58 protein-coding genes and 1 riboswitch (1 of these 59 cut by a window edge) are annotated in these 55,147 nt (G+C 70.3%); of the genes, 35 read left to right on the forward strand and 23 right to left on the reverse strand.

Going from position 1 to position 55,147, the window contains the following annotated elements:
* Positions 1 to 111: 111 nt before the first annotated feature.
* The 10 genes from AQJ91_RS26745 (at position 112) to AQJ91_RS26790 (ending at position 10,232) form a co-directional block, all read left to right on the forward strand.
* Entirely contained in the window at positions 112 to 720 is a 609-nt protein-coding gene (locus AQJ91_RS26745; RefSeq protein ID WP_067026577.1) for a cardiolipin synthase ClsA, read from the forward strand.
* Between the two features lie 115 nt (positions 721 to 835).
* Positions 836 to 3,331 carry a mannose-1-phosphate guanyltransferase gene (locus AQJ91_RS26750; protein ID WP_067026578.1) on the forward strand — a complete coding sequence of 832 codons (2,496 nt, stop codon included), beginning with the start codon at positions 836 to 838 and terminating at the stop codon, positions 3,329 to 3,331.
* Positions 3,332 to 3,427: 96 nt separating this feature from the next.
* Complete coding sequence (locus tag AQJ91_RS26755; RefSeq protein ID WP_107122543.1) at positions 3,428 to 4,333, forward strand: DUF881 domain-containing protein; 906 nt, start codon at positions 3,428 to 3,430, stop codon at positions 4,331 to 4,333.
* Positions 4,330 to 4,662 (forward strand): small basic family protein, encoded by a 333-nt coding sequence (locus AQJ91_RS26760; protein ID WP_003988855.1) that lies wholly within the window; start codon positions 4,330 to 4,332, stop codon positions 4,660 to 4,662. The genes AQJ91_RS26755 and AQJ91_RS26760 overlap by 4 nt, the downstream gene beginning before the upstream one ends.
* Before the next feature lie 5 nt (positions 4,663 to 4,667).
* The gene (locus AQJ91_RS26765) at positions 4,668 to 5,498 is read left to right on the forward strand and encodes a DUF881 domain-containing protein (protein ID WP_067026582.1); all 831 of its coding nucleotides are present in this window, start codon (positions 4,668 to 4,670) and stop codon (positions 5,496 to 5,498) included.
* 190 nt (positions 5,499 to 5,688) lie between these two features.
* The gene (locus tag AQJ91_RS50030; RefSeq protein ID WP_199848031.1) at positions 5,689 to 6,519 is read left to right on the forward strand and encodes an FHA domain-containing protein; all 831 of its coding nucleotides are present in this window, start codon (positions 5,689 to 5,691) and stop codon (positions 6,517 to 6,519) included.
* 43 nt (positions 6,520 to 6,562) lie between these two features.
* Complete coding sequence (gene ftsR / locus AQJ91_RS26775; RefSeq protein ID WP_067026586.1) at positions 6,563 to 7,300, forward strand: transcriptional regulator FtsR; 738 nt, start codon at positions 6,563 to 6,565, stop codon at positions 7,298 to 7,300.
* Between the two features lie 85 nt (positions 7,301 to 7,385).
* Positions 7,386 to 7,859 carry a bifunctional nuclease family protein gene (locus AQJ91_RS26780; protein WP_067026588.1) on the forward strand — a complete coding sequence of 158 codons (474 nt, stop codon included), beginning with the start codon at positions 7,386 to 7,388 and terminating at the stop codon, positions 7,857 to 7,859.
* A gap of 209 nt (positions 7,860 to 8,068) precedes the next feature.
* Positions 8,069 to 8,713 carry a MerR family transcriptional regulator gene (locus AQJ91_RS26785; protein ID WP_079085201.1) on the forward strand — a complete coding sequence of 215 codons (645 nt, stop codon included), beginning with the start codon at positions 8,069 to 8,071 and terminating at the stop codon, positions 8,711 to 8,713.
* A 58-nt stretch (positions 8,714 to 8,771) separates the two neighbouring features.
* A complete protein-coding gene (locus AQJ91_RS26790) occupies positions 8,772 to 10,232 on the forward strand; it encodes a DNA polymerase IV (protein ID WP_067026589.1) in 1,461 nt (486 codons plus the stop codon).
* Positions 10,233 to 10,528: 296 nt separating this feature from the next.
* Here the strand turns inward: AQJ91_RS26790 and AQJ91_RS26795 are convergent, their stop codons facing one another.
* Entirely contained in the window at positions 10,529 to 10,900 is a 372-nt protein-coding gene (locus AQJ91_RS26795; protein ID WP_067026591.1) for a PRC-barrel domain-containing protein, read from the reverse strand.
* A gap of 114 nt (positions 10,901 to 11,014) precedes the next feature.
* A riboswitch (glycine riboswitch) is annotated at positions 11,015 to 11,110 on the forward strand.
* Between the two features lie 176 nt (positions 11,111 to 11,286).
* Between AQJ91_RS26795 and gcvP the strand changes: the two genes are divergently transcribed.
* Positions 11,287 to 14,172, forward strand: a complete 2,886-nt coding sequence (gcvP, locus tag AQJ91_RS26800) for an aminomethyl-transferring glycine dehydrogenase (RefSeq protein WP_067026593.1) — start codon at positions 11,287 to 11,289, stop codon at positions 14,170 to 14,172.
* Between the two features lie 81 nt (positions 14,173 to 14,253).
* Here the strand turns inward: gcvP and AQJ91_RS26805 are convergent, their stop codons facing one another.
* From AQJ91_RS26805 to AQJ91_RS26830, 7 genes are all read right to left on the reverse strand, one after another.
* A complete protein-coding gene (locus AQJ91_RS26805) occupies positions 14,254 to 14,673 on the reverse strand; it encodes a TOBE domain-containing protein (protein ID WP_067026595.1) in 420 nt (139 codons plus the stop codon).
* Positions 14,674 to 14,739: 66 nt separating this feature from the next.
* Positions 14,740 to 15,831, reverse strand: coding sequence for an ABC transporter ATP-binding protein (locus AQJ91_RS26810; protein WP_067026597.1), 1,092 nt, complete (start codon positions 15,829 to 15,831; stop codon positions 14,740 to 14,742).
* A 369-nt stretch (positions 15,832 to 16,200) separates the two neighbouring features.
* Entirely contained in the window at positions 16,201 to 17,022 is an 822-nt protein-coding gene (locus AQJ91_RS26815; protein WP_067026599.1) for an ABC transporter permease, read from the reverse strand.
* Positions 17,019 to 17,858, reverse strand: a complete 840-nt coding sequence (gene modA, locus AQJ91_RS26820) for a molybdate ABC transporter substrate-binding protein (RefSeq protein WP_067026601.1) — start codon at positions 17,856 to 17,858, stop codon at positions 17,019 to 17,021. Before modA ends, AQJ91_RS26815 begins: the two co-directional genes overlap by 4 nt.
* Before the next feature lie 175 nt (positions 17,859 to 18,033).
* Positions 18,034 to 18,438 (reverse strand): TOBE domain-containing protein, encoded by a 405-nt coding sequence (locus AQJ91_RS26825; RefSeq protein ID WP_067026603.1) that lies wholly within the window; start codon positions 18,436 to 18,438, stop codon positions 18,034 to 18,036.
* A 36-nt stretch (positions 18,439 to 18,474) separates the two neighbouring features.
* Positions 18,475 to 18,597 (reverse strand): hypothetical protein, encoded by a 123-nt coding sequence (locus AQJ91_RS57430; protein WP_267891236.1) that lies wholly within the window; start codon positions 18,595 to 18,597, stop codon positions 18,475 to 18,477.
* Between the two features lie 53 nt (positions 18,598 to 18,650).
* Positions 18,651 to 19,187: a hypothetical protein gene (locus AQJ91_RS26830; protein WP_067026605.1), complete on the reverse strand. Its 537-nt coding sequence runs from the start codon at positions 19,185 to 19,187 to the stop codon at positions 18,651 to 18,653.
* A gap of 427 nt (positions 19,188 to 19,614) precedes the next feature.
* Here AQJ91_RS26830 and AQJ91_RS26835 point away from each other — a divergent pair, with 427 nt between their 5' ends.
* The 4 genes from AQJ91_RS26835 to AQJ91_RS26850 all read left to right on the forward strand — a co-directional run bounded on the left by AQJ91_RS26835 (position 19,615) and on the right by AQJ91_RS26850 (position 23,898).
* Entirely contained in the window at positions 19,615 to 20,907 is a 1,293-nt protein-coding gene (locus AQJ91_RS26835; RefSeq protein WP_067026851.1) for an extracellular solute-binding protein, read from the forward strand.
* 6 nt (positions 20,908 to 20,913) lie between these two features.
* The gene (locus tag AQJ91_RS26840) at positions 20,914 to 21,912 is read left to right on the forward strand and encodes a carbohydrate ABC transporter permease (protein ID WP_067026607.1); all 999 of its coding nucleotides are present in this window, start codon (positions 20,914 to 20,916) and stop codon (positions 21,910 to 21,912) included.
* Positions 21,913 to 22,022: 110 nt separating this feature from the next.
* On the forward strand, positions 22,023 to 22,787 hold the full coding sequence (locus tag AQJ91_RS26845; protein ID WP_234382983.1) for a carbohydrate ABC transporter permease: 765 nt from the start codon (positions 22,023 to 22,025) through the stop codon (positions 22,785 to 22,787).
* 55 nt (positions 22,788 to 22,842) lie between these two features.
* On the forward strand, positions 22,843 to 23,898 hold the full coding sequence (locus tag AQJ91_RS26850) for an endo-1,4-beta-xylanase (RefSeq protein WP_067026609.1): 1,056 nt from the start codon (positions 22,843 to 22,845) through the stop codon (positions 23,896 to 23,898).
* A gap of 44 nt (positions 23,899 to 23,942) precedes the next feature.
* Here AQJ91_RS26850 and AQJ91_RS26855 read toward each other — a convergent pair whose 3' ends face one another.
* The 3 genes from AQJ91_RS26855 to AQJ91_RS26865 all read right to left on the reverse strand — a co-directional run bounded on the left by AQJ91_RS26855 (position 23,943) and on the right by AQJ91_RS26865 (position 26,547).
* Positions 23,943 to 24,986 carry a LacI family DNA-binding transcriptional regulator gene (locus AQJ91_RS26855; protein ID WP_067026611.1) on the reverse strand — a complete coding sequence of 348 codons (1,044 nt, stop codon included), beginning with the start codon at positions 24,984 to 24,986 and terminating at the stop codon, positions 23,943 to 23,945.
* Positions 24,987 to 25,234: 248 nt separating this feature from the next.
* A complete protein-coding gene (locus AQJ91_RS26860) occupies positions 25,235 to 25,441 on the reverse strand; it encodes a DUF5999 family protein (protein ID WP_067026612.1) in 207 nt (68 codons plus the stop codon).
* Positions 25,442 to 25,962: 521 nt separating this feature from the next.
* Complete coding sequence (locus tag AQJ91_RS26865; RefSeq protein ID WP_067026614.1) at positions 25,963 to 26,547, reverse strand: hypothetical protein; 585 nt, start codon at positions 26,545 to 26,547, stop codon at positions 25,963 to 25,965.
* Positions 26,548 to 27,099: 552 nt separating this feature from the next.
* Between AQJ91_RS26865 and AQJ91_RS26870 the strand changes: the two genes are divergently transcribed.
* Both AQJ91_RS26870 and AQJ91_RS26875 read left to right on the forward strand, forming a co-directional pair.
* Complete coding sequence (locus tag AQJ91_RS26870; protein ID WP_067026616.1) at positions 27,100 to 28,617, forward strand: glutamate-cysteine ligase family protein; 1,518 nt, start codon at positions 27,100 to 27,102, stop codon at positions 28,615 to 28,617.
* Positions 28,618 to 28,740: 123 nt separating this feature from the next.
* On the forward strand, positions 28,741 to 29,541 hold the full coding sequence (locus AQJ91_RS26875) for a CPBP family intramembrane glutamic endopeptidase (protein ID WP_067026618.1): 801 nt from the start codon (positions 28,741 to 28,743) through the stop codon (positions 29,539 to 29,541).
* 50 nt (positions 29,542 to 29,591) lie between these two features.
* On the opposite strand, the gene AQJ91_RS26880 is transcribed toward AQJ91_RS26875, so the two are convergent.
* Both AQJ91_RS26880 and AQJ91_RS26885 read right to left on the reverse strand, forming a co-directional pair.
* The gene (locus tag AQJ91_RS26880; protein ID WP_067026620.1) at positions 29,592 to 30,401 is read right to left on the reverse strand and encodes a PhzF family phenazine biosynthesis protein; all 810 of its coding nucleotides are present in this window, start codon (positions 30,399 to 30,401) and stop codon (positions 29,592 to 29,594) included.
* 159 nt (positions 30,402 to 30,560) lie between these two features.
* Positions 30,561 to 31,013 carry an Lrp/AsnC family transcriptional regulator gene (locus AQJ91_RS26885; protein WP_067026622.1) on the reverse strand — a complete coding sequence of 151 codons (453 nt, stop codon included), beginning with the start codon at positions 31,011 to 31,013 and terminating at the stop codon, positions 30,561 to 30,563.
* Between the two features lie 177 nt (positions 31,014 to 31,190).
* Between AQJ91_RS26885 and AQJ91_RS26890 the strand changes: the two genes are divergently transcribed.
* Entirely contained in the window at positions 31,191 to 32,366 is a 1,176-nt protein-coding gene (locus AQJ91_RS26890) for a pyridoxal phosphate-dependent aminotransferase (RefSeq protein WP_199848032.1), read from the forward strand.
* A gap of 18 nt (positions 32,367 to 32,384) precedes the next feature.
* On the opposite strand, the gene AQJ91_RS56010 is transcribed toward AQJ91_RS26890, so the two are convergent.
* Positions 32,385 to 32,768 (reverse strand): hypothetical protein, encoded by a 384-nt coding sequence (locus AQJ91_RS56010; RefSeq protein WP_234382952.1) that lies wholly within the window; start codon positions 32,766 to 32,768, stop codon positions 32,385 to 32,387.
* Between the two features lie 218 nt (positions 32,769 to 32,986).
* On the opposite strand from AQJ91_RS56010, the gene AQJ91_RS26900 reads away from it, so the two are divergent.
* Both AQJ91_RS26900 and AQJ91_RS50035 read left to right on the forward strand, forming a co-directional pair.
* Positions 32,987 to 33,376: a LacI family DNA-binding transcriptional regulator gene (locus tag AQJ91_RS26900; RefSeq protein ID WP_234382955.1), complete on the forward strand. Its 390-nt coding sequence runs from the start codon at positions 32,987 to 32,989 to the stop codon at positions 33,374 to 33,376.
* A 102-nt stretch (positions 33,377 to 33,478) separates the two neighbouring features.
* The gene (locus AQJ91_RS50035) at positions 33,479 to 34,087 is read left to right on the forward strand and encodes a PadR family transcriptional regulator (protein ID WP_079085203.1); all 609 of its coding nucleotides are present in this window, start codon (positions 33,479 to 33,481) and stop codon (positions 34,085 to 34,087) included.
* A gap of 76 nt (positions 34,088 to 34,163) precedes the next feature.
* Here AQJ91_RS50035 and AQJ91_RS26910 read toward each other — a convergent pair whose 3' ends face one another.
* Entirely contained in the window at positions 34,164 to 34,592 is a 429-nt protein-coding gene (locus AQJ91_RS26910) for a type II toxin-antitoxin system Rv0910 family toxin (RefSeq protein ID WP_067026626.1), read from the reverse strand.
* A gap of 316 nt (positions 34,593 to 34,908) precedes the next feature.
* Here AQJ91_RS26910 and AQJ91_RS26915 point away from each other — a divergent pair, with 316 nt between their 5' ends.
* The 3 genes from AQJ91_RS26915 to AQJ91_RS26925 all read left to right on the forward strand — a co-directional run bounded on the left by AQJ91_RS26915 (position 34,909) and on the right by AQJ91_RS26925 (position 37,669).
* Entirely contained in the window at positions 34,909 to 35,469 is a 561-nt protein-coding gene (locus AQJ91_RS26915) for a Clp protease N-terminal domain-containing protein (RefSeq protein WP_067026628.1), read from the forward strand.
* A gap of 85 nt (positions 35,470 to 35,554) precedes the next feature.
* Positions 35,555 to 36,547 (forward strand): EamA family transporter, encoded by a 993-nt coding sequence (locus tag AQJ91_RS26920; RefSeq protein ID WP_199848042.1) that lies wholly within the window; start codon positions 35,555 to 35,557, stop codon positions 36,545 to 36,547.
* A gap of 186 nt (positions 36,548 to 36,733) precedes the next feature.
* Complete coding sequence (locus AQJ91_RS26925) at positions 36,734 to 37,669, forward strand: DMT family transporter (protein ID WP_067026632.1); 936 nt, start codon at positions 36,734 to 36,736, stop codon at positions 37,667 to 37,669.
* A 53-nt stretch (positions 37,670 to 37,722) separates the two neighbouring features.
* Here AQJ91_RS26925 and AQJ91_RS26930 read toward each other — a convergent pair whose 3' ends face one another.
* Positions 37,723 to 38,409: a pyridoxamine 5'-phosphate oxidase family protein gene (locus tag AQJ91_RS26930; RefSeq protein WP_067026635.1), complete on the reverse strand. Its 687-nt coding sequence runs from the start codon at positions 38,407 to 38,409 to the stop codon at positions 37,723 to 37,725.
* A gap of 35 nt (positions 38,410 to 38,444) precedes the next feature.
* Between AQJ91_RS26930 and AQJ91_RS26935 the strand changes: the two genes are divergently transcribed.
* Positions 38,445 to 39,776, forward strand: a complete 1,332-nt coding sequence (locus tag AQJ91_RS26935) for an aminotransferase class I/II-fold pyridoxal phosphate-dependent enzyme (protein WP_067026637.1) — start codon at positions 38,445 to 38,447, stop codon at positions 39,774 to 39,776.
* 369 nt (positions 39,777 to 40,145) lie between these two features.
* Here the strand turns inward: AQJ91_RS26935 and AQJ91_RS26940 are convergent, their stop codons facing one another.
* Positions 40,146 to 41,120, reverse strand: a complete 975-nt coding sequence (locus AQJ91_RS26940; RefSeq protein ID WP_107122544.1) for a DMT family transporter — start codon at positions 41,118 to 41,120, stop codon at positions 40,146 to 40,148.
* A 75-nt stretch (positions 41,121 to 41,195) separates the two neighbouring features.
* Here AQJ91_RS26940 and AQJ91_RS26945 point away from each other — a divergent pair, with 75 nt between their 5' ends.
* Positions 41,196 to 42,098, forward strand: a complete 903-nt coding sequence (locus AQJ91_RS26945; protein WP_067026640.1) for a LysR family transcriptional regulator — start codon at positions 41,196 to 41,198, stop codon at positions 42,096 to 42,098.
* Positions 42,099 to 42,104: 6 nt separating this feature from the next.
* Here the strand turns inward: AQJ91_RS26945 and AQJ91_RS26950 are convergent, their stop codons facing one another.
* A complete protein-coding gene (locus AQJ91_RS26950; RefSeq protein WP_067026642.1) occupies positions 42,105 to 42,572 on the reverse strand; it encodes a pyridoxamine 5'-phosphate oxidase family protein in 468 nt (155 codons plus the stop codon).
* Positions 42,573 to 42,708: 136 nt separating this feature from the next.
* Here AQJ91_RS26950 and AQJ91_RS26955 point away from each other — a divergent pair, with 136 nt between their 5' ends.
* Positions 42,709 to 43,359, forward strand: a complete 651-nt coding sequence (locus AQJ91_RS26955) for a cysteine hydrolase family protein (protein ID WP_067026644.1) — start codon at positions 42,709 to 42,711, stop codon at positions 43,357 to 43,359.
* Here the strand turns inward: AQJ91_RS26955 and AQJ91_RS26960 are convergent.
* Positions 43,346 to 43,819: a Rieske (2Fe-2S) protein gene (locus tag AQJ91_RS26960; RefSeq protein WP_067026646.1), complete on the reverse strand. Its 474-nt coding sequence runs from the start codon at positions 43,817 to 43,819 to the stop codon at positions 43,346 to 43,348. The two genes, AQJ91_RS26955 and AQJ91_RS26960, sit on opposite strands and share 14 nt — an antisense overlap.
* A 238-nt stretch (positions 43,820 to 44,057) precedes the next feature.
* On the opposite strand from AQJ91_RS26960, the gene AQJ91_RS26965 reads away from it, so the two are divergent.
* The 7 genes from AQJ91_RS26965 (at position 44,058) to AQJ91_RS26995 (ending at position 50,132) form a co-directional block, all read left to right on the forward strand.
* Complete coding sequence (locus AQJ91_RS26965) at positions 44,058 to 44,822, forward strand: HipA family kinase (protein WP_067026647.1); 765 nt, start codon at positions 44,058 to 44,060, stop codon at positions 44,820 to 44,822.
* A complete protein-coding gene (locus AQJ91_RS26970) occupies positions 44,819 to 45,235 on the forward strand; it encodes a DUF3037 domain-containing protein (RefSeq protein ID WP_067026650.1) in 417 nt (138 codons plus the stop codon). The genes AQJ91_RS26965 and AQJ91_RS26970 overlap by 4 nt, the downstream gene beginning before the upstream one ends.
* Before the next feature lie 127 nt (positions 45,236 to 45,362).
* Complete coding sequence (gene fabG, locus AQJ91_RS26975) at positions 45,363 to 46,124, forward strand: 3-oxoacyl-ACP reductase FabG (protein ID WP_067026652.1); 762 nt, start codon at positions 45,363 to 45,365, stop codon at positions 46,122 to 46,124.
* A 12-nt stretch (positions 46,125 to 46,136) separates the two neighbouring features.
* Entirely contained in the window at positions 46,137 to 46,895 is a 759-nt protein-coding gene (locus AQJ91_RS26980) for an SDR family oxidoreductase (RefSeq protein ID WP_067026654.1), read from the forward strand.
* Positions 46,896 to 47,095: 200 nt separating this feature from the next.
* The gene (locus AQJ91_RS26985) at positions 47,096 to 48,676 is read left to right on the forward strand and encodes an ABC transporter substrate-binding protein (protein WP_067026656.1); all 1,581 of its coding nucleotides are present in this window, start codon (positions 47,096 to 47,098) and stop codon (positions 48,674 to 48,676) included.
* Between the two features lie 136 nt (positions 48,677 to 48,812).
* Positions 48,813 to 49,496, forward strand: a complete 684-nt coding sequence (locus AQJ91_RS26990; RefSeq protein ID WP_067026658.1) for a uracil-DNA glycosylase — start codon at positions 48,813 to 48,815, stop codon at positions 49,494 to 49,496.
* Between the two features lie 111 nt (positions 49,497 to 49,607).
* Positions 49,608 to 50,132, forward strand: a complete 525-nt coding sequence (locus AQJ91_RS26995) for a hypothetical protein (protein WP_067026856.1) — start codon at positions 49,608 to 49,610, stop codon at positions 50,130 to 50,132.
* A gap of 110 nt (positions 50,133 to 50,242) precedes the next feature.
* Here AQJ91_RS26995 and AQJ91_RS27000 read toward each other — a convergent pair whose 3' ends face one another.
* From AQJ91_RS27000 to AQJ91_RS27010, 3 genes are all read right to left on the reverse strand, one after another.
* Complete coding sequence (locus AQJ91_RS27000; RefSeq protein ID WP_324618030.1) at positions 50,243 to 50,593, reverse strand: hypothetical protein; 351 nt, start codon at positions 50,591 to 50,593, stop codon at positions 50,243 to 50,245.
* Between the two features lie 311 nt (positions 50,594 to 50,904).
* Positions 50,905 to 51,417, reverse strand: coding sequence for a DinB family protein (locus AQJ91_RS27005; protein WP_067026661.1), 513 nt, complete (start codon positions 51,415 to 51,417; stop codon positions 50,905 to 50,907).
* 42 nt (positions 51,418 to 51,459) lie between these two features.
* Entirely contained in the window at positions 51,460 to 51,987 is a 528-nt protein-coding gene (locus tag AQJ91_RS27010) for a TetR/AcrR family transcriptional regulator (RefSeq protein ID WP_159054670.1), read from the reverse strand.
* On the opposite strand from AQJ91_RS27010, the gene AQJ91_RS27015 reads away from it, so the two are divergent.
* Positions 51,970 to 53,067 (forward strand): FAD-dependent monooxygenase, encoded by a 1,098-nt coding sequence (locus AQJ91_RS27015; RefSeq protein WP_234382997.1) that lies wholly within the window; start codon positions 51,970 to 51,972, stop codon positions 53,065 to 53,067. The two genes, AQJ91_RS27010 and AQJ91_RS27015, sit on opposite strands and share 18 nt — an antisense overlap.
* Entirely contained in the window at positions 53,064 to 53,969 is a 906-nt protein-coding gene (locus AQJ91_RS27020; protein WP_067026663.1) for a Gfo/Idh/MocA family protein, read from the forward strand. The genes AQJ91_RS27015 and AQJ91_RS27020 overlap by 4 nt, the downstream gene beginning before the upstream one ends.
* On the opposite strand, the gene lnt is transcribed toward AQJ91_RS27020, so the two are convergent.
* Positions 53,893 to 55,147 carry the 3' portion of an apolipoprotein N-acyltransferase gene (gene lnt, locus AQJ91_RS27025; RefSeq protein ID WP_067026665.1) on the reverse strand. The gene runs 311 nt beyond the window's last position, so 1,255 of the gene's 1,566 nt are visible here — the last part of the coding sequence; its start codon lies off the right edge, out of view; it ends in the stop codon at positions 53,893 to 53,895. The genes AQJ91_RS27020 and lnt overlap by 77 nt on opposite strands.

Raw genomic sequence — 55,147 nt, forward strand, 5'->3', positions numbered from 1 at the left:
TCCTTTTAGAGCTCTGGCTCTTGGGCACGCAGCCCAAGAGCCAGAGCTTTTTTGCGTTGAGGTAGGGTCAGAGCGCATCGTTGGTACGTTTTCCCCACAGGAGGCCCCCGGGTGGAGGTCCAGGAGACCCGCGTCCAGACAGACCGGGTCCTCACCATCCCCAACATCCTCAGCATGGCGCGGCTCGTCGGTGTGCCGCTCTTCCTGTGGCTGATTCTCCGGCCTGAGTTCGGTGGGCCGAAGAGTGACGGCTGGGCACTCCTGGTGCTGGCTCTGAGCGGCGTCAGCGACTACCTGGACGGCAAGCTCGCGCGGCGTTGGAACCAGATCAGCACCCTCGGCCGGCTCCTCGACCCCGCAGCGGACCGGCTCTACATTCTCTCGACTTTGGTCGGTCTCACCTGGCGCGAGATTCTGCCAATCTGGTTGACCGCTGCACTTCTGGCGCGAGAACTGGTTCTGCTGGTGATGGTGGGTATCCTCAGGCGGCATGGCTATCCGCCGCCGCAGGTGAACTTCCTTGGGAAGGCCGCCACGTTCAACCTGATGTATGCTTTCCCGTTGCTCCTGCTCAGTGACGGAACTGGATGGATCCCGTCACTTGCTGCTATTTTCGGATGGGCGTTCGCTGGATGGGGTACAACGCTCTACTGGTGGGCAGGAGTCCTCTACGTGGTACAAGTCCGCCGTCTGGTCCGTGCGGACGCCATGGCCGATTGAACCCGCGGATTGATGCTTGCCCAGCGGCTCGATGGCCCGCGGCCGAGAAGTGCGGGACAATCTGGACGGGTGAAGTCGGCTAGACCGTCGTCTCTTCGAGGAGGACGCTTCCGACATGAAGGCCGTCGTGATGGCCGGAGGCGAAGGCACGCGCCTTCGCCCCATGACCTCAAGCATGCCCAAGCCGCTCCTGCCGGTCGCCAACCGGCCGATCATGGAGCACGTTCTGCGGCTGCTCAAAAGGCATGGGCTCAACGAGACCGTCGTAACTGTCCAGTTCTTGGCCTCGCTGGTCAAGAACTACTTCGGTGACGGTGAAGAGCTCGGAATGGAGCTCAGTTATGCCAACGAGGAGAAGCCACTCGGTACTGCCGGAAGCGTCAAGAACGCCGAAGAGGCGTTGAAGGATGATGCTTTCCTCGTCATCTCCGGTGATGCCCTGACCGACTTCGACCTCACTGAGCTGATCAATTTCCACAAGGAAAAAGGCGCACTGGTCACCGTCTGCCTGACGCGTGTGCCCAATCCGCTGGAATTCGGCATCACCATCGTCGATGAAGAGGGTAAGGTCGAGCGTTTCCTCGAGAAGCCGACCTGGGGGCAGGTGTTCTCGGACACGGTGAACACCGGCATCTACGTCATGGAGCCCGAGGTCTTCGACTATGTCGAGCCCGATGTGCCCGTCGACTGGTCCGGCGACGTCTTCCCGCAGTTGATGAAGGAGGGCAAGCCGGTCTACGGGTTTGTCGCAGAGGGGTACTGGGAGGACGTCGGCACGCACGAGAGCTATGTGAAGGCGCAGGCCGACGTCCTTGAAGGCAAGGTCGACGTCGATATCGACGGTTTCGAGATCTCCCCGGGCGTGTGGGTAGCGGAGGGCGCGGAGGTGCACCCCGATGCAGTTCTGCGTGGTCCTCTCTACATCGGGGACTACGCCAAGGTCGAGGCTGGTGCCGAGATCCGGGAGCATACCGTCGTCGGCTCGAACGTTGTCGTCAAGAGCGGGGCCTTTCTTCACAAGGCAGTCGTGCACGACAACGTCTATGTCGGGCAGCACAGCAATCTGCGTGGCTGTGTCGTCGGAAAGAACACCGACATCATGCGCGCTGCCCGGATCGAGGACGGCGCTGTCATCGGTGACGAGTGCCTGATCGGTGAAGAATCGATCGTTCAGGGCAATGTGCGGGTCTATCCGTTCAAAACCATCGAGGCCGGCGCCTTCGTCAACACCTCGGTGATCTGGGAGTCCCGGGGCCAGGCGCATCTCTTCGGTGCCCGTGGGGTGTCCGGAATCCTGAACGTGGAGATCACGCCCGAACTGGCCGTCCGGCTCGCCGGCGCGTATGCGACAACCCTCAAGAAGGGCTCCACCGTCACCACGGCCCGTGACCACTCCCGTGGTGCCCGTGCGCTGAAGCGGGCGGTGATCTCGGCGCTGCAGACCAGCGCCATCGACGTACGCGATCTGGAGAACGTACCGCTGCCCGTGGCGCGGCAGCAGACCGCGCGTGGTAGTGCCGGCGGGATCATGATCCGGACCACGCCCGGGGTGCCGGATTCCGTGGACATCATGTTCTTCGACGGGCAGGGGGCCGACCTGTCGCAGGGCGGCCAGCGGAAGCTGGACAGGGTGTTCGCGCGACAGGAGTACCGGCGTGCGTTCCCGGGGGAGATCGGGGATCTGTATTTCCCGGCCAGCGTCTTCGACTCGTACACCGGGTCGCTGTTGCGGAATGTCGATACGACCGGGATCACCGAGTCCGGGCTCAAGGTCGTAGTTGACGCGTCGAACGGAAGCGCCGGGCTGGTGCTGCCGAGTCTGCTCGGCAAGCTCGGGGTGGATTCGCTGACCATCAATCCGGGTCTGGACGAGTCGAGGCCCACGGAGACGGCGGACGTGCGGCGGTCAGGGCTGGTGCGGCTGGGAGAGATCGTGGCGTCCGCACGGGCCGCGTTCGGGGTGCGGTTCGACCCCGTCGGCGAGCGGCTGTCGCTGGTCGACGAGAAGGGGCGGATCGTCGAGGACGACCGTGCGCTGCTCGTGATGCTCGACCTGGTGGCCGCGGAGCGGCGCAGTGGGCGGGTGGCGCTGCCGGTGACCACCACGAGGATCGCCGAGCAGGTGGCGGCGTACCACGGGACGCAGGTGGATTGGACGACCACCTCGCCCGACGATCTGACCCGGGTCGGCCGTGAGGACACCACGATCTTCGGCGGGGACGGCAAGGGCGGTTTCATCGTCCCGGAGTTCAGCAGTGTCTTCGACGGTACGGCGGCCTTCGTGCGGTTGATCGGGCTGGTGGCGCGGACGCAGCTCACCCTCAGCCAGATCGACGCGCGGATACCGCGGGCACACGTCCTCAAGAGGGATCTGGCGACCCCCTGGGCCGTCAAGGGTCTTGTGATGCGGCGGGTCGTGGAAGCGGCCGGAGACCGCTTTGTGGACACGACCGACGGTGTACGGGTCGTGGAGACCGACGGGCGCTGGGTGATGGTGCTGCCCGACCCTGCCGAGGCGGTCACCCACCTGTGGGCGGAGGGGCCGGACGACGCGTCCGCGCAGGCTCTGCTCGACGAGTGGTCGGCGGTCGTGGACAGCGCCGGTCGCTGAGAACGCGGCACGTGTGCGTGTCGGGCAGGTGTTCTCAGGGGGCCTGCCCGGCACGCCGGTGGGGCCATTCGGAGGTACTGGTCGCAACGTGCGACGATGTGCGGCATGCCGCAGCAGCCCCCCGTTCGGAGCACCCCCACGCGCCCTTCGCGCCCGGACGCATCCATGTCGCTGCTCACCAACGTCATGGACCACAGCCTCGACGACGGATACGCCGAGGCCGCCGCCCGCAGGCAGGCCGCAGGCGAGGGGGGTCTGCCCAGGACCCTCCGAGCGAAGCTCGGTCTCGCCGCCGGCCTGGTGCTGGCCGCCCTGGTCGTGACGGTCGGTGCGGCGCAGGCGCGGATCGCGGCACCCGTCGTGGCCAAGGAGCGGGAAGAACTGATCGACCGCATCGACCAGGAGACCGAGGCGGCAGACAAGCTGGAGGACACGGTCGACGAGCTGCGCGGCGATGTGAGTGCCATGCAGCGCGAGGCGCTCAGAGCGAGCGGCGGCGGTGACCAGACGGAGCTCGTGGGCATTCTGTCGGGCGCCGTCGAGGTGCACGGCCCTGGCGTGAAGCTTGTCGTGAACGATGCCAAGGACGCCTCCTCGGGGGGCGGCGGCGACCCGCGCGAGACTTCCGGGTTCTCCGACACCGGACGGGTGCGCGACCGGGACATGCAGCGCGTGGTCAACGGCCTGTGGGAATCGGGCGCCGAGGCCGTCTCCATCAACGGACAGCGGCTGACGGCGCTGTCGGCGATCAGGGCCGCGGGTGACGCGATACTGGTCGACAACAAGCCGCTGGTACCGCCGTACACGGTGCTCGCGGTGGGGGACGGGCGGCGGCTGAGCACCAGGTTCCAGAACAGCGCCGACGGGCTGTATCTGCATGCCCTGCAGGAGAACTACGGCATCCGGACCGCCATCTCCGCGGAGGACGACCTCCGGCTGCCCGCCGCACCGAGTGTGATCGTACGTACAGCACAGCCGAAAACTGAGAAGGGCACATCGTGATCGCCGTACTGGGCCTCGTCGTCGGAGTCGTGGCCGGCCTGTTGGTCCGGCCTGAGGTTCCGGCTGTCGTCGAGCCTTATCTGCCGATCGCCGTCGTGGCGGCTCTCGACGCCGTCTTCGGCGGTCTGCGGGCCATGCTCGACGGCATCTTCGACGACAAGGTCTTCGTGGTGTCGTTCCTGTCCAACGTGGTCGTGGCCGCGCTGATCGTGTTCCTGGGCGACAAGCTGGGCGTGGGCGCCCAGCTGTCCACCGGTGTCGTCGTGGTCCTCGGTATCCGCATCTTCTCCAACGCCGCGGCGATCCGCCGGCACGTGTTCCGGGCGTGAGGCCGATGAGCACCCAGGACGAGAGGCCCGAGAACCGGCTGCGCAGGGAGCTGCCCGCGGAGCTGCCCGCGGGCCAGGCGCAGGCCACGGACACCCCCGAGGCGCTGCCCAAGCTCACCGGACGCCAGCGGCTGGTGAAGGGCCTGTGGCCGCCGCACGTCACCCGGGCCCAACTCATCGTGGCTCTGCTGCTGTTCGGCCTCGGTTTCGGCCTGGCCGTCCAGGTGGCGTCGAACAGCGACAGCGACAGTGCCCTGCGTGGCGCACGCCAGGAAGATCTCGTTCGCATTCTCGATGAACTGGATGACCGTACTCAGCGTCTTGAGGACGAGAAGCAGGGTCTCGAGAAACAGCGCGACGAGCTGGAGAACAGCTCGAACCAGGCCGAGGAGGCCCGCAGACAGACGGTCGAGAAGGAGAGGCAGCTCGGCATTCTGGCGGGCACCGTGGCCGCGCAGGGACCCGGCATCACGATGACCATCGACGACACGAAGGGGACGGTCGAGGCGGACATGCTGCTCGACGCGATCCAGGAGCTGCGCGCGGCCGGCGCGGAGGCGATCCAGGTGAACGGCGTACGCGTCGTCGCCGGCACCTTTCTTTCGGATTCCGGCAACCGCGTGAGCGTCGATGGGAACAAGATCAACGCGCCCTATCGTTTCAAGGTCATCGGCAAGCCGCAGGACCTCGAACCGGCCCTCAACATCCCCGGAGGCGTGGTGCAGACTCTTGAGAAGGAGCAGGCCACCGTGACCGTCGAGCGGTCGGACAAGATCGTCGTGGACGCCTTGCGAGCGGCGAAGCGGCCTGACTACGCTCGGTCGTCCTCCCAGTGACCCGGGGGTGCATGGGGGACGTCCGGCGAGGGCATGAGGTTGCGGGGGGTCGGCGCACCGAACGGGTGGTGCGTGGTGGAAACTGTCTGGTGGATACGGACGTTGTGAGGATGTCCGGGTCGGCCGGTCTGGTCAGTCAGGGTTCGTCCTGCCCCACGGGCGGGTCTGTTTCGGTCAAGGGGAATCGCCCGTGAAGTTGTTTGCGAAGTTGTTCGGCAAGAGTGCGCGAGAGGGTAGCGACAACGCGACCGCTCGCCATCGTGCACAGCCTGACGCAGAGGGCCAGCGCCCGCTGTTCCGGGACCAGGTGGCTGGCCCGGGCGGCGACATTTCCGGAGGTCAGGGCGCGCCGTCTGTTGACCCTGCCCAGTCCGGAGGCATAGGTTTCGGGCAACCGTCAACCTCAAGTACGGGTGGAGAGTTTTCCTCCGGCCCGTACGCGTCCAATGCTCCGGCGGGGCAGCCGCGGCAGGAGGATCCGTCCATGTCGGCCCTGGTATGTACGAGGTGCGGTAACCGCAACGCGGAGAACAGCCGCTTCTGCTCCAACTGCGGCGCGCCGCTGCGCGCCGGAGCTGCGGCCGAGCGTCCGTCCGAGACCACGTCCACGATCTCCATCTCCGGCCTCGAGGCCTACGACTCCGAGGTCACCGGCCAGACGCAGATGCCTGCGCTCTCTCCCGAGGCGCAGGCCGCCGTGGACGCGCTGCCGCTCGGATCCGCGCTGCTGGTGGTGCGCCGTGGGCCGAACTCGGGCAGCCGTTTCCTGCTGGACAGCGACCTGACCACGGCCGGGCGGCACCCGCAGAGCGACATCTTCCTGGACGACGTGACGGTCTCGCGTCGGCACGTGGAGTTCCGCCGCGGTGCGGACGGCTCGTTCACGGTGGCCGACGTCGGCAGTCTGAACGGCACCTATGTCAACCGCGAGCGGATCGACCAGGTCGCTCTGTCGAACGGTGACGAGGTGCAGATCGGCAAGTACCGGCTGGTCTTCCACGCGAGCCAGCGGGGCTACTGACCCTCCCCCGGACTCCGTCCGGGGGGACCCCCAGGGAAGGTCCATGCTGAAGACACCGAGCGGCGGTGCCGGGCACGGTATCGCCGCCGCGGACAGTGGGCTGATGAGCATCGGCACGGTGTTGAACGTGCTGCGCGACGAGTTCCCCGAAGTGACCATCTCCAAGATCCGCTTCCTGGAGTCCGAAGGGCTCATCGAGCCGCAGCGGACCCCCTCGGGGTATCGCAAGTTCAGCGCAGGCGACGTCGAGCGGCTCGGCCACGTACTGCGGATGCAGCGGGACCACTATCTGCCGCTCAAGGTGATCCGGGAGCACCTGGACGCCATGGAGCGCGGTGAGGCCACACCACTTCCGACCGTGGGCCGCCAGCGCGACGGTGAGCCCGTGCTGGAGCCCCTGGACGGGCCCACAGCCGCCCGGATCGGGCGGGCCGAGCTGCTTGCCGCCGCCGGGATCGGTGAGCAGGAGCTCGACGAGTGGGAGTCGTACGGCCTGGTCACCCCGCTGCCGGACGGGGCGTACGACGCGGAGGCGGCCACGGTCGCCTCGCTCGTCGCCGAACTGGGGCGGTTCGGGATCGAACCGCGGCACCTGCGGGTGATGAAGGCCGCTGCCGACCGCGAGGCGGGTCTCGTGGACCAGGTGGTGGCCCCGCTGAAGAGGCACCGCAACCCGCAGACCAGGGCGCACGCGGAGGCCCGGACGAAGGAACTGGCGGGGCTCACGGTGAAGCTGCACGCCGCGCTCGTGCAGACCGCGCTCGGCGTGCGGCTGCCCTGAGCAGGGCCCGACCGTACAGTCCGAAGCGGGTGCCCGTTCCCTGCCCGACTACCCAAACGTCCCGGGCACGGCCTAGGGTTGCTGTGTGAACGAGCTCGATGTCGTAGGTGTCCGGGTCGAGATGCCCTCCAACCAACCGATCGTGCTCCTGCGTGAAGTGGGAGGCGACCGCTACCTCCCCATCTGGATCGGGCCCGGGGAGGCGACGGCCATCGCCTTCGCCCAGCAGGGCATGGCCCCCGCACGACCGCTGACCCACGACCTGTTCAAGGACGTGCTGGAGGCCGTCGGCCAGGAGCTCACCGAAGTGCGCATCACGGACCTGCGTGAGGGCGTCTTCTACGCCGAGCTGGTCTTCGCCAGCGGGGTCGAGGTGAGCGCCCGCCCGTCCGATGCCATAGCGCTTGCCCTGCGCACCGGGACGCCGATCTACGGCAGCGACGGGGTGCTCGACGACGCGGGTATCGCGATTCCTGACGAGCAGGAGGACGAGGTGGAGAAGTTCCGCGAGTTCCTCGACCAGATCTCGCCCGAGGACTTCGGCACCAGCAACCAGTGATGCGGCGGCTCAAAAGCCGGCAATTGCCAGCGGCGAGTGAGAGCGTCCTGCGGATTGCTCCGAGCGCATTCGGCTAGCCTTTCCCCGCGGTTGGGTACGGGAAACCACTCCTAGGGTGATTATCACTCGGCGTGCCGAGTGTGGCGATCGTTGACGCACCCCTGGTGACTGCCTACCGTCGAGAAGGCAGGTCAAGGACGGAGGTCGGCGTGAGAAGCAGCGGCGACGGTACGGCTGGGGGTGCCCCCGGACGCAGTCTCGGGGAGAGCGGTCCGTACCCGCTTCACGGCAGCGCGGCCGATCACGCTCCGCAGCGACCGGCGGCCGTGCCGAGCAGCGGAGGGGCGAGGTCCATGGCGTCCGAGCAGATCGGCTATCGCGGCCCAACGGCATGTGCGGCCGCCGGCATCACCTATCGGCAACTGGACTACTGGGCGCGTACCGGGCTCGTCGAGCCGAGCGTGCGGCCCGCGTACGGGTCGGGGACACAGCGGCTGTACAGCTTCCGGGACGTCGTCGTCCTGAAGATCGTCAAGCGGTTCCTGGACACCGGTGTGTCGCTGCAGAACATCCGCACCGCGGTGCAGCACCTGCGCGAGCGCGGCTTCCGTGATCTCGAGCGCATGACGCTGATGAGCGACGGCGCCACGGTATACGAGTGCACCTCGCCGGACGAGGTCCACGCGCTGCTCCAGGGCGGTCAGGGGATCTTCGGGATCGCCGTGGGCGTGGTGTGGCGGGACGTGGAGAGCGCCCTGTCGCAGCTGCACGGTGAGCGCATCGACACCGGCGAGACGCTGGTCGGGCACAATCCGGCGGACGAGCTGGCGCGACGGCGCAATCGGGCCGTGTGAGTCCTGCCCCCGGGCCGAACCGGGGGCATTGTCAGTGGCGTAGGGCAGCATCGGAGATGTGAGAAACGCGCCCACGATCCTGCATCTCGACATGGATGCCTTCTTCGCCTCCGCGGAGCAGGCATCCAAGCCGAGCCTGCGCGGGAAGGCCGTCATCGTGGGCGGGCTCGGGCCACGGGGCGTGGTGGCGACCGCGTCGTACGAGGCCCGGGTGTTCGGTGTGCATTCGGCGATGCCCATGGCCCAGGCCCGGCGCCTCGCGCCGAACGCCGCGTATCTCGTGCCGCGCTTCGGGTTCTACCGGTCGATCAGCGATCAGGTGATGGGGCTGCTGCGGGAGCTGTCACCGCTGGTGGAGCCGTTGAGTCTGGACGAGGCGTTCGTGGATCTTGAGGCCGGGGGAACGGCCTGGGACGAGGCGTCGGCGCGGCTGGCGGGGGCGAAGCTGCGTGCCGACATACGGGCGGTCACCGGGCTGACGGGGTCGGTGGGGCTGGCCGCCTCCAAGATGCTCGCGAAGATCGCCTCCGAGCAGGCAAAGCCCGACGGGCTGGTGCTGATCGAGCCGGGGACCGAGCGGGCGCTGCTCGGGCCGATGTCGGTACGGACCCTGCCGGGGGTGGGGCCGGCGACGGGTGACCATCTGCGGCGGGCCGGGATCACCACGGTCGACGAGATCGCCGAGGCAGGGGAGGACGAGCTCGTACGGCTGCTGGGCAAGGCTCATGGGCATGCCCTGTACGCGATGGCGCTGGCGCACGACGAGCGGCCTGTGGTGGCCGAGCGGGGGACGAAGTCGGTGTCGGTGGAGGACACGTACGACGTGGACATCCACGACCGGGTGCGGGTCGGGCTGGAGGTGCGGCGGCTGGCCGATCGGTGTGTGCGGCGGCTGCGCGGGGCCGGGCTGTCCGGGCGGACCATCGTGTTGAAGGTGCGGCGGTATGACTTCTCCACGCTGACCCGTTCCGAGACGTTGCGCGGGCCCACGGATGATCCGGCGGTCGTGCGGGAGGCGGCTGCGCGGCTGTTGGACTCGGTGGATACGACTGGGGGTGTGCGGCTGCTGGGGGTGGGGGTCAGCGGGCTTGCCGACTACACGCAGGAGGATCTCTTCGCGCAGGCGCAGGCGCAGGCGCAGGCGCAGGGTCAGGGGCAGGCGCTGGGGGAGCGGGAGGACCAGGGGGTGGAGCAGGGGGGGACAGAGGCTGCGGAGGAGCGGCAGCAGGCTGGGCCTGTGGAGCGGCGGTGGCCAGCGGGCCATGACGTGACTCATGCCGAGTATGGGCACGGGTGGGTGCAGGGCAGTGGGCTTGGGCGGGTGACGGTGCGGTTCGAGACGCCTGACTCTTCTGAGCCGGGGCGGGTGCGGACGTTCCGGGCGGACGACGTGGATTTGGAACCGGCAGATCCGTTGCCGTTGGTGGCGCGGAGGCCTGGCGGTGGGGGAGGTGGTGGGAGTGATGGGGGTGGTGCGGCTTCGGCGGGTACGGGGGTGACGCCTGCAGCGTCGGGCTAGTGAACGGCGTTGCACTGTGGGGGTGGCGTGCACAGCCCGGCGCTTACGGGGTGCCATCCCGCGCCCACTCGTGCCGCTGGGGCGGCACGAGTGGGCGCGGGATGGCGGCGTGGGGGATGGGGGCCTGGTGGCTGGGCTGGGGACGGTTGCATGTCGGCCGATGGTCGCGGTAGCGCCTTGTGGGTGGTGCGGTGGTGCGGTGGTGCGGTGGTGCGGTGGTGCGGTAGCGCCTTGTGGGTGCGGCGGTGCAGGGGGTCGGCAGGTGTGCAGGGGGTAGTGGGAGGGTGTGTGGTGGGTCAGGTGTCTTCTGTGCCTGCCAGTTTGCCGAAGTCTCGGTCCGGGGGTGGGGGCGGAGGGGTCACGTCCAGGCCGTAGTGGTGGTAGAGCTGGAGTTCCTGGTCGGGGGAGAGGTGGCGGCCTACTCCGAAGTCGGGGGCGTCTTTGATCAGGGTGCGGTCGAAGGGGACGTGGAGGCTGCCCTCGATCAGTTCGCTGGGCTCAAGGGGGACGAAGGCGTCGCGGGAGAAGAGGCCGGTGCGTATGGCCGCCCATTCCGGCACGCCGGTCGCGTCGTCGAGGTAGATCTCGTCGACCGTGCCGATCTTGGTGCCGGTGCGGTCGAAGGCCTTGCGGCCGATCAGGTTGCGCGGATCGATGTCGGTCTGCACGGGCCCTCCACTTGGTCACAACTCATCCGTAAGCACTACGAAAGAGCACAATGGGGACCACGGCCACTCGAAGGCTTGGCCGTTGACCTCGCTGATAGGCTTGCAGGCGGCTGCTGACCCCGTGCGGGAGAGTCCTCCAGACTTCATAGGAGGCGCCGAAGGAGCAAATCCTCCCCGGAATCTCTCAGGCCCACGTACCGCACGGACGAGGTCACTCTGGAAAGCAGGGCGGGTGTCGACGGCTCCCGCCCTCACCGACGGTGAAAGCCGGGCGCCCTCGGGGCACCCGGTGAAGCTCTCAGGTTGACATGACAGAGGGGGAGGCCGTCCGGGTACCCGCGCCATGGTGCCCCTCGAAGGTCGTGTCAGACCAGGAGGCCTCCGCAATGACCGCCCATCGTATTCCGCTCTCCGAGCTCGAGCAGGGAATCCCCTTCGAGCAGCGCCACATCGGGCCCGACCAGGAGGCGCGGGCCAAGATGCTCGCGCAGGTCGGCTACGGCTCGCTCGACGAGCTGACCGCCGCCGCCGTGCCGGATGTGATCAAGAACGCCGATGCGCTCGAACTGCCGGGTGGGCGCAGCGAGGCCGAGGTGCTCGCCGAGTTGCGTTCGCTGGCCGATCGGAACCAGGTCCTCGATTCCATGATCGGGCTCGGGTACTACGGGACCTTCACCCCGCCCGTCATCCTGCGCAATGTGATGGAGAACCCGGCCTGGTACACGGCCTACACGCCCTACCAGCCGGAGATCTCGCAGGGCCGGCTCGAGGCGCTGCTGAACTTCCAGACGATGGTCGCCGACCTGACCGGGCTGCCGACCTCGGGTGCCTCGCTGCTCGACGAGGGGACGGCGGCGGCCGAGGCCATGGCTCTGTCCCGGCGTATGGGCAGGAACAAGAAGGGGCTCTTCCTGGTCGACGCGGATGTGCTGCCGCAGACCATCGCCGTGATCGAGACGCGTGCCGAGCCGACCGGCGTCGAGGTCGTCGTCGCCGACCTCAGTGACGGTATTCCGGCCGAGGTCGCCGGGCGTGAGATCAACGGCGTGCTCCTCCAGTACCCGGGCGCCTCCGGTGTCGTACGGGACATCAAGCCCGTCATCGAGCAGGCGCACGAGCTCGGTGCCCTCGTCACCGTCGCCGCCGATCTGCTCGCGCTGACCCTGCTGAAGTCGCCCGGTGAGCTCGGCGCGGACATCGCGGTCGGGACGACGCAGCGGTTCGGTGTGCCGATGGGCTTCGGCGGGCCGCACGCCGGCTACATGGCCGTACGTGAGAAGTTCGCGCGAAGCCTGCCCGGGCGGCTCGTGGGTGTGTCCGTGGACGCGGACGGGAACCGGGCGTACCGGCTCGCCCTGCAGACGCGTGAGCAGCACATCCGGCGGGAGAAGGCGACCAGCAACATCTGCACCGCGCAGGTGTTGCTCGCCGTGATGGCCGGGATGTACGCCGTGTACCACGGGCCCGAGGGGCTGAAGGGGATCGCTCGGCGGACCCATCGGTACGCCACCATCCTCGCGGCGGGGCTCACCGCCGGTGGGGTCGAGGTCGTGCACGGGTCGTACTTCGACACGCTGACCGCGCGGGTTTCCGGTCGTGCCGCCGAGGTTGTCGCCGCCGCGCGGCAGAACGGGGTCAACCTGCACCTCGTGGACGCCGACCATGTGTCCGTCGCCTGCGACGAGACCACCGCGCGGGCTCAGGTCGGTGCCGTGTGGAGCGCGTTCGGGGTCGAAGGGGACATTGAGGCGCTGGATGCCGCTACCGGGGAGGCGCTGCCGGGGGCGCTGCTGCGCGACGACGAGTACCTCGCGCACCCCGTCTTCCACCAGTACCGCTCCGAGACCGCGATGCTGCGCTACCTGCGCAGGCTCGCCGACCGGGACTACGCGCTCGACCGCGGCATGATCCCGCTGGGCTCCTGCACGATGAAGCTCAACGCGACGACCGAGATGGAGCCGGTGACCTGGCCCGAGTTCGGGCAGCTGCACCCCTTCGCGCCCGCCGAGCAGGCGCAGGGCTATCTGACGCTCATTCGTGAGCTGGAGGAACGTCTCGCCGAGGTCACCGGGTACGACAAGGTGTCGCTGCAGCCCAACGCCGGGTCGCAGGGTGAGCTCGCCGGGCTGCTCGCCGTACGCGGATATCACCGGGCCAACGGGGACGAGCAGCGGACCGTGTGTCTGATTCCGTCGTCCGCGCACGGGACGAACGCCGCCAGCGCCGTCATGGCGGGCATGAAGGTCGTCGTCGTCAAGACCGCCGGGGACGGTGAGATCGACGTCGAGGATCTGCGGGCGAAGATCGAGCAGTACCGTGACGAGCTGGCGGTGCTGATGATCACGTACCCGTCGACGCACGGTGTGTTCGAGGAGCATGTCGCGGACATCTGCGCGCAGGTGCACGAGGCTGGCGGGCAGGTGTACGTCGACGGCGCCAACCTCAACGCCCTGGTGGGGCTGGCCAAGCCGGGCCACTTCGGCGGTGACGTCTCGCACCTGAACCTGCACAAGACCTTCTGCATCCCGCACGGCGGTGGCGGTCCGGGCGTCGGGCCGGTCGGTGTGCGTGCGCACCTCGCGCCGTATCTGCCCAACCACCCGATGCAGCCGGCTGCCGGGCCTGAGACGGGTGTCGGGCCGATCTCGGCCGCGCCGTGGGGTTCCGCGGGGATCCTGCCGATCTCGTGGGCCTATGTGCGGCTCATGGGCGGCGAGGGGCTCAAGCGCGCCACGCAGGTGGCCGTGCTCTCCGCCAACTACATCGCCAAGCGGCTCGAGCCGCACTACCCCGTGCTCTACACCGGGCCGGGCGGGCTGGTCGCGCACGAGTGCATCATCGACCTGCGGCCGCTGGCCAAGGCGACCGGTGTGAGTGTCGACGATGTGGCCAAGCGGCTCATCGACTACGGGTTCCACGCGCCGACGATGTCGTTCCCGGTGGCCGGCACGCTGATGATCGAGCCGACCGAGTCCGAGGACCTGGCCGAGCTGGATCGGTTCTGCGAGGCGATGATCGCCATTCGTGGGGAGATCGAGAAGGTCGGCTCGGGCGAGTGGGCCGCGGACGACAACCCGCTGCGGAACGCTCCGCACACGGCCGGTGCGCTGGGTGGGGAGTGGGAGCACTCGTACACGCGGGACGAGGCCGTCTTCCCGGGGGATGTCTCGGCCGCCGACAAGTACTGGCCGCCGGTGCGTCGGATCGACCAGGCGTTCGGGGACCGGAACCTGGTCTGCTCTTGCCCGCCGTTGGATGCGTACGAGGACTGACGTAGTAGCAGTAGCAGTAGCAGTAGCAGTAGCAGTTCGTAGGAGAAGGGCTCCGCTCTGGTCGAGTGGAGCCCTTTTGCGTTACCTCGTCGCGAGGGAGACTTCGGTCGACTTGATCAGGGCTACTACGGGGGTGTCGGCCGACAGGTCGAGGTCCGTGACGGCGTCGGTGGTGATCGCGGCGGTGAGTTCGGCTCCCTCGACGCCGATCTTGACGGAGGTCATCGCGGCGCCGGCGGTGATGTCGGTGACGGTGCCGGGGAGCTGGTTGCGGATGGACAAGCCATCGACTGGGGCCGTGGCCAGGGAGACCTCTGTCGACTTCACCAGGGCGTGTACGGAGGAGCCTGTGGTGAGGCCCAGTTCCTCGGCGGCTTCCCGGGTGATCGCGGCGGTGAGATCCTGGCCGTTGGTGAGACGGACTCTGACCGTTGCCATGACCTCGCCGGGGGTGAGGGCGGTGACCGTGCCGGGGAGCTGGTTGCGGATGCTCAGGGTCATGGGGCGCCTCGCGGTGGGTGGGGGGATTTGCTGGGTTGGCGGTCCCACCGTAGTGCGCCTGGGGGCTTACGCCGGGTATGCGTGAGTTTGCGTCGCCTTGACTGTTGCCCAGGTCTCCGCGCCCGGGTGCAGGTCGAGTTCGGCTGCGGCGACCGTGGTGAGGTCGGCGGCGAGGGGGAGTTCGCCGGTGAGGTCGGCGCGGATCTGGTCGCCGTGGGTTTCCAGGCCGGCTACCTCGCAGCGCCAGAGGTTGCGGGCGCTGGAGGTGGTGGGGCGGTCGCGGTAGAGGGTGACCGCGCTCGGGGGGAAGGCGACGAAGACCGGGCCGGAGAGGTCTTCGGTGGTGGTGATGGTGGGGCCGGCGTCGAGTTGGACCGTGTGGCCGTCGGCCTGTCCTCGGTAGAGGTTGAGGCCGACCAGTTGGGCGATGTAGTCCGTGCGGGGGTGTCGGGCGATGTCGGCGGGCGTTCCTTGCTGGACGACCTGGCCGTGTTCGACGACGACCAGGCGGTCGGCCAGGACCATGGCATCGAGCGGGTCGTGTGTGACCAGTACGGCTACGGCCTCGAACTCGGCGAGGTGGCGGCGGAGTTGGGCGCGTACTTCTAGGCGGGTGCGGGCGTCCAGGGCGGCCAGGGGTTCGTCGAGGAGCAGCAGGCGGGGGTGGGTTGCCAGGGCGCGGGCCAGGGCTACGCGTTGGGCCTGGCCGCCGGAGAGTTTGCGGGGTTTGGTGGTGGCGTGGTCGGTGAGGCCCATGCGGGTCAGCCAGGCGGCTGCCTGGGTGCGGGCCCCGGTTCTGGTCGCGCCTTGGCAGCGGGGGCCGAAGGCGACGTTGTCCAGGGCGGTGAGGTGGGGGAAGAGGAGGTAGTCCTGGAAGACGACGCCGACTGGGCGGGACTCTGGTGGGGTGCGCTCCAAGTCGATGCCGTCCAGGCGTAGATGTCCGCCGGTGAGAGGGGTGAGGCCGGCGAGTGCGCGTAGGGCGGTGGTCTTGCCGGCGCCGTTGGGGCCGAGGAGGGCGACCACGTCGCCGGGGGTGGCGGTGAGGGTGACGTCCAGGTGGAAGGGGGGGCGGTCCAGGACCAGGTGGGCGTCCAGGCCCTCGGGGGGTGTGGGTGTGGGTGTGGACGTGGGGGGTCCGGGTTCGTGGTTGGTCATGGGGGCGTGTCCAGGGAGGAGCGGGAGTGGGAGCGGGGGGTGCGGTGATCGTCGGGTTCTGGTGAGCGGCGTTGGTGCTGGGCGGGGGTGGTTGCGTGGCCTGGCGTTGGTGGTGTGCCGCCTGCGCCCACCTGTGGCGCCCCAGCGGCACGACTGCCCGCGGCTGGGCGGGTCTCTGCGGCTGAGCGGGGGTGTTGCTCGTGGCCCGATGATGTCTGCCGGTGCGTGGGGTGCTGCTCCAGGGTGCGGCTGCCCGTGGCTGGGTAGCCGGCTGCGCGCTGTTCGGGCCGTGTGGCTGGCCAGGGCCCGCTTGGGTGGGTGTCGTCCGAGTGGTGACGGGCCGTGCCGGCCGGGGCGTGTGGTGGGCTGTCATGACGTTGTCATCCAGCGGTCCCGCAAGCCTGCCAGTACCGCGATGGAGACGGCCAGCAGGACCAGGCTGAGGGCGATGGCTGCCGCTGGGTCGTTCTGGAGGGCCAAGTAGACCGCCAGCGGCATCGTTTGGGTGCGGCCGGGGAAGTTGCCCGCGAAGGTGATCGTCGCGCCGAACTCGCCCAGGGCGCGGGCCCAGGCCAGGACCGAGCCGGCTGCGATGCCGGGGGCGATCAGGGGCAACGTGACCCGGCGAAATGCCGTGAAGCGGGAGGCGCCCAGGGTAGTGGCCGCCTCTTCGTAGCGGGGGTCGGCGGCCCGTAGCGTGCCCTCCACGCTGATGACGAGGAACGGCATCGCCACGAACGTCTCGGCGAGGATGACGCCAGTGGTGGTGAAGGGGAGGGTGATTCCGAACCAGGCGTCCAGCCATTGGCCGATGACGCCGTTGCGGCCGAGAGCCAGGAGCAGGGCCACGCCGCCGACCACCGGGGGGAGGACCAGCGGCAGGGTCACCAGCGCGCGGACCAGGCCGCGGCCGGGGAAGTCCGTGCGGGCCAGCAGCCAGGCCAGTGGGACGCCGATGACCAGACTCAGCGCTGTTGCCGCCGTCGCGCAGATCAGGGACAGGCGGAGCGCCTCCCACACCTCGGCGCTGGTCAGCTGTTCCGGCAGGCTGCGCCAGGGAGCGCGGACGAGGAGGGCGAGGAGGGGGAGGAGCAGGAACGCCAGGCCTGCCAGGGCGGGGAGTAGGAGGGGGAGCGGTACGCCACGGCCGCGACGCGGGGCGCCCTTCAGGGTGTCTGCCCGGCCCTTCACGGCTTGAGGAACCCGGCCCCGGTCAGGACCTGCCGGCCCTCGGCGGAGCGCACCAGCTCGATGAACGCCTTCGCCGCCGCGGGGTTGGGGGCGTTCTTCAGCGGGGCGATCGGGTAGTCGTTCACGGCCTCGGCCGACTCGGGGAAGCCCACGCCCTCCACCTTGTCACCCGCCGACTTCACGTCGGTCTTGTAGACGACGGCGGCGTCAGCCTCCTTCAGCTCGACCTTCGTCAGGGCGCTCTTCACGTCCTGCTCGTAGGAGACGGGGGTGAGTTTGAGGTTGCTTGCCTTGAGTGCTGTTTGCGCGGCCGCGCCGCACGGTACCGACTTGTCGCACAGGACCACCTTCAGACCTGGCTCGGTGAGGTCGTCGAGGGAGGAGATTCCGTGCGGGTTGCTCGGCAGCGTGGCGATCTCCAGCTCGTTGCGGACGAAGGTGACGGGCCTGCCGGGCGTGTTCTCCTGGTCCGTCACGATCTTCATCGTCCCGGGGCTGGCGGCGGCGAAGACGTCGGCCGGGGCCCCGCTGGTGATGCTCGCGGCGAGGGTGTCGCTGCCGCCGAAGTTGAAGACCACCTTCGTGCCCGGGTGGTCCTTCTCGAACTCCCTGCCCAGGGTCTCGAAGCTCTCCTGGAGGGAGGCCGCGGCGAAGACGGTGACCGTGCCGGAGAGCTTCGCTGAGGAGCCGGATCCGGAGGAGGCGGTACCCCTGTCGGACGACGACGCCGACGAGCAGGCGCTCAGCGCCAGCAGGGCGGCGGCTCCGGCGCCCGTCGCTCGCAGGGGCCGACGGATTCGACGGGTCCGACGGGTCCGGAGTGCGGAACAGGTCATCACGGGGCCACCACTCCCTCGGTCCAGGGGGAGGAGCCTGCCGGACCCCTCCTACTTCCTATTCGCCGATCATACTGCCGCATGTGCCAGGTGTTTGGCTCCTGTGGCATGGCATGAGCGGGGTGGATACGTTGAGGGGCTTGCATGTGCGTTTCTACGGTGCTGTGCTGACCGGTCAGGTGCGGTCGATGTGCACGTTGGTCGACTTCACGCGGGCCGTGGCCTCCATGCCGATCTCCAGGCCCAGTTCCTCGACGGCCTCCCGGGTGAGGAGGGAGACGAGTCGGTGCGGGCCCGCCTGGATCTCCACCTGGGCGGCGACGTCGCCGAGCTTGATCGCGGTGACGATGCCGGGGAAGGCGTTGCGGACCGAGGTGTACGGCGTTTCCTCGTCGGTGGTGCCGGACTTGGCGAGCTCGACCGAGAACGCGGCCAGGGCGCGGCCGTCGATGAGTCGTCGTCCGCCCTCGTCGCGGTGGGTCGCCACCCGGCCCGCGTCCGCCCAGCGGCGTGCGGTGTCGGGACTTACGCCGAGGAGGCGGGCCGCCTGGCCGATCGTGTAGGACTGCATGCCGGTCACGATAGGGCGAGCTGGGGGTCGGTGGCCGGTGCGGGGTCAGCCCACATGGGTGACTGCGATCGCCGCGGAGGACAGCAGGACCAGGACGCCGATGGCGTAGGCGTCGGCGAACCAGAGTATGGCGAGCTTCTCGAAGACCAGCAGGGAGACGCCGAACATGGAGAAGCGGTCGACGCCAGGCAGGCACAAAGGCAGGGAATGATGCCCTGACGTCACTCCAGGCCCGAGAGGCGGAACACCGTCAGGGCGGTCTCGCGGTCGAGGCGGGCGGAGACGCGGCGGAGTTCCGGTGCGGCGAAGGCCTCCGAAACGCGGGCGTCCTCGGCCAGGCGGTGCCACAGGCCGGGGTTGTCCAGCAGGATCCGGGTGTCGATCTCGACGCGGCCGCCGAGCGTGTCCCGCAGCACCAGCCGCTGGCCGACGCCGTCCAGGCAGTGCACGGACGCCAGCAGATCGGTGCGGACCCGGTGCTCGCTCAGCAGTCCACGGGAGGCCAGCCAGCCCTCGCCGGCCCGGACGCGGGGCGGGTACAGCACGACGAACAGCACCGCGGCGAGCGCGAGCCACAGGGCGCCGCGCCAGGGGGTGGTGTCGCCCGCGACCCAGTCGACGAGGAGCAGTAGAGCGAGGAGGGCGGCCGAGTAGCGGACCGAGTCGCGCAGGTCCTTCGTCCAGTGGTTGTCGTACACCGTCGTGCCGGGAGCGGGTGGGCCGACCGGATCCTGCGGTGCCTCGTGGGCGTGTCCCATGATGCAGACCGTAGACATCGAGAGGGCGGAAGCAAGGGCCGTTGACGCGAATCTGACGCGGCCCGGCGGTTTTTGTCGGGCCGTCCTGCTGCGCGGAAGTGGTGCCGAGCCCTGCGGCGGGTACGTCCACGGCGTCTTGGCTGCGATTACCGGGCCACCTGCAGTGCGCTGCGTAACGTTCGCCGCATCATTCGAATGTTTCGTCTGACGCCTGGCGCGGATCTATGACAACACCGCGATCGGCACCGGGGCGTCAAGCGCCTCGCACAGCACAGAAATTGGCGGCAGATTCACCGCGTACAAGGGGTTGCCACCGTTTGACCGCTGTCTCTAGGGTGCGGCAACAGCGCAGCTTTCCGGATCAACACCGAAACTTTCGGTCCCGTGGACGTCGTGAACACGTCGTCCCGTACCCAAGGAGCGCATGATGGGCGACCCGGCACTGTCCCGCCGCGGCTTCCTGGCGGCCTCCGCCGCGGCCGGTCTGGGAATGACGGCACTGAGTGGTTGCGGCGGAGACTCGGACGGGGGGTCGTCTGGGACGACCACGATCGAGTGGTGGAACATCTCCACCACCCAGCCGACGAAGGACGTATGGGCGGGGCTGGCCAAGAAGTTCGAGGCCCAGAACCCCGGCGTGAAGATAAAGATCGTCCAGCTGGAGAACGACGCCTACAAGTCGAAGATGACGGCGCTGACCGCCTCCGGGAAGCTCCCCGACATCTTCCACACCTGGGGCGGAGGCGTGCTGAAGCAGCAGGTCGACGCCGGGCTCGTCGAGGATCTGACAGGGAGGACCGAGGAGTGGGCGGGCGGGCTGCTGCCGGTCGCCAAGGAGCCGTACCTTCTTGATGAGAAGGTGTACGGGATCCCGTTCGACATCGGCATGATCGGCTTCTGGTACAACAAGGCGCTGTTCAAGCAGGCCGACATCGCCACGCCCCCCACCACCTGGACCGGCTTCCTCGACGCCGTACGCAAGCTGAAGACCGCCGGGATCACCCCCATCGCCCTCGCGGGCAAGGAGAAGTGGCCCGGCATGTACTACTGGGCCTACCTCGCGATGCGCACCGCCGGCGCCGATGCGGTGCAGAAGGCCAGCGACGACAAGGACTTCACCGGGGCCGCCTTCGTCGAGGCCGGGCGGCACCTCGACGAACTCGTCGCGCTCGAACCGTTCCAGAAGGGGTTCCTCGGGGCCGCCTACTCCAGCCCCACCGGCCAGGCCGCCGCGGTCGGCAACGGCAAGGCCGCCATGGAGCTCATGGGCCAGTGGGCGCCTGTCGTACAGGCGGACGCCGGCAAGGGGCTCGGCGACGACCTCGGCTTCTTCCCGTTCCCCGAGGTGGAGGACGGCAAGGGTGCGATCACCGAGGTGTTCGGCGGGGGCGGCGGGCACGCCCTGCGCAGGGGTGCGCCGCAGGCCGCCGTCGACTTCCTGAAGTTCTTCGCCTCCGAGGCCACGGACCTGGAACTGGTCAAGAAGACCGGCGTCATCCCGGTGGTCCCGGCGGCCGAGAACTCCGTCACGGACCCCAACATCAAGGCCGTACAGACGCAGTTGAAGGCCGCCACCGGCTTCCAGCTCTACCTCGACCAGGCCTACGCTCCCGCCGTCGGCCAGGAGGTCAACGACAGCGTCGCCGCGCTCATCGCCGGGTCCAAGTCCTCCGAGCAGGTCACCGAGTCGATCACCAAGACCGCGAAGGAAGAGCAGTAGCCGGCGATGACCTCCACTTTCCTGCCGGGCAGGCGGACCGGTCCCGACGCTGCCGAGCCGCCCCCGACCGCCCCCACGTCCCCTGGGCGTGGGCGGCGCCGGGTCCTCAACTGGCTCACCGCGGTCGGGTTCCAGGTGCCCGCCCTGGCGCTGTTCGGCGTCTTGGTGCTGCTGCCGATCCTGTTCGCCGTCTACGCGTCCTTCTTCCGCTGGGGCGGCTTCGGCATGCCCTCCGACTACACGGGTGCCGACAACTTCACCCGGCTCTTCGAGGACCCCGTCTTCCTGGGGGACCTGTGGCGGTGCCTGGTCCTGGTCGTGCTGTCGCTCGCCCTGCAGCTGCCGTTCGCGCTGGCCATGGCGGTGCTGCTGAACCAGAAGCTGCGCGGGCGGGCCGTCTACCGGATGCTGTTCTTCGGGCCGTACGTCCTGTCCGAGGCCATCACCGGCGTCCTGTTCAGCATGATCTTCGCCCCGGACGAGGGGCTCGCCGACCAGATCCTGGGGAGCGTCGGACTGGAGGGGCTGGGCGGCGAGTGGTTCGCCGATCCCTCCATGGTCATGGCGACGCTCTTCCTGGTCATGACGTGGAAGTACTTCGGCTTCCACATGATGCTCTACCTGGCCGGACTGCAGTCCATCCCGGCCGAGTTGACCGAGGCGGCGATCGTCGACGGCGCCAGTCCCTGGCAGCGGTTCCGCAATGTCACCCTGCCGCTGCTCGCACCGACCCTGCGGATCAGCGTGTTCCTGTCCGTGATCGGGTCGATCCAGCTCTTCGACCTGGTGTGGGTGGTCACCCAGGGCGGTCCCGACCATCACTCCGAGACCATGGCCGTGACCATGTTCCAGTACGGCTTCAAGCGCTACCAGGTCGGATACGCCAGCGCGATCAGCGTGGTCATGTTCGGCATCAGTCTCGTCTTCGCCCTCTCCTACCAGCGGTTCGTACTCCGCCGCGACCTCCAAGGGGCCACCACGACCATGCGAGGGGGCGGAGAGTGACGCTCATCGAGAAGACCGGCGGCCGGAACGCCGTGGCCGAGCGGAGCAAGGGCGCCACACGCACGCGTACCCTGCCGCTGCACGTGATCCTCGTCGCCGTCGGCGCGGTCATGGCCGTACCCCTGCTCTACGCCGTACTCTCCGGCTTCAAGTCCACCGACCAGCTCTCCCGCAACCCGATCGGGCTGCCCGACCCGTGGGTGAGCGGCAACTACACCGACATCCTCGGCTCCGGCGACTTCTGGCGGCTGGTCGGCAACAGCACGCTGATCGCGGTGGCCACGGCCGTCATCGTCGTCGCGGTGTCCGCGCTCGCCGCGTTCTCCTTCGCCCGGTTCGCCTTCCGCGGGCGGGAGTTGCTGTTCACGCTGTTCACGATGGGGCTGATGTTCCCCTTCGCGGTGGCGGCGCTGCCGCTGTTCCTGCTGCTGCGGTCCATGGGGCTGCTGGACAACCCGCTGGGTGTGATCCTCCCGCAGGCCGCCTTCGGACTGCCGATGACGATCATCATCCTGCGCGGCTTCTTCCGGGAGATCCCCGGTGAGCTGGAGGAGGCGGCCACGCTCGACGGGTGCAGCCCGTTCGGGTTCTTCTGGCGGATCCTGCTGCCCATGGCGCGGCCCGCGCTCGGCACCGTTTCGGTGCTCGCCGTCGTCACCAGCTGGAACAACTTCTTCCTGCCGCTGCTGGTGTTCACCGACTCGACGTGGTGGACCCTGCCCATCGGCGTCCAGCAGTTCCAGGGCCAGTACTCCGCCGAGTACGCCCGCGTCTTCGCCTATCTGGTGCTGGCGATGGTTCCCGCCCTCGCCTTCTACTCGGTCGCCGAGCGTCAGCTCGTCGGCGGCCTCACCGCCGGCGCCACGAAGGGATGACGCGCACCGGCGGACGTACGGCTCGCCCACACCCCCTTCCGTGAGGAGTCGCACCATGCGCACGACGACCATCCGGCTCAGACTCTGCGGGGCGCTCGCGACCGTCCTGGTCGCGGCCGGCATCGCGAGCGGCCCGGCCGCCCAGGCGGACGAGCGGCCCCCGACGCTCGCCGAACTCGCCCAGGAGCACGGCCGCTACTACGGCAGCGCCACCGACAACCCCGAGCTCACCGACGGGCCGTACAAGGCCCTCCTCGGCAGCGAGTTCGACCAGATCACCCCCGGCAACGGCATGAAGTGGTACGCCACCGAGCCCCAGCAGGGTGTCTTCGACTTCGCCAAGGGCGACGAGATCGTGAACCTGGCCCGGGCCAACCACCAGAAGGTGCGCGGCCACACCCTGGTCTGGCACAGCCAGCTGCCCGGCTGGCTCACCGGGCGTGAGTGGACGGCGCCCGAGCTGAGGGCCGTACTGAAGAAGCACATCCAGACGGAGGTACGGCACTACCGCGGCAAGGTCTTCGCCTGGGACGTCGTCAACGAGGCGTTCAACGAGGACGGCACCTATCGCGAGACGGTCTTCTACAAGACACTCGGCCCCGGCTACATCGCCGACTCCCTGCGCTGGGCCCGGCAGGCCGATCCGCGCGTCAGGCTCTATCTGAACGACTACAACATCGAGGCGGTCGGCCCGAAGAGCGACGCCTACCACCGGCTGGCCAAGAAGCTGAAGGCGCGGGGCGTCCCGCTCGACGGCATCGGCATGCAGGCCCATCTGGCGCTCCAGTACGGCTATCCGACGTCGCTGGAGGACAACCTGCGGCGCTTCTCCCGGCTCGGCCTCGACACCGCGCTCACCGAGGTCGACGTACGCATGCTGCTGCCCGCGGACGACGCGAAGCTGGCCACGCAGGCGCAGTGGTACCGGGATCTGACCGAGGCGTGTCTCGCGGTGCGGCGGTGTGTCGGCGTCACTCTGTGGGACTACACCGACAAGTACTCGTGGATCCCGGCGTTCTTCCCGGGGGAGGGTGCCGCGCTGCCGTGGGACGAGGAACTGCGGCCGAAGCCTGCCTACTTCGCGATACGGGAGGCGCTGGGCGACGAGTAGCGGGGGAGGGGCGCCTCACTCGTCCGAGGCGCCCCCTTCCCACGTCAGGTCGGGGGCGCTGTGCTCGCGCGCACCACCAGCTCGGTCCCCAGCTCCACCCGCGGTGAGTCCGGCTGTTCGTCGCGGGCCAGCTTCAGGGCCGTGCGGACGGCCAGTTTGCCCATGTCGGCGAGGGGCTGGCGGACCGTCGTGAGCGGCGGCGCCGACCAGCGGACTTCCGGAAGGTCGTCGAAACCGACCACGCTCATGTCCTCCGGGACCCGCAGCCCGCGCCGCCGCAGCGCCTCGATCGCGCCGAGTGCCATCTGGTCGCTGGCCGCGAAGACGGCCGTCGGGGGTTGGGGCAGGTCGAGGAGCGCGTTGCAGCCCTTGAAGCCGGACTCGGGGTGGAAGTCGCCGGGGACGACGAGGGTGTCGTCGACGGTGACGCCGGCGCCCTCCAGGGCCGCGCGGTAGCCGTCGTAGCGGGCTCGGGAGCAGAGCAGCCGGGGTGGGCCGGCGATCAGGGCGATCCTGCGGTGGCCCAGCGCCAGCAGGTGTTCGGTGGCCGCCATGCCGCCCGACCAGTTGGCTGCGCCGATGGTGGGGACGTCCAGCGCCGGGGAGCCCGCCGGGTCCACGACGACCAGCGGGACGCCGAGGATGCGCAGCTCCTCGTGCAGCACCGGCTCCAGGGCCGAGGTGACGAGGATGACGCCGTCGGAGGCCCGGGCCCGCAGGTTCCGCATCCACTCACGGGCGTCGCCGGTACGGCCGTGTATCGCCGACACCACCGTGCCGACCCCGGCCGCGTGGGCGACCTCCTCCACGCCCCGGATGATCTCCACCGCCCAGGGGCTGTCGAGGTCGTTGAAGACCAGGTCCAGCAGGGCGGCGCGGGTGCCGGCGGCCGCGGGGCGCTTGCGGTAGCCGTGCCGGCGCAGCAGGTCCTCGACGCGGGCCCGGGTGCTGGGCGACACGTCGGACCTGCCGTTGACCACCCGGGACACGGTCGGCACCGAGACCCCGGCCTGCCGGGCGATCTCGGTGATCGTGACCTTGCCCCCGGCCTTCGCGGCCTCCTCGGCGTCGGCCTCGTGAGCTGCCAATTCCCCACCTCCGTCGACGGGTCGCACATCCGCCCCCTACCGCACCGGACGAGCGCGCGAAACTTCCAGAAGTCTTCCGGAAAACGAGCGGCCGTGGGAAGGGAGGCGCGACCATGACCGCATCCACCCCATGGAACTACGTGGAGTGATCGCCCCCGGACATACGTCGGGGCCGGCTCGCAGCAGTCGTGTCTGCGAGCGGCCCCTCTGAATACGCCGGGCGGTCCGTCGCTCCGCCCGGGTACCGCTCAGGCGGCGGTCATCACCCGGTCGGTGCCCTGTGGGCGGTGCGGGGCGATGATCTGGCCGTCCGGCAGGAGCTCACCGGTGTCCTCGAAGAGCAGAACGCCGTTGCACAGCAGGCTCCATCCCTGTTCCGGGTGGTGCGCCATGAGACGGGCGGACTCCCGGTCGGCGGATTCTGCTGACGGACACGGTGGCTGGTGCTGACACATGGGTGGGATCTTTCGCTTTGTCGTGGTTTTCATGTCGCCCCCGTTGTGATAAGTCGGTCGGAACCCAGTGTTGCCCCACGGGCGTCATTCCGCTGGGATTTCGCAGCACAGCTTCTTACAGGTTGATGACGCTGGAACCCGGACGGACGGTTCATCCCAACGGCACTGTCTCTTCGGGGGGTTCGGGATGGCCGAATGGGGCTAGTGCCCCAACAGGCAACGTTCGCCCCGTCGCGGCGTCCGGTACGCTCCCCCACTGCCTTAAGGGCGTGGGAGGTGCCCCCACTCGCCGCACCGGGCACAAACCCAGGTACGTCCAGTACGAGGGCTTGTACCCGGCACGCCGAGAGCACGCACCGGACGCCGCTCCCTAACGGGCGAACGTTGCCTGCCGGGGCACTAGTCCGGACGGGGTGCGCCCCTTAATTCGCTCGTACGAGCATGAGGTCGCCCGGAATAGCGCCGTACCCCGCTGCCCGGAATTCGGCAGTGGGGTACGAGGACGGGCGCGGTGTGTGCGGTCAGGCGGGTGAGCCGAGCAGGGGTGCGGGCGTCGCCCGATGGGTCAGCACCGGGAGCAGTTCGGAGACCCGGTGCGGGCGGTGTGCCGCGATGCCGGGCGGGGCCGGTGCGAGCGGGACGAGCAGATCGGTGGCGGCGGGGTGGCCGGTGGTGCCGTCGGCGGAGCAGTCGCCGTGCAGCCAGAGAGTCAGCATGTAGAGGCCGGGGACCGACAGCAGGCGCGCCTGGTAGGGCTGCTTCATCGTCTCGGCCTGGCGCAGCGCGTGCTCTGTGGAGGCGATGTACGGACCCTCGAAGAAGTGCGAGAAGGTCCAGCCGTCGGCCGTCAGTCGGGTCTCGGCTGCGGCCACGGCGCGGTCGCCGCAGCGGATCAGGAAGCGCCAGCCGGCCAGTCGGGTGGCGGCCACGCCGGCGGGGGTGATCTCGTCCAGGACGTGTACGGGCAGGGGGAGTTCGGGGGTGGCGGGGCCCTGGGCGGCGCGCAGGGAGGGAGTTCGGGCCTCGCGGACCGCGGTGGGCGAGCCGAGTGCGGTCAGGACGGAGCGAAGTGCGGGCGCGGGAGCCGGGGGTACATGCAGCGGCATGGTGGGTCGCCTCTCTCATTCGACAGGCATGGTGGCGCGAGGGCGTTTGCGGACGGCGCTGTCAGCTCACGGGGTCAGAGAGGCGGGGGCCGGGGTCTGGGAATCAGGAACGTGGGTGAGGCCTGCCGTACGTCACCATGACGGCAGGTTCCTTCGACCGCGGGCGCCGCCCTCTGCCTGTTCGCGGAGTTTATACGACATGTGTTCAGACGGTGTTTCGTCTAGCCGTTTCCGGCGCACTCGGCAAGAGCTCACCCAGTCGGTGATACGCGGGAATCATCCCGATTCCAGGAGGGGTGCACGGCGATGACCTCGGAAAATGCCCGGGGCGCGGTAGGCCAATTCTCATCGGCGTTTTTCACGAGTTCGTGAGGTGCCGGAAACTGCGCAGTGCCGCATGCCCGGTGAATGTGCCGCCGGTCACCTCGCCAGAGTAGCGGGCGCCGGGCCCGTGTGGGACGTTATCGATCGCTTCCGCTGGGCATCATCCCACCTGACCGGGACACCGGCGGGCGGACCCTGGGGGCTGCCCATCCGAGGAGGGACGCTTCGATGGGGGAGAAGGTCGTGGCAGGTCGGTTCGATCTGTCCGATCGGCAGCAGTACCGCGACAAGCTCCGGCAGTGCCTGACGGGGCTGGAGCGGCTGCTGGCCCAGCAGCGGTTCGATCGCCCCAAGAACCTGATGGGCCTGGAGATCGAATTGAATCTCACCGGGGCCGACGGCATGCCGAGAATGTTGAATGCGGAGGTGCTTGAGCGGATCGCGAGCCGAGATTTCCAAACAGAACTCGCCATGTTCAACCTGGAAGTCAACATAGCCCCACACCGATTGGGTGGCCGGGTATTCGACAGGCTGGCCGAAGAACTCCGTACCTCACTGGCATATGCGGACCGAAAAGCGGGTGAGCTCGACGCGGGAATCGTGATGATCGGCATCCTGCCGACGCTCGACCGGGACGACCTGGTCTCCTCGAACCTTTCCGCCGTCGACCGCTACATGCTGCTCAACGACCAGATCGTGGCCGCCCGCGGCGAGGACTTCGTGCTCGACATAGCCGGCGTGGAGCGCCTGACCTGCACGTCGAAGTCCATAGCCCCGGAGGCCGCCTGCACGTCCGTGCAGCTGCACCTCCAGGTCACCCCGGGCCGGTTCGCCGACGTGTGGAACGCCGCCCAGGCGATCGCCGCGGCCCAGGTCGCCGTCGGCGCCAACTCGCCCTTCCTGTTCGGGCGCGAGCTGTGGCGGGAGTCCCGGCCGCCACTGTTCCAGCAGTCCACCGACACCCGCCCGCCCGAGCTGCAGGCCCAGGGTGTGCGGCCCCGCACCTGGTTCGGGGAGCGGTGGATCTCCTCGGCGTACGACCTCTTCGAGGAGAATCTGCGCTACTACCCGGCCCTCCTGCCGATCTGCGACGACGAGGACCCGCTCCAGGTCCTCGACGAGGGCGGCGTCCCGACCCTCGCCGAGCTCGTCCTGCACAACGGCACGGTGTACCGCTGGAACCGCCCGGTCTACGGCATCGCCGACGGCGTCCCGCACCTGCGTGTCGAGAACCGTGTCCTGCCCGCCGGGCCCACCGTCACGGACGTCATCGCCAACGCGGCCTTCTACTACGGCGTCGTCCGCGCCCTCGCCGAGGAGTCGCGGCCGGTGTGGAGCCGGCTGCCCTTCGAGGCGGCCGCCGCCAACTTCGACGAGGCTTGCCGGCACGGCATCGACGCCCGCCTCGAATGGCCCCGGCGCGGCCGCTACGGCGGCACGGCACAGATCGACGCGGTCACCCTCGTACGCGACGAACTGCTGCCGCTCGCCGAGGTCGGCCTGGACGCGTGGGGCGTCGAACCCGCCGACCGCGACCTGTACCTGGGCGTGATCGAGGAACGGTGCCGGCGCCGCGCCAACGGTGCGACCTGGCAGGCGGCGACCTTCCACCGGGCCCTGGAGACCGGCCTCACCCGGGAGGCGGCGCTGGCCGCGACGACCCGGCGGTACCGCGAGCTGATGCATCACGGGGAGCCGGTGCACACCTGGCCGGTGGGGCTGCCGGAGCCGGTGCCGCTGGGGTGACGGGCGCGTGGGCGGGGGCCCCTGCCGCCCGCCTCATACTGATCGGGCAAGCTGTGACGTCCCATGACAGTGGGAGTCGGGCCCCGTGCGGTATGAGCCGGGATCACTCAGTTGGAGGCAGGTGTGCAGGCGGAGCAGGGCCCCGTGGCCGATTCTTTTCCGCAGGAACGGCCCTCACGGCGGATCCTCCGTCACGAGACGCTGCTCGTCCTGGGCCTCTCGCTCGGTGCGAGCGGAGTGTCCGCCCTGATCAGCTTTGTCGGCTCGGTCACCAAACCCGGAGGCCTCAAGGACCAGGCAGCCACCCTCAACGCCTCGGCCGCGCCCGGCCGTCCCTGGCTGGACCTCGCCTGGCAGCTCTTCGGCATCGCGACGGCGCTGGTGCCCGTCGCACTCGTCGCGCACTTCCTGCTGCGCGAGGGGAAGAGCCTGCGCACCCTGGGCTTCGACCGCACCCGGCCCTGGCCGGACCTCGGCCGGGGCGCCGCGATCGCGGCGGTGATCGGCAGCACCGGAATCGCCTTCTACCTGGCCGCACGCGGGCTCGGCTTCAACCTCACCGTGGTGGCCGAGGCGCTGCCCGAGGTGTGGTGGAAGTACCCGGTGCTGATCATGTCCGCGCTGCAGAACGCCATCGTCGAAGAGGTCATCGTCGTCGGCTTTCTGTTGCGCCGGCTGGGCCAGCTGGGCTGGACGCCGGGGACCGCGCTGGTGGCCAGTTCCGTACTACGCGGCTCGTACCACCTGTACCAGGGCATCGGCGGCTTCCTCGGCAACATGGCGATGGGCGTGGTGTTCGTGTGCCTGTACCGCCGGTGGGGGCGGGTTGGGCCCCTGGTCGTGGCGCACTCACTGCTCGACATCGGGGCGTTCGTGGGCTACGCGCTGCTGGCCGGGAAGGTGGGCTGGCTGCCGACGGCGTGAGGCTGTGACGGAGGGGCGTACGAGGATGTCGTACGCCCCTCTTCGTGTGCTCAGGCGTGCAGCTCGCCGTCGATGACGGTGACCGCGCGGCCGGTCAGCAGGGTGCGGTCGGCGCGGAGTTCGGTGCGGACGCGGCCGGAGCGGGGGGAGGCCTGGAGGCCGGTGAGTTCGGTGCGGCCGAGGCGCTCGGACCAATAGGGGGCCAGTGCGGTGTGGGCGCTGCCGGTGACCGGGTCCTCGTCGATGCCGACGTTCGGGAAGAAACAGCGGGAGACGAAGTCGTAGCCCCGGGAGGGATCTTCCGCCCGGGCGGTGGCGATGATCCCGCGCTCGGCGTGGCCGGCCAGGGCCCTGAGGTCGGGCCTGAGGGCGTGGACCGTCTTCTCGTCGGCGACCTCGAGCAGCAGGTCGCCGATGTTCGGGCCGGTGTCGAAGGCGGCGCGCGGCTCGGCGCCCAGCGCGTCGGCGACCCCGTCCGGGAGCTCGACGGTGGTGAGTGGGGCGGTGGGGAAGTCCAGGGTGATCGAACCGTCCTCGCGGGGCGTGGCGACGAGGACACCACTGCGGGTGGCGAACCGCACCGGCCCCTCGTGCGCGGCGGTGGTGTGCAGGACGTGGGCCGTGGCGAGCGTGGCGTGCCCGCACATCGCCACCTCGGTGACGGGCGTGAACCACCGCAGCGCCCAGTCGGCCGCGCCGCCCTCCGGCAGCCGGTGGGCGAACGCCGTCTCGGCATGGTTGACCTCCATGGCCACGCTCTGGAGCCAGTCGTCCGCGGGGAAGGCGTCGAGGAGGAGCACACCGGCCGGGTTACCGGAGAAGGGGCGGTCGGTGAAGGCGTCGACGATTCGGATGCGCATGACGCTGACGCTAGGGGGTGCTGGGAGGGGTGGGCCAAGGCCAATTCGCGGGTGGTGGACCGACTTTGGCGCCGGCGGCGGGAGGGGGGCAGCGTGATGGAACGCCGCCGGTCGACGAGGAGCGTCAGCGAGTCGGGGCCTCCCGACCCTGTCCGACGGCTACTGCGGCAGCGGACGGTCGTCCACGACGTGCTTCATGACCAGCGTGGACGTCAGACGCTGGACGCCCGCCAAGGTGGCCAGTCGCTCGTCGTAGAGCTGCTGGAAGGCCGCGAGGTCGGCGGTGGCTACGCGCAGCAGGTAGTCGGGGTCGCCGAACAGGCGCTGGGCCTGGATCACGTGCGGGACCGCGGCCACGCCCTGTTCGAAGGCGGCGACCGTGTCGCGGTCCTCCCAGCGTAGGGTGACGAAGACCAGGGCCTCGAAGTTCAGGCCGACGGAGGACGGGTCCACGACGGCGCGGTAGCCGCGGATCGCGCCCGTTCTCTCGAGGTCCCGCAGGCGCCGGTGGCACGGCGAGACGCTCAGCTTCACGCGGGCGGCCAGCTCGGTCACGGTCAGTCGGCCGTCCTGCTGCAGCTCGGTGAGAATCTTCCGGTCCAGGTCATCCATGGGGGAGATTATCCCCGAGGTATGCGGGTTACGGGAAAGCTCGGGACACCATCCGGCCGGGACCGCCTCATCTTCCCTCCGCCGGGACGGGAGAGCCGGGCGAACGCTTACCGTGTGCCCACTGGAAGTGTTCGGCGTCCAGCAGACGCTGATCTGTGCGAAGGGACGAATCGAACAGTGAGGATCTCGCAGCGAGCCGAGGCCGTCGCCCCGTTCTACGCGATGGAGTTCGGCAAGCATGCCGCGGCGCTGGAGGCCCAGGGCCACCACGTCGTCAAGCTCAGCCTCGGCGAGCCGGACTCCGGCGCGCCCCCGGCCGTCCTGAACGCCATGCGCGAGGCCATGGACGGACGGCCCATGCCGTACACGGCGGCGCTCGGGCTGCCGGAGCTGAGGCAGGCGATCGCGCGGTTCTACGACGACCAGCACGGCGTCGACGTCGATCCGGCCCGCGTCGTCGTGACCGCCGGAGCCTCGGCCGCCCTGGTGCTGGCCACCGCCGCCCTCGTCGATCCCGGCGACGAGGTGCTCATCGGGGACCCGTCGTACCCCTGCAACCGGCAGATCGTGGAGAGCTTCGGCGCCGACGTCACCCTCGTCCCGACCACCGCCGCGACCCGTTTCCAGCTGGACGCGGCATCCGTGCGCTCGCACTGGTCGGACCGGACCCGCGGCGTCATGATCGCCACCCCGTCGAACCCGACCGGCACCTCGATTCCGGCCGACGAACTGGCGGCGATCTGCGGCCTCGCCCGCGAGCGCGACGCCTGGCGCATCGTCGACGAGATCTACCTCAACCTCAGAGACCACGACGACCAGGTCCGGCCCCCGCGCAGCGCACTGTCGACCGACCCCGACGCCGTCGTCATCAACAGCTTCTCCAAGTACTTCGGCATGACCGGCTGGCGGCTCGGCTGGTGTGTCGTGCCGGAGATCCTGGTGCCGGCGATGGAGCGACTGGCGCAGAACTACTTCCTCTGTGCCTCCGCCCCCGCCCAGCACGCCGCTCTCTCCTGCTTCACCCCCGAGTCCCTCGCGGTCTGCGAGGCCCGCCGCACCGAGTTCGGCGAGCGGCGCGCCCTCGTCCTCGACGACCTGGCACGGATCGGACTGCCGGTTCCCGTGCCGCCCGACGGCGCGTTCTACGTCTACTTCGACGTCGCCGGTACGGGACTCACCTCCTGGGAGTTCTGCGAACGCGCCCTGCGGGAGGCGCACGTCGCGCTCACGCCGGGGCGGGACTTCGGCAGGTACACCGCGGAGACCCACGTACGGCTCTCCTACGCGGCGTCGGCCGACGACCTTCGCGAGGGCATCGCACGGCTCGGAAAGTTCGTCGCCGCTCTCAGGTGACCGCGGTAGCGCGGTGGGTCAGAGCGCCGAGGCCGCGCTGTGCAGGTTCTTGGCGGCCAGAGCGAGGCCTTCGGTCTGGGAGTAGGCGGCGTCCTCGTGCTCGATGTTCACGGCCATGGCCGGGTCGCTCTCGGCGAGGGCGCGCAGGAACCCGGTCCAGAAGGGGACGTCGTTGCCGAGCCCGACTGCGACGAACTTCCACGCCGGGTTCTCCGGCCAGGCGTTGCACCAGAAGCCGTAGCCGGTGGGCACGCGGGTGAACGACGTGTCCAGTACGCCGCGGATGTCGGCGCCGGGGCAGAGCGTCGCGTCCTTCGCGGCGGCGTGGAACACCAGAGGGCCCAGCCACTTGATGGCAGCGATGATGTCCATGCCCTGCCACATCAGGCGGGAGGGGTCCATCTCCGCGCCGACGTCGGTCGCACCGGTCTCGTCGACGAGCCGCTTGAGCGTGACGGGGGAGCACCACGTTGTGCGGGTGCATCTCGATGGCCACCCGGACGTCGTTCTCCCGAGCCAGCGCGTCGATCTCCTTCCGGAACTCGACGGCGACACCCCACTGGTAGTCCAGGACGTCCATGTAGACGCCGTCCCACGGGTTCACGACCCGGGACGGGTACGTGCGCCGCCATGGCCTCGACGAGCACATCCTGCACGGCGACCACACCGAGGCGGTCGGCGAGCGGGCGGCCCGCCAGTTCCTCGAGGGTGCCGAACTGCCCACCGCCGTCGTCGCGTTCAACGACCAGTGCGCCATCGGCGTTCTGACCGCGCTGGGTCGCGCCGGTGTCGCCGTCCCGGGCCGGGTCTCCGTGGTCGGCTACGACGACGACACCCTCTCCCGCCTGAGCTGCTTCAACCTGACCACGGTCAGCCAGGGGGCCCGGGAGCAGGCCCGACACGCGGTGACCGCCGCCGTCGAACGCCTCGACCAGGACCGCACCGAACCCCGCGAGGTCGTGCTCGCTCCGCACCTGGTCGTCCGCGGCACCACGGCCGAACCCTCCTGACCTGAAATCTCAGTCGCCTTCCTCCCTGAGGTTGTCATGCCAACTGTTCCGATATATCGTTGAGGCATCGCGACAGATCAACGACTGAATGGAGTGATTGCGATGCGTTCCCATGGATTCGAACGTGGACACGGCCGTGAGGGCAGGGGCGGTTTCGACGGTCGGCGTGGCGCCTTCGGGCCCTTCGGGCCGGGCGGTTCCGGTGGCTTCGGTGGGCCTGGCTTCGGGCCGGGCCCCTGGGGGCCAAGGGGCCGGGGCGGACCGAGGGGGAGGGCGCGGCGCGGTGACGTACGCGCGTCGATCCTCGCGCTGCTCAAGGACCGGCCCATGCACGGGTACGAGATGATCCAGGAGATCGCCGAGCGCAGCGGCGGGGCGTGGAAGCCCAGCCCCGGCTCGGTGTACCCCACCCTTCAGCTGCTGGAGGACGAGGGCCTGATCACCAGTGAGACCGAGGGCGGCAAGAAGCTGTTCTCGCTCACCGAAGCGGGCCGTACCGCCGCCGAGGAGGGTTCCGAGGCGCCCTGGGAGGAGGCCTCGCGGGGCGTCGACTGGGAGGCCCTCGGTGAGATCCGGCAGGCCGGCTTCGGTCTGATGGAGGCCTTCAGCCAGGTCTGGAAGACCGGCAGCAAGGAGCAGCGCGAGAAGGCGCTGGCCGTCATCAACGAAGCCCGCAAGAAGCTGTATCTGATCCTCGCCGACGAGGACTGACGGCCTGCCCGCCGTGCGAAGAGGCGCCCCGTGGAGCGATCCGTGGGGCGCCTTCGTGTATCCGGTTCCCGGTGGCTCAGGTCACCAGCCCCGCCAGCTTCCGCAGCGACTCGTTCAACGCCGCCGTCGCCGAGTCCTTGAGCTTGCCCGCCATCAGCGACACCGCCGCGCCCGTGAACTCGCCGTCGATGCGCATCGTCGTGGCGTCGCCGTCGGGGGTCAGTGTGTAGCGCGTGGCGACGCTCACCGCCATCGGGCCCTTGCCGCGAATGGCCAGCACCCGCGCCGGCTCCAACTCCTCGATGGTCCACTCGACCTCGGCCGGAAAGCCCATCAGCTTCATGTTCTCCTGGAACGTCCCACCCACTTCGAGGGCCGCGGGACCGCCGTCGGGGAAGCTGGTGTGGGTCGCGTTCCACTCGCCGTGGGAGGGCCAGTCCGTGAGCCGGGCCCACACCTTCTCGGCCGGCGCCCCGATGCGTGCCTCCGCGCTGACTTCGGCCATGCGACCACCCCTTCGTGTCGGGCTACGGTGTCGCGGAACGTAGCCGCAGGGCCCGGAACATTCAATACTGATGAACCGTCAGAAAATGTGGAGACCGCTCAGGGCGCGGGCCTCAGCCGGCCAGCCGTATCACGCCGCGTCGAAGCGGCGGTTGCGTTCGTGGCGCACGGCAAGGCGACGCGCGCCCTTCCGGGAAAAGCGCGTGATCTCATCCGCAAGGAGGAGATTCCGGCCCGACATGTCCACTCTCCGTCGGACGCGAAAATGCTTCCTCCCGGGGATGACCGGATCCGACGGGACTGATGGGGTAGGGGATGTGCAACCCCGTATCCCCCGGCAGGCCACCCATGACCAGGGCGGTCGCCGCCCGGAACCCGCGGACGACGATGCCGGGCTCAGTGACGAGCTGGCAGCGGTGGTCTCCGGCGCCCGCCGCCGGGCCCTGCGGGACGGGGACCGGCAGATCGACTCGGCGCATCTCCTGCACTCCCTCCTGGAACGCGACCCCGACGTGTACGCCGTCTTCGGCGACGGCCCGCAGATCGCCCGGCTGCTCGGCTACCTCGTGCAGCGCAGCATCGGCTACGGCCTGCGCTGGCAGGGCAGCGTCGAGGACTCCGGCGCGGTGCCGGTGATGACGGCGGACGACGGCTTCTCCCCGCTCGCCGCGGGCGCGATGGAGTACGCCGGCGCGCGCGCCGCCCGCCGCGGCGACGGACCGGCCCGCGGCGTCGACCTGCTCGACGCGATCCTCGGGGACCCGCAGTCCCGCGCCGTCGAGGTGCTCGACCGCGCCGGGATCGACGCGGTCGCGGTACGGGCCCGGATCGCGAGCGCACTCGAGGAGTACGTCGGGGGCGGCGAAACCCGCCGCTGACGCGCCCCGGCGCAGTCCATCCGGTGAGACAGGTGTCATTGGGGGTGACGCTCATGTCATCGCCTGTCATCATGTGCCGGTGCGTATGTCAGAGAGCAGTCAGGTCGGCCGCGGAAAGGGCTTCGGGCTCGGTCTCGCCCTCGGGTCCGCGCTCGCCTTCGGTGGGTCCGGTGTCGCGGCCAAGCCGCTGATCGAGGCGGGACTCGACCCGCTCCATGTGGTGTGGCTGCGGGTGGCGGGCGCCGCCCTGGTGATGCTGCCGCTCGCCGTGCGCCACCGTGCGCTGCTGCGCCGCCGCCCGGCCCTGCTCGCCGGGTTCGGACTGCTCGGCGTGGCCGGTGTGCAGGCCTTCTACTTCGCCTCCATTTCCCGGATCCCCGTCGGGGTCGCGCTGCTCGTCGAGTACTTCGCGCCCGCCCTCGTGCTCGGCTGGGTGCGGTTCGTGCAGCGACGGCCGGTGACGCGCGCCGCCGCCCTCGGCGTGGTCCTCGCGGTCGGCGGCCTCGCCTGTGTCGTCGAGGTGTGGTCCGGTCTGAGCTTCGACGCCCTCGGGCTGCTCCTCGCGCTCGGCGCCGCCTGCTGCCAGGTCGGCTACTTCGTCCTGTCCGACCAGGGCACCGACTCCGGCGACGAGGCCCCCGACCCGCTCGGCGTCATCGCGTACGGCCTCCTCGTCGGCGCCGCCGTACTGACGGTCGTGGCCCGCCCCTGGTCCATGGACTGGTCGGTCCTCGCGAACGCCGCCGACATGAACGGCACGCCGGTCGCGGCCTGGCTGCTGCTGGCCTGGATCGTGCTGATCGCCACGGTCATCGCGTACGTCACCGGTGTGGTCGCGGTGCGCCGGCTGTCCCCGCAGGTCGCGGGTGTCGTGGCCTGCCTCGAAGCGGTCATCGCGACCGTCCTCGCCTGGTTCCTGCTCGGCGAGCACCTCTCGGCCCCGCAGATCGTCGGCGGCGCGGTCGTCCTGGTCGGCGCGTTCATCGCACAGTCCTCGACGCCCGCGAAGAACACCGGCGAGCCGGTGGCGAGCGGCGGTCCGGAAAGGGAGTTGTCCACCCGGGAGAGCGCCGCATAGGCTCATGATCATGCATTCACGCGCACTCGTTCTTCCGCCTCCGGCCGCCTGAGGCGGGCCCCCGGAACCACGCCCGGCAGGCCGCCGGGCGGAACGGTGCTGCCCGCAGAAGAAGTCCACGGACCCGGCTGACCCTGGGCTCCTCCCGAACTTCCGCGCACTTCTGCGCATCTGCGGAGACAATTCGTGTCGAAAGCTGCTTCCGGCCTGCCCATCGGGCGAGGCCTCCTCTATCTGACCGTCGCCGGTGCCGCCTGGGGCACCGCGGGTGCGGCCGCCGCCCTGGTCTACCGGGCCGGTGACATGGGGCCGATCGCCCTCTCCTTCTGGCGCTGCGCGGCCGGGTTCGTGCTGCTGCTCGCCGTCCATCTCCTGCGTCCCCGCGCCCGGACCGCCGTACGGCCGGAGCCGCGCGGCCGCAGGGTCTGGCGGGCCGGGGTCACGGGCGTCGCGCTCGCCGTGTTCCAGACGGCCTACTTCGCGGCCGTGGAGTCCACCGGACTCGCCGTCGCCACGGTCGTCACCCTCGGCGCCGGTCCCGTGCTCATCGCGCTCGGCGCCCGTCTGACCCTGGGGGAGCGGCTCGGGCGCGGTGGCCTGGCCGCCGTCGCCGGGGCGCTCGCCGGGCTGGGGGTGCTCGTGCTCGGCGGCGGGGACACGACCGTACGGCCGTGGGGCGTGCTGCTCGCGCTGGTGTCCGCCGCCGGGTACAGCCTGATGACGCTGCTTACCCGCCGGTGGGGCCGTTACGGCGGCGGTGACGCCGCTCGTACGAGCGTGGAGGCGTTCGCGGTCACGAGCCTGTGCCTGCTGCCGCTCGCCCTGGCCGAGGGGCTGGTCCCGTACACCGCCGAACCCGCCCTGCTACTGGGGCTGTTGGCATACATCGCGGCCGTCCCCACGGCCCTCGCCTACGCCCTCTACTTCGCGGGTGCGGCGGTCGTACGGGCCGCCACCGTGTCCGTGATCATGCTTCTGGAGCCGGTGAGCGCGGCGGCGCTGGCCGTCGTCCTGCTCGGCGAGCGGCTGACGGCGGCGACGGTGGTCGGCACGCTGCTGATGCTGGGTTCGGTCGCCGGGCTCGCGGCGGCGGAGGCACGCGGGGCCGCGGTCCCGGCGTGACACCGAGGGGCCCCTTCCCGTCCGGGCGAGGGGCCCCTTCCCGCACTGCCTTCCTACAGGGTCGCCAGGTAGTCGGGGACCGTGACGCCGGGGACCAGGCCGGCGTCGGCGACCGGGACCTCGTAGCCCTTGCGGAGCGGGACGACGCCGGCCCAGTGGGGGAGGGCGAGGTCCTCGGGCTCGTCGTTCACGCCGCCGGTACGGAGCTTGGCGGAGACCTCGTCCAGGTCGAGGCGGATCACCGCGGTGGCGGCCAGCTCCTTCTTGTTCGCGGGCCGCGAGTCCGCCGCCCGGCCCGGTACGACATGGTCGACCAGCGCGTCCAGGGCGGCTCGCTTCTCCTCAACGTCGGTCACGTCATGGGCGATGCCGTGCACCACCACGGACCGGTAGTTCATCGAGTGGTGGAAGGCCGAGCGGGCCAGGATCAGCGCGTCGACATGCGTGACCGTCAGACACACCGGCAGCCCCGGATCGGCCTGGCCCGTCATCCGCAGCGGACGCGAACCGGTCGAGCCGTGCACGTACAGCCGCTCGCCGACCCGGCCGTACAGCGTCGGCAGCACGACCGGCGCGCCGTCCCGGACGAAGCCGAGGTGGCAGACATGGCCCTCGTCGAGTATCGCGTGCACCAGTTCCCTGTCGTACGACGCCCGGTCCGCGGAGCGGGTGGGGACGGTGCGGTCGGTCGGCGTGTAGTGGGCGGGCTGCGACGTCGGCTGCTGCGGGGTCCTCTGCATTGCGCTCTCCATTGCACTAGTGCACAATCTGATTTGTGCTAGGAGAATATCGGATCGAAGGGCGGGGCGCAGCCGAGATTGCGGCGAGCGTCGAGCGCGGTGTGGGGTCCGGAGAGCTGGAACCGGGACAACTGCTGCCGTCGATGCGGGAGTTGGCAGTCGAGCTGGGCGTGAACCCCAACACCGTCGCCGCCGCGTACCGCATCCTGCGTGAGCGCGGGGTCATCGAGACCGCGGGGCGCCGGGGCAGCAGGGTGCGGTCCAAGCCGGCCACCACCGGGCGCGAGTACGTCCGTGTGGAGGTGCCCGAGGGCGTGCGGGACGTGGAGAACGGCAACCCCGATCCGGCGCTGCTGCCGCCGCTGGCGAAGGCGTTCGCGGCGGCAGCGGAACAGGGCGACCGCGAGCCGGTCCTGTACGGAGAGGCCGCGATGGAGCCCGAACTGGTGCGCATCGCCCGGGCCGAGCTGGACGCCGGCGGGGTACCGGACGGGCCCCTCGCCGTCACGTCCGGATCACTCGACGCCATCGAGCGAGTCCTCGTGGCCCACCTCAAGCCCGGCGACACCGTCGCTGTCGAGGACCCCGGCTGGGGCAGCCTCCTCGACCTGGTCCCGGCGCTCGGCCTGCGCACCGTCCCCGTCGGAGTCGACGACGAGGGACCGCTCCCCGGCGACGTACGCCGCGCTCTCGCCGCCGGCGCCCGCGCCCTGATCGTCACGGACCGGGCGCAGAACCCCACCGGCGCCGTGGTGAGCGCCACGCGCGCGCGTGCCCTGCGTTCCGTGCTCCGGGAGCACCCGGAGACCCTGCTGATCGACGACGACCACGGCCACGGCATCGTCGACCTACCTGTCTGTCCGCTGGCCGGCGTCACCCGCAGCTGGGCCTTCGTCCGCTCGGTCGCCAAGGCGTACGGCCCGGACCTGCGGCTCGCCGTGCTCACCGGCGACCCCGTCACCGTCGACCGGGTGCGCGGACGTCAGCGGCTCGGGCCCGGCTGGGTCAGCCGCATCACCCAGCGGGCCGTCGCACGGCTCTGGGCCGACGGCGCGGTGGATCCCACGTCGGTGGCGGCGGCGTACGGCAGACGCCGTGACCTGCTGATCGGCGCCCTGGCGGAGCGCGGGGTCGAGGCCCACGGCCGCAGCGGCCTCAACGTATGGATCCCCGTCCCCGACGAGACCGGCGCCGTCGCCCGCCTCCTGCACGCAGGCTGGGCCGTCGCCCCCGGCGCCCGCTTCCGCATGAACGCCCCGCCCGGCATCCGGATCACGGTCTCGACCCTGACCGAGCCCGAGACGGCACCCTTGGCGGACGCCGTCGCGGCGGCGATCGGGCCGGCGCCGGCGCGGAGGTATGTGTAGCGGCTCGGCTCCGCTTGGCTTCGGTGCGCGGGGCGATTGTGGTGTCTGTAGGGCGTCCTGAGCGGGACGAGGTCGGCGCGTACTCCGAGGTGTGTCCGGCGGCTTGGCTTCGGTGCGTGGGCGTCTGTGGTGTCTGTCGGGCGTCCAGAGTGGGATGAGATCGCCGCGCTCCGAGGTGTGTCTGGCGGCTCCGCTCGTCCTCGGCGCGATGGGCGACCCTGGCGTCTGCTCGGACGTCCCGAGCGGGACGAGATCGCCGCACTCTCCCACCGGCGCGCCCGCACGGTGAGGCCGCCGGGCGTGAGCGCGTCGTGCAGCGCGGCCGGCGCGCGCGACCACCGGTCCGCGGGAGGGCGGACCGGTGCCGTGTTACGACCTGACCTCGGCCCGCGGCTCCGCCTGCGCGCCCGGCCCGGCCTCGGAACGCGGGGGCGTCCGAAGCACAGCCCCGGCGCTCTCCCCTACCCGCCCCCTCGGCCGCGCCTGCGTCAGTGCCGCCCCCGCCAGCACGATCACCGCGCCCACCGGTGTCGACCAGGTCAGTGACTCGCCCAGCAGGGCGACGCCCGCGGCCGTGGCGATGACCGGGATGAAGTACGTGACCATCTGGGCCGTCGTCGGGCCGACCTCGGCGACCAGGCCGTACTGGAGGAGGACCGCCAGGCCCGTGCCGAGCGCGCCCAACGCCACGATCGAGAGCAGGGGAAGGAGGGGGAATTCGGTCGGCACCGAGGTGAACAGTGGGGTCACTAGCGCCAGTTGGAGCGTCGCCAGCAGCAACTGGGCGCCGGTCAGGGACAGGTGCGAGTGGCCGGAGCCGGCCAGGGTGCGGCGGACGTAGATCCAGCCGATCGGGTAGCCGAGTGAGGCCAGCAGGGCCATCGCCGTGCCCGTGGCGTCCAGGCCGTGGAAGCCCTGCCAGGCGCCGAGCACCGTCAGGACGCCGAGGAAGCCGAGACCGAGGCCGGCGACGCGGAGTCGGGTCGGACGGTCTTCGGAGAGCGCGACCAGGGACAGGGCCATGCCCCACAGCGGCGACGTCGCGTTGCAGATGCCCGCGAGCGTGGACGGGATCGTCAGCTCCGAGTAGGCGAACAGTGAGAAGGGCAGCGCGTTGAGGAGAAACGCGGCGACCGTCAAGTGCCCCCACGTCCGCGCCCCGCGCGGCAGCCGCTCCCGCTTCGCCGCCATCGCCGCCGCGAGTACCGCCGTACCGAACACCAGGCGGCCGAGGGTGACTTGGAAGGGGGCGAAGCCCTCGGTGCCCACCTTGATGAGCAGGAAGCTGAATCCCCAGATGAGGGAGAGGGCGGCGAAACGCAGACGCCAGTTGACGGTAGCCATGGGCATCACGATGCGTCACCACAACCTCGTAGCACAAGCGAGATCTCGCGCACGGTATCTCGTAGTATTACTTACATGTTGAACCTGGAGCGCCTGCGCACCCTCGACGCCCTGGCCCGGCACGGCTCGGTCAGTGGAGCCGCCGAGGGGCTGCACATCACGACGTCGGCCGTCTCGCAGCAGATGTCCAAGCTGGAGCGGGAGGTCGGCCAGCAGCTCCTCGCCAAGAACGGCCGCGGCGTGCGGCTCACGGACGCCGGCCGGCTGCTCGCCGAGCACGCGGCGCGCATCCTGTCGCAGGTCGAACTCGCCCAGTCCGACCTGGAGGCGCAGCGCGGACAGGTGGTGGGCGAGCTGCGGCTGGCCGCGTTTCCGACCGCCGCGCGCGGGCTGTTCCCGGCCGCGCTCTCCGCCCTGCGCGCGGAACATCCCGCGCTGCGCCTGCGCTCCTGCGAGCTGGAACCGGAGAGCGGCATCGCCGGAGTGATCCGTGGCGACCTCGACCTGGCCGTGGTGCTCGACTGGTACAACAAGCCGATGGCGCTGCCCGAGGGCCTGGTCAAGGCGCACATCCTGGACGACCCCGCAGAGGTGGCGCTGCCGGCCGGGCACCGGCTCGCCGACCGGGACGAGGTGGACCTCACCGAGTTCGCCGAGGACGAGTGGATCACCTGGGGCGAGGGCGAGTTCTGCCACGAGTGGCTGATGTTCACGCTGCGTTCCAAGGGTGTCGAGCCGCTCCTCGGCCACCGCGCCCCCGAGACCCACACCCAGCTCGCGCTGGTCGCGGCGGGGCTCGGGGTGTGCATCGCGCCGCTGCTCGGGCGGCATCCGATGCCCGCCGGAGTGGTCACCGTGCCGCTGAAGCAGCGGGTGCGGCGCCATGTGTACGTCGTCTGGCGCGCGGACGCCGACCGCCGCCCGTCGATCCGGGCGGCGGTGCGGGCGCTGCGCGACGCCGGCGCGAAGGTCTCCTGACCGCCGCTACACCGCCCCCAGCTTCCGGAAGTCCCAGGACACGATCTTCTCCGGCGTCAGCCGCATCCACGCGTGCCGCCCGTCGTGCGGCATCTCCTCCAGGCCGAAGTTCTTGCGCGCGAACAGGGTCTCCGGCACGTCGAGTTCGGCGCGCAGCTCGCCGGTGCGCGGGCTCTCGCCCACGAACTCCACGGTGCCGGACAGCTCGACGCCGCGCAGCTGCTCGTACTCCTCGCCCGAGTCGATCACGACCGCCACCCGCGGGTCGCGGCGCAGATCGCTCCAGCGCTTGCTGCGGACGACCGAGTACAGCCACAGCGAGTTGCCGTCCCAGGCGAACCACAGCGCGCTGACGTGCGGAGAGCCGTCCGCGGAGACCGTGGCGACCCGGCAGGTGCGCTGGCTGGTGAGGAACTCGTCCAGCTCGCCCGGCGTCATCATGATCTTCCGGCCCCGGCGCTGAGTGACGGTCATGCGTCCCCCTCTTCTCTCACGTCGTGCCAGAGGAGAGATCCTCTGACATCACGTCAGAAAAGGATGGGCCGTCTTCCGTCCCCGCGCAATGGTGGCTACTCTCGCCCGACCGCACCGCCCGTGACAGGGGGGAACCATGCCGTCGTACGCACAACTCAGCGAACTCCTCGATCCCGCGACCACGGTCCTGCTCACCGTCGAGTGCCAGCAGGGCGTCGTCGGACCGGACGGTGCGCTGCCCGAACTCGCCCGGGAGGCACGGTCGTCGGGGGCCCTCGCCAACGTCGCCCGGCTGGTGGCCGCCGCGCACGAGAGCGGCATCCAGGTCATCCACGCCATCGCCGAACGCCGCCCCGACGGCCGCGGCGCCAACCGCAATGCCCGCCTCTTCCGCGCCGCCGAACGACTCCCCGTCCAGCAGCTGTCCGGGACCGCGGCGGTCCGCGTCGCGGCCCCGATCGAGGTCACCGAGGGGGACTTCGTCGTACGCCGGCTGCACGGGCTGTCGCCGATCCAGGGCACCGACGTCGACGCCCTGCTGCGCAACCTGGGCTGCCGCACGCTGGTGGTCACCGGCGTCTCGGCCAACGTGGCGATCCCCAACGCCGTCTTCGACGCCGTGAACCGGGGATACGTCGCCGTCGTGCCGGCGGACGCCATCGCGGGGGTGCCTTCCGACTACACCCCCGCGATGATCAGCCACACCCTCGCATTGGTCGCTACGGTCGCGACCACGGACGAGGTGCTCGGCTGCTTCAAGCGTCCGCGCAGAGTTACGCGAGCGTGATCGAGTCGCCCGCCACGGTGATCTGCTTGGCCTCGAGCGGCTGCGTGGCGGGTCCCTTCTTCACGCTGCCGTCGAGGACGGAGAACTGGCTGTTGTGGCAGGCACAGGTGATGACGTCCTCCTTGAGGTCCGTCATCGGGCACTTCTGGTGGGTGCAGATCGTCGAGAAGGCCTTGTAGTCGCCCGCCGTCGGCTGGGAGACCACCACCTTCTCGGCACTGAAGACCTTGCCGCCACCCTCCGGTATGTCGGCCGTCTTCGCGAGCGCCGTCCCGCCCGCGCCCGCGCTCGCTTCGGTGGACGCGCCGCCGCCGGCGGCGCCCTGTTCGGTGGACGAGCCGGACGCCTCGTCGTCCGACCCGCACGCGGTCAGCGCCACGGCGAGCCCCGCCGTGCCGACCGCCGCCACAACGGTTCGGCGACTCGGTCCCGACACCGGCTGAACTGATTCGCTGGTCATGCTGACGTCCCTTCCAGGGGTTGTGATCTGCCGACAGGTACGGTCCGGCCGGACCGGCTGTTCAGACGTTGTCGAAATCCTGACCTGGTCTCGCCGACCCGCGGGTAAAGCGGAGCTGTCGGTTCCCTGTCGAGGGCTGTCGGTTCGCTGTCGAGGGCTGTCGGTTCGCTGTCGGCGCCGCCGCACCGGCGCACGGGCCCGTCCCCGGCCCACGCCCGGACGTCAGTAACCTGGGGCGATGCTCAAGGAAGTCATCGCGACCCGCTTCATCACGCCCCTGCGTGAGGGCGGCTCGCTGCCGGGACTCGTCGAGGCCGACGACTTCGGGACGTACGTCATCAAGTTCACCGGCGCGGGGCAGGGCCGCAAGACGCTGGTCGCCGAGGTCGTCTGCGGGGAACTCGCCCGCAGGCTGGGCCTCCGGATGCCCCGGCTGGTCACGGTCGAGCTCGACCCGTTGCTGGGCCTCGGCGAACCCGACCAGCAGGTACAGGAGTTGCTCAGGTCCAGCAGCGGCACCAACCTCGGCATGGACTTCCTCTCCGGCGCCCTCGGCTTCGACCCGCTCGCCTTCGAGGTGAGCGCCGAGGAGGCCGGCCGGATCGTCTGGTTCGACGGGCTCGTCAACAACGTCGACCGGTCCTGGCGCAACCCCAACCTGCTGATGTGGCAGGGCGACCTGTGGCTCATCGACCACGGCGCCACCATGATCTGGCACCACAACTGGCCCGGCGCGCCGGCCTCCGCGGCCCGCCCGTACGACATCGCCGACCACGTCCTGCGGCCCTTCGGGCCCGATGTCGCCGCGGCCGCCGCCGAGTTGGCGCCCCTGGTCACCGAGGAACTGCTGGCCGAGGTCACCGCGGAGATCCCGGACACCTGGCTCGCGGACGAGGCCGGATTCGACACGCCGGACGAGCTGAGGCGGGCGTACGCACGGCCCCTGATCGCACGGGCGGCCGTCATCCATGAGCGCATCACCGGCGTCGAGGGGGCGAAGTGAGCGAGCGCCACATCATCAGGGCCGGCCAGGGCGGCGGCCGGGACATCTACGAGTACGCCCTGCTGCGGGTCGTCCCCCGGATCGAGCGCGGCGAATGCATCAACGCCGGGGTGCTCGTGTACTGCCGGGCCAAGGCCTACGTCGGTGCCCGCACCCACCTCGACGAGGCCCGCCTGCTGGCCCTCGACCCCGACGCGGACGTGACCGGCGTACGGGCCGCACTGCGCGCCGTCGAGGGCGTCTGCACCGGCGGGGACGCGGCCGGTCAGGCGGCCGGCGACGACGCCGGACGGCGCTTCCGCTGGCTGATCGCGCCCCGGTCGACGGTCGTCCAGCCCGGACCCGTGCACACCGGGCTCACCACCGATCCGGCGGCGGAGACGGAACGGTTGCTCGGCCTGCTGGTGCGGTAATGGATCACACCCGCCTCGTATGGCGTTGACACCGCGTGCCAGGGCTTCTAGCGTCACGTCTGCCGAAGGTACTAAGCGGTCGCTCACCAGACGGGCCGTATTTTCTCGAGGGCGAGGAGAACCAGCAATGTCCACCACTGAGCAGCGGGTCGCCGTGGTCACCGGCGGGGCGCGTGGCATCGGCGCCGCCACCGCCGTACGACTGGCCGCCGAGGGCCGCGCGGTCGCCGTGATCGACCTGGACGAGGCCGCCTGCAAGGACACCGTGGAGAAGATCACCGCGGCCGGCGGCAAGGCGCTCGCGGTCGGCTGCGACGTCTCCGACGAGGCGCAGGTCGAAGCGGCCGTCGCGCGCATCGCGGCGGAGCTCGGCGCGCCGACGATCCTCGTCAACAACGCGGGCGTACTGCGCGACAACCTGCTGTTCAAGATGAGCGTCTCCGACTGGGACACGGTCATGAACGTCCATCTGCGCGGCGCCTTCCTGATGTCGAAGGCCTGCCAGAAGCACATGGTCGACGCGGGCTTCGGCCGGATCGTGAACCTCTCCTCGTCCTCGGCGCTCGGCAACCGCGGCCAGGTCAACTACTCGGCCGCCAAGGCCGGTCTGCAGGGCTTCACCAAGACCCTCGCCAAGGAGCTCGGCAAGTTCGGCGTCACCGCCAACTCCGTCGCGCCCGGCTTCATCGCCACCGAGATGACCAAGGCCACCGCGGACCGTGTCGGCATGGGCTTCGAGGACTTCAAGGCCGCGGCCGCCACCCAGATCCCCGTGCAGCGCGTCGGGGAGCCGGACGACATCGCCAACGCCATCGCCTTCTTCACCGGCGAGGCGGCCGGATTCGTCTCCGGCCAGGTGCTGTACGTCGCCGGCGGACCGCTCGACTAGGGGATCAGGAACATGACTTCGGTGGAACTTTCCGGCAAGGTCGCGCTCGTCACGGGCGCCAGCCGCGGTATCGGCTACGGCGTCGCCGAGGCGCTGGTCGCCCGCGGTGACCGCGTGTGCATCACCGGCCGCAACGAGGACGCCCTCAAGGAGGCCGTCGAGAAGCTCGGCGCGGACCGGGTCATCGGCGTGGCCGGCAAGGCGCACGACGAGGACCACCAGGCCGTCGCCGTCGAGCGCACCATGGAGGCCTTCGGGCGCGTCGACTTCCTGGTCAACAACGCCGGTACGAACCCGGTGTTCGGGCCGATCGCCGACCTCGACCTGAACGTCGCCCGCAAGGTGTTCGAGACCAACGTGATCTCGGCGCTCGGCTTCGCGCAGAAGACCTGGCACGCCTGGCAGAAGGACAACGGCGGCGCCATCGTCAACATCGCCTCCGTCGCGGGCATCGCGCCCTCGCCGTTCATCGCCGCGTACGGCGTGAGCAAGGCCGCCCTGATCAACCTGACCGCCCAGCTCGCGCACGAGTTCGCGCCCAAGGTGCGGGTCAACGCGATCGCCCCGGCCGTCGTGAAGACCAAGTTCGCGCAGGCCCTGTACGAGGGCCGGGAGGAGGAGGCGGCCGCGGCCTACCCGCTGGGCCGGCTCGGCGTGCCCTCCGACATCGGCGGCGCCGCCGCGTTCCTCACCTCGGAGCAGTCCGACTGGATCACCGGCCAGACTCTCGTGGTGGACGGCGGCATCTTCCTCAACGCGGGCGTCGGCTGACGGCGGCGGTGGGCGCCCGTGCGGCCCGGCCGCGACCGCCTGGGCGCCCGCCCGTGAGGCCGTACGGAGGAAAAACACCGTTTCGACACCGCAGGGACATACTCGCTGATCAAGCGCCTGCCAGGGCGGCAGCACAAGCGTTACGACACTGCGGTATCGTCTGGCCAGCCTTGTGGTATGGCCGATCGAGGATGGTGCGCGTGTTCAAGCGGGATAGATACCTGCGTCAACTGGGGGCGATGACGTCCATAACCCTGGTCGCCGGATGCGGTGTTTTCTCCTCGGACTCCTCTGGTGACGGGAATCCGATCGTCGTGGGGACGACCGCCACTCCCAGCACGCTGGATCCGGCGGCCGCCTGGGACAGCTCCTGGGAGTTGTTCCGCAACGTCCACCAGACCCTGCTGAACTTCTCCGCCGGCGCGTCCGAGCTGGAGCCCGACGCCGCCGAGAGCTGCAAGTTCACGGACAGCTCGAGCATGGTGTACAGCTGCAAGCTGCGTGAGGGTCTGCAGTTCTCCGATGGGCACGAGCTGGACGCCCAGGCCGTCAAGCACTCCATCGACCGGGTCATGGCCATCAACGTCAACGGCGGCCCCGCCGGTCTGCTGGGGAGCCTCGACCGGGTGCGGGTGAAGAACGACCGTGAGGTCGTCTTCCAGCTCAACCAGCCCGACGCCACCTTCCCCTTCGTGCTGTCCACGCCCGCCATGTCGATCGTGGACCCCGAGGAGTACCCCGCGGACTCGCTCCGCAAGGACGGCAAGATCGGCGGTTCGGGGCCGTACACCCTGGAGTCCTACGAGCAGGGCAAGGAGGCCAAGCTCGTCCGCAACGACAAGTACAAGGGAATCGCGGACCGCAAGAACGACTCCGTCACGATCCGCTACTTCGGGGAATCGTCCGAGTTGGTCGGCGCCCTCAAGGCCAAGCAGATCGATGTCATCTACCGCGGTCTCAGCGCCTCGGACATCGTGGACATCCAGGCCAAGGGTGAGGAGGAGGGGTTCCAGCTCGTGGAGAACCCCACCACCGAGATCAGCTACCTGGTCTTCAACCCCAAGGACCCGTGGGCCAACAAGCTCGCGGTCCGCAAGGCCGTCGCCCAGATCATTGACCGGCCGGCGCTCGCCCACAACATCTACAAGGACACCGTCGAGCCGCTGTACTCCATGATCCCCAGGGGCCTGGTGGGGCACACCACGGGCTTCTTCGACGACTACGGCGGCCCCAGCGCGGACAAGGCCAAGCAGCTCCTCGAGGACGCGGGCATCACCGAACGCGTCCCGCTCACCCTCTGGTACACCAGCGACCGCTACGGCTCCACGACCAAGCCGGCCTTCGAGGAGCTGAAGCGGCAGCTCGAGGCCTCCGACCTGTTCACCGTCACGCTCAAGAGCCGCCCCTGGAAGACCTACGCGGAGGGCTACCAGAACGGCGAGTACCAGGTGTTCGGGCGTGGCTGGTTCCCCGACTTCCCCGACGCCGACAACTTCGTCGCACCCTTCGTGGGCAAGCAGAACGCGCTCGGCACCCCGTACGAGGCACCCGAGATCACGGGCGAGCTGCTGCCCGAGTCGCGCCGGAAGAGCGACCGCGGGGACGTGGCCGAGGAGTTCGAGCAGGCCCAGCAGATCCTGGTGGACGACGCCCGGCTGCTGCCGCTGTGGCAGGGCAAGATCTACCTGGCCGCGAACGAGGAGATCGCCGGTGCCGAGCAGTCCATCGACCCGGCGACGATGATGGGGATGTGGGCACTGTCCTGGAAGACCAGCTGGTAGCCCCGCTTCCGGGCACGGTTGTCAGTGGGCGCCTGTAGGTTCTGTGCTCTGAAGTCGGCCGTGCCCCCGCGCGCGGCCGCGCACGGACGCATGCTTTCTGCGGCCGTGAAGTGAGCGCACACCGGAGGAAGTTGACGTGACCGACATCGCCATGCTGCCCGAGTCCTGGCGCGGCGTCCTGGGCGAGGAGCTCCAGAAGCCCTACTTCAAGGAGCTCACCGAGTTCGTCGAGGAGGAGCGGGCGAAGGGTCCCGTCTACCCTCCGCGCGAGGAGGTCTTCGCCGCGCTGGGTGCGACGCCGTACGACCAGGTGAAGGTGCTGATCCTCGGCCAGGACCCGTACCACGGCGAGGGCCAGGGCCATGGTCTGTGCTTCTCGGTCCGCCCCGGGGTGAAGACCCCGCCCTCCCTCCGGAACATCTACAAGGAGATGAAGGAGGAGCTGGGCACGACGATCCCGGACAACGGCTATCTGATGCCGTGGGCCCAGCAGGGCGTCCTGCTGCTCAACGCGGTGCTCACGGTGCGGGCCGGGGAGGCGAACTCCCACAAGGGCAAGGGCTGGGAGAAGTTCACCGACGCGGTGATCCGTGCGGTCGCCGGCCGCCCCGACCCCGCGGTCTTCGTCCTCTGGGGCAACTACGCGCAGAAGAAGCTCCCGCTGATCGACGAGACGCGGCACGTGGTGGTGAAGGGGGCGCACCCCTCGCCGCTGTCCGCGAAGAAGTTCTTCGGCTCCCGCCCGTTCACGCAGATCAACAAGGCGGTGGCGCAGCAGGGCCACACCCCGATCGACTGGCAGATCCCCGACCTCGGCTGACCCGTGCGCCGGGCCGGTCCCTGGCGGGCCGGCCCGGTGCCGCCTGACGGGGAATGTGGTGGTGCCCGGTTAGCGTCGGTGGCGACAGCCGACGAGTGGCCGGAGGGCGCGGTGGCGGAGCGACGGGAGCAGGCGGTGCCGGATGCCGTGCTGACGCGCATCGGGCAGGTCGTCATGCTGCATCATGCGGGGGACCGGGAGGAGGCCCGGCGGCGGCTGCTGGATCTGTGGGTGGAGCTGGGCGAGGACGGCGATCCGCTGCACCGGTGCACGCTGGCCCACTACCTGGCCGACACGCAGGACGACCCTTGTGACGAACTGGCCTGGGATCTGCGGGCGTTGACCGCGGCGGAGGAACTCACGGGCCAGGGGTGCGGTGAGTCCTCCGCGGGTGCGGTGGCCGTACGGGCGTTGTATCCGTCGCTGCATCTGAATCTGGCGGCCGACTATGTGAAGCTCGGGCGCGCGGAGGCCGCGCGGGTGCATGTGCGGCGGGCTCGGGGGGCGGCGGCTGTGCTCGGGGACGACAGGTACGGGGACGGAGTGCGGGCGGCGATCAGCCGGCTCGAGCTGCGGTTGGGGGAGGGCGGGGCCTCGGGCGGGGGCGTGTGGGGGCCGCCCCGGCAGCGTCCGTAGCGGAGGTGCTGTGCGCTGGGGCGGGGGCATGCCGCCTGCCCGCGCCGGCGGGGTGCCGCTCTCTTCGGGACGGGCGGCGCCCCAAGTGGCCAGTGGCACGATGGCCCGCGTCAGCGGCCGTACGTCTGCCGGCAGATCGTCGCCTCGGCGCTGTCCGCCTGCCAGCCTCCGTGCTTCTTGCCCATCGCGCACACGTCCCCGTTCTTCTGGACGTTCTTCTCGACGTCCTTGCGGACCGACTCCGAGACGTCGGGGACCTTGACCTGCGGCTGCTGCGGGACCTTGGCCTTGGGGCCGTCGGGTTTCGGGTGGGCGGGGCGTGGGTGGGCGTGGGAGTGGCCGGGCGGGTTCCGTTCCGGTGACCTGTCCCCGGCGGAGCGGCCACGCGCGTCGGGGGGTGTCGGGTCCGGGTGGCGGGAGGGCCCGATCAGCTCCAGGGCCTCTCTCGCCGGCGCCTGCACGATCTGTGGTTCCGACTGGCCGCCGGACCTTGGTGCCGACGGCTGGCCCGGTGCCGGCGGCTGGCCCGGTGCAGTCGGCGGGCCGGGCACGGGTGGGCGCTGGACCGTCACACACCCGGAGAGGGCCGAGACAGTCACGGTGACCAGGAGCGCTGCGGTGGTCGTCGTTCGATGCACCCGTGCAACTCTGGTGGGTCCGGCCGCGTTTGGGACAGCGGACAAACGGAGGTTGCCCCACACGGGTGATCTACGTCCCCGTACGGAGGGCACGCGACGACCGCGGCTGACGTCTGGGACAGGCTAGGCCTGTCCTAGTCGCCGGTGGCGCCGTCGACCCGTTCACGGACCAGGTCGGCGTGGCCGTTGTGGCGGGCGTACTCCTCGATCATGTGGGTGTAGATCCAGCGCAGGTTGAAGCGGTTGCCGGTGTGCCGGCTCTTGCCCCGGGACATGTCGTCCAGGGCGAAGTCGGCTGCGTTGCGCCGGGCGGTCTCGATCTCCGCCTGCCAGGTGGCGTGCGCCTCCTGCCAGGTGTCCGTCTCGGTGAGGTGGAACTCGCCGTCCGGGTCCTCCTCGCTGTAGTAGATCGGCCCCGCATCCTCGTCCACCAGCACCTTGCGGAACCAGCCGCGCTCCACCTCCGCCATGTGCCGCACCAGCCCCATCAGGCTCAGCTCGGACGGTTCCACGGAGGCGGTTCTGAGCTGGGCGTCGGTCAGGCCCTCGCACTTCCACGCGAGGGTCTGGCGGTGGTATTCCAGCCAGCCCTCCAGCATGGTGCGCTCGTCGGCGTTGGTGGCGGGCTCGCTGCGTTGGGTGGTCATGCCCGCATCTTTTCCCAACTCGCCCGATCTCACCAGGAGTTTTCACGGTGCGTGGGGCCCGTCGCCGAGCATCCCGCCGAGCAGCTCCCGCAGCCCCGCCCGCACCTGTGCCAGGCTCGGCACCTCGGCGCTGAAGGATCCCGCCGCACAGCTGAACATCAGCCCGTCCGACCAGGCGATCAGCGACAGCGCGTGCCGGGCCGGATCCGTCGACCCCAGCGCCGTGACGAGGGCGGTCAGTTGGTCGCGGTAGCGGGCGCCGATCGCGTCGTAGAAGGCGCGCAGTTCGGGGCGGCGGGTCGCCTCCAGAGCCAGTTCGTAGCGGGCGATCAACAGCTCGGGGTTGCGGGTCAGGGTGCGGTGCACCGCCAGCGCGAGGCCGTCCACCAGTGAGCCGAGGCCACCGAGCGGGTCCGGCATCTCATGCAGCGCGAGGAGCCGCGCCTCCCGGTCGGCATGCCGCCGCACCGCGAGTTCCAGGAGTGCCTGACGGGTCCGGGCGAGGTTGGAAGTCGAGCCCTGGGGGAGCCCGGCCGCCTCGTCGACCGCCCGGTGCGTCAGGCCGCGCATCCCGCGCTCGGCGAGCAGGGCGATCGCGGTGTCGGCGACGAGATCCGCGACCTCGCCGCCTGGGTCGGCGACGGCGGGCTGCGCACCCCCGGCGGGCGCTGGCTCTCCCGTTCTGACGCCGCCGCGGCGGCCGAGCGCTTCGGCGGCCCGCTCGTCCTGCTCCCCCGCGCCACCCTGATCGGCCTGCTGGCCGCCCAGCTCCCGCCGGACGCCGTCCGCACGGCCGCCGCGGCGACCCTCGCCGACCCCGGCGACAGCGACCGGCCGGCCCGCGTGACCACCCCCGACGGTGAGTGGGAGGCCGACCTGGTCGTGGCGGCCGACGGAATCCACTCCGCCGTACGCCGGAAGCTGTTCCCCGACCACCCCGGCCCCGTCTACTCCGGCTTCACCACCTGGCGCGTCCTGGTCTTGCTGCCCGGAGTGGAGTTCGCCTCGCACGAGACCTGGGGCAGGGGCCGCATCTGGGGCACGCACCCGCTCAAGGACGGCCGTGTGTACGCGTACGGCGCCGCCATGGCCCCCGCCGGGGAGCGCGCGCCCGACGAGAAGGCGGAGCTGCTGCGCCGCTACGGCGACTGGCACGACCCGATCCCCGCCGTCCTCGCCGCCGCCCGCCCCGAGGACGTCCTGCGCCACGACGTCCACCATCTCGCCGAGCCGCTGCCCGCCCTGCACCGTGGCCGGGTCGCTCTGCTCGGCGACGCCGCGCACGCCATGCCGCCGACCCTCGGACAGGGCGGCAACCAGGCCATCGAGGACGCGATCGTGCTGGCCCTCCCCCACTCTCGACTTCGCTCGACCGGGGGGACCCCCATCTGCGAGGACCTCGCCGCGTACACCGCCGCCCGCCTCCCGCGTACGACGGCCGTCACCCGCCAGGCCGTCAGGATCGCGCGCCTCAACATGACGAGGAACCGCGCCGCCATGGCCGTACGCAACACCGCGATCGCCGCACTGTCGAAGGCCGGACCCGCGCTCTTCCTCCGCGGTTTCGACGGCATCGCCGACTGGCGGCCCCCGCAGCAGCCGTATGCTTCCGTCGTGTCGGACACGGGCAAGCGGGAGGAGAGCCAGTGAAGGTCGGCTGTATCGGACTCGGGGACATCGCGCAGAAGGCCTACCTGCCGGTGCTCGGCAGCCGGCCCGGCGTCGAACTGCATCTGCAGACCCGTACGCCCGCGACGCTCGACCGGGTCGCCGACGGCCTGCACCTCCCGGCGGAGCAGCGGCACCCGACCCTGGACTCCCTCCTCGCCCAGGACCTCGACGCCGCGTTCGTGCACGCGCCCACCGCCGCGCACCCGGAGATCGTGACGCGGCTGCTGGAGGCGGGCGTGGCGGCCTACGTCGACAAGCCGCTCGCGTACGAACTCGCCGACTCCGAGCGGCTGGTGGCGCTCGCCGAGCGGCGGAACGTCAGCCTCGCCGTCGGCTTCAACCGGCGCTACGCCCCCGGGTACGCGCAGTGCGCCGATCACCCGCGCGAGCTGATCCTCATGCAGAAGAACCGGATCGGCCTGCCGGAAGAGCCGCGCACGATGATCCTCGACGACTTCATCCACGTCGTGGACACGCTGCGTTTCCTGGCGCCGGGACCGGTCGACGACGTGACCGTGCGAGCCCGCGTCGAGGGCGGCCTGCTGCACCACGTCGTGCTCCAGCTCGGTGGCGCCGGCTTCACCGCGCTCGGGGTGATGAACCGGCTCAGCGGGTCGGCGGAGGAGGTCCTGGAGGTCTCCGGGCAGGACACCAAGCGTCAGGTGCTCAACCTCGCCGAGGTGATCGACCACAAGGGCCAGCCGACCGTGCGGCGCCGCGGGGACTGGGTGCCGGTGGCCCGGCAGCGTGGCATCGAGCAGGCGGTGCTGGCCTTCCTGGACGCGGTGCGCGCGGGCAAGGTGGTCAGCGCCCGGGATGCGCTGGCGACCCATGAGCTCTGCGAGCGGGTGGTACGCGCGGTTCAGGAGCGGACCGCCTGAGCCGCAGCGTCCGCAGGCCCTCGGTGGCGCACCAGGCGGCGACGATCAGCAGCGCCGCGTGCGCCGGCCAGTCGCCGAACCGGACGTACGGTGTGGTGCCACGCGTGAGCGGGACCTCGTGGACCGAGGTGGTGCTCTCGCTCGTGCCGAGCCAGGAGCCCAGGCGGTGTCCGCTCGCGTCGAAGACGGCGGAGACGCCGGTCAGCGTGGCGTGCACCATCGGGCGGCCGGTCTCGGCGGCGCGCAGCGCGGCCAGCGAGGCGTGCTGCTCGGGGGCCCAGCTCTGCTGGAACGTCGATGTCGCCGACTGGGCGACCAGCACCTCGGCGCCGTCGTCGACGAGATGGCGGCTCATGTCGGGGAACGCCGACTCGAAGCACACCATCGGGCCGATCCGCAGCCCGTGCCCGGCGTCCATCACCACCTTCTCGGAGCCGCGCCGCCGGTCCTCGCCGGCCGCCTCGCCGACGGAGGTCGCCCAGCCGAGCAGGGAGCGGGCCGGGACGTACTCGCCGAAGGGGACGAGCCGCATCTTGTCGTAGCGGGCGCCGGTCAGGCCGTCCGGGCCGACCAGGATGGAGCTCTTGTAGATGCCGGGCTTGTCGGAGCGCCGGGCGTCCACATTGACCAGTATCTGGGCCTCCGTGTCCCGGGACAGTGCGGCGATCCGCTGCGCGAGGTCGGGCCGCTCGCGGAGGTCGAAACCGACGCTGCTCTCGCCCCAGACGATCAGGTCGACGTCCTGGCCGATCAGCTCGCGAGTGAGCTGCTCCTCGCGTGCGAAGCGCTTGTCGCCGCCTGGCACGACGCCCGGCTGGACGACGGCGATCCTGACCCGGTCGCCGGTGTCGGGGCGCGGCGACCACACCCAGGCCGCGGAGGCCGCGACGGCGGTGGTGACGAGACCGGCAAACGCGGGCAGGCGCGACTCGCGGACCAGGAGCAGGACGGCGAAGGCGATGTTGACCGCCACCACCAGGAAGCTGACCAGCCACACCCCGCCGACCGAGGCGAGCCGCAGCGCGGGCTCCACCGGCCACTGACTGGACCCGAGCATCCCCCACGGCCCGCCGAGCCCCTCCCAGGACCGCACCAGCTCGACCAGCAGCCAGCCCGACGGCAGGACGACGAGGGCGCCCGCGGCCCGCCCCGGGGACGGCTTCCCGGCCAGGAACCGG

The sequence above is a fragment of the Streptomyces dysideae genome (genome assembly GCF_001514305.1).
GTDB lineage: Bacteria > Actinomycetota > Actinomycetes > Streptomycetales > Streptomycetaceae > Streptomyces > Streptomyces dysideae.

Bases quoted from the DNA above. Each gene is read 5' to 3' on its own strand.
- AQJ91_RS26860 (WP_067026612.1), bottom strand. From the start codon at position 25,441: ATGTGTCAGCACCAGCCACCGTGTCCGTCAGCAGAATCCGCCGACCGG.
- AQJ91_RS26750 (WP_067026578.1), top strand. From the start codon at position 836: ATGAAGGCCGTCGTGATGGCCGGAGGCGAAGGCACGCGCCTTCGCCCC.
- AQJ91_RS26980 (WP_067026654.1), top strand. From the start codon at position 46,137: ATGACTTCGGTGGAACTTTCCGGCAAGGTCGCGCTCGTCACGGGCGCC.
- AQJ91_RS26840 (WP_067026607.1), top strand. From the start codon at position 20,914: ATGACCTCCACTTTCCTGCCGGGCAGGCGGACCGGTCCCGACGCTGCC.
- modA (WP_067026601.1), bottom strand. From the start codon at position 17,858: ATGACCTGTTCCGCACTCCGGACCCGTCGGACCCGTCGAATCCGTCGG.
- AQJ91_RS27005 (WP_067026661.1), bottom strand. From the start codon at position 51,417: ATGACCACCCAACGCAGCGAGCCCGCCACCAACGCCGACGAGCGCACC.
- AQJ91_RS26880 (WP_067026620.1), bottom strand. From the start codon at position 30,401: ATGCGCATCCGAATCGTCGACGCCTTCACCGACCGCCCCTTCTCCGGT.
- AQJ91_RS26835 (WP_067026851.1), top strand. From the start codon at position 19,615: ATGGGCGACCCGGCACTGTCCCGCCGCGGCTTCCTGGCGGCCTCCGCC.
- AQJ91_RS26755 (WP_107122543.1), top strand. From the start codon at position 3,428: ATGTGCGGCATGCCGCAGCAGCCCCCCGTTCGGAGCACCCCCACGCGC.
- AQJ91_RS26765 (WP_067026582.1), top strand. From the start codon at position 4,668: ATGAGCACCCAGGACGAGAGGCCCGAGAACCGGCTGCGCAGGGAGCTG.
- fabG (WP_067026652.1), top strand. From the start codon at position 45,363: ATGTCCACCACTGAGCAGCGGGTCGCCGTGGTCACCGGCGGGGCGCGT.
- AQJ91_RS26930 (WP_067026635.1), bottom strand. From the start codon at position 38,409: ATGCAGAGGACCCCGCAGCAGCCGACGTCGCAGCCCGCCCACTACACG.
- ftsR (WP_067026586.1), top strand. From the start codon at position 6,563: ATGCTGAAGACACCGAGCGGCGGTGCCGGGCACGGTATCGCCGCCGCG.
- AQJ91_RS56010 (WP_234382952.1), bottom strand. From the start codon at position 32,768: ATGGACCCCTCCCGCCTGATGTGGCAGGGCATGGACATCATCGCTGCC.
- AQJ91_RS26910 (WP_067026626.1), bottom strand. From the start codon at position 34,592: ATGGCCGAAGTCAGCGCGGAGGCACGCATCGGGGCGCCGGCCGAGAAG.
- gcvP (WP_067026593.1), top strand. From the start codon at position 11,287: ATGACCGCCCATCGTATTCCGCTCTCCGAGCTCGAGCAGGGAATCCCC.
- AQJ91_RS26870 (WP_067026616.1), top strand. From the start codon at position 27,100: ATGGGGGAGAAGGTCGTGGCAGGTCGGTTCGATCTGTCCGATCGGCAG.
- AQJ91_RS26845 (WP_234382983.1), top strand. From the start codon at position 22,023: ATGGCCGTACCCCTGCTCTACGCCGTACTCTCCGGCTTCAAGTCCACC.
- AQJ91_RS26940 (WP_107122544.1), bottom strand. From the start codon at position 41,120: ATGGCTACCGTCAACTGGCGTCTGCGTTTCGCCGCCCTCTCCCTCATC.
- AQJ91_RS26960 (WP_067026646.1), bottom strand. From the start codon at position 43,819: ATGACCAGCGAATCAGTTCAGCCGGTGTCGGGACCGAGTCGCCGAACC.
- AQJ91_RS26805 (WP_067026595.1), bottom strand. From the start codon at position 14,673: ATGACCCTGAGCATCCGCAACCAGCTCCCCGGCACGGTCACCGCCCTC.
- AQJ91_RS26865 (WP_067026614.1), bottom strand. From the start codon at position 26,547: ATGCCGCTGCATGTACCCCCGGCTCCCGCGCCCGCACTTCGCTCCGTC.
- AQJ91_RS27010 (WP_159054670.1), bottom strand. From the start codon at position 51,987: ATGCGCGGCCTGACGCACCGGGCGGTCGACGAGGCGGCCGGGCTCCCC.
- AQJ91_RS26850 (WP_067026609.1), top strand. From the start codon at position 22,843: ATGCGCACGACGACCATCCGGCTCAGACTCTGCGGGGCGCTCGCGACC.
- AQJ91_RS26830 (WP_067026605.1), bottom strand. From the start codon at position 19,187: ATGGGACACGCCCACGAGGCACCGCAGGATCCGGTCGGCCCACCCGCT.
- AQJ91_RS26950 (WP_067026642.1), bottom strand. From the start codon at position 42,572: ATGACCGTCACTCAGCGCCGGGGCCGGAAGATCATGATGACGCCGGGC.
- AQJ91_RS50035 (WP_079085203.1), top strand. From the start codon at position 33,479: ATGCGTTCCCATGGATTCGAACGTGGACACGGCCGTGAGGGCAGGGGC.
- AQJ91_RS26810 (WP_067026597.1), bottom strand. From the start codon at position 15,831: ATGACCAACCACGAACCCGGACCCCCCACGTCCACACCCACACCCACA.
- AQJ91_RS57430 (WP_267891236.1), bottom strand. From the start codon at position 18,597: ATGTTCGGCGTCTCCCTGCTGGTCTTCGAGAAGCTCGCCATACTCTGG.
- AQJ91_RS26955 (WP_067026644.1), top strand. From the start codon at position 42,709: ATGCCGTCGTACGCACAACTCAGCGAACTCCTCGATCCCGCGACCACG.
- AQJ91_RS26965 (WP_067026647.1), top strand. From the start codon at position 44,058: ATGCTCAAGGAAGTCATCGCGACCCGCTTCATCACGCCCCTGCGTGAG.
- AQJ91_RS26920 (WP_199848042.1), top strand. From the start codon at position 35,555: ATGTCAGAGAGCAGTCAGGTCGGCCGCGGAAAGGGCTTCGGGCTCGGT.
- AQJ91_RS26945 (WP_067026640.1), top strand. From the start codon at position 41,196: ATGTTGAACCTGGAGCGCCTGCGCACCCTCGACGCCCTGGCCCGGCAC.
- AQJ91_RS26885 (WP_067026622.1), bottom strand. From the start codon at position 31,013: ATGGATGACCTGGACCGGAAGATTCTCACCGAGCTGCAGCAGGACGGC.